The organism is Escherichia sp. 94.0001, from assembly GCF_013369155.2.
GTDB lineage: Bacteria > Pseudomonadota > Gammaproteobacteria > Enterobacterales > Enterobacteriaceae > Escherichia > Escherichia coli_F.
Genome location: NZ_JABWMS020000029.1, coordinates 1 through 53,677, shown reverse-complemented (window position 1 = coordinate 53,677; position 53,677 = coordinate 1). Strand labels below are relative to the sequence as shown.

58 protein-coding genes and 3 tRNA genes are annotated in these 53,677 nt (G+C 50.1%); 43 read left to right on the top strand and 18 right to left on the bottom strand.

Annotation, left to right across the window (positions count from 1 at the left end; all coding sequences use genetic code 11):
* Positions 1-282 precede the first annotated feature (282 nt).
* Positions 283-714: an IS200/IS605 family transposase gene (tnpA, locus tag HEN33_RS14650; RefSeq protein WP_176263773.1), complete on the bottom strand. Its 432-nt coding sequence runs from the start codon at positions 712-714 to the stop codon at positions 283-285.
* A gap of 7 nt (positions 715-721) precedes the next feature.
* Here tnpA and HEN33_RS14645 point away from each other — a divergent pair, with 7 nt between their 5' ends.
* Positions 722-1,930, top strand: coding sequence for an RNA-guided endonuclease TnpB family protein (locus HEN33_RS14645; RefSeq protein ID WP_176263772.1), 1,209 nt, complete (start codon positions 722-724; stop codon positions 1,928-1,930).
* A gap of 39 nt (positions 1,931-1,969) precedes the next feature.
* Here the strand turns inward: HEN33_RS14645 and HEN33_RS14640 are convergent, their stop codons facing one another.
* From HEN33_RS14640 to yedE, 3 genes are all read right to left on the bottom strand, one after another.
* Positions 1,970-2,641, bottom strand: a complete 672-nt coding sequence (locus tag HEN33_RS14640) for an SOS response-associated peptidase (RefSeq protein ID WP_176263771.1) — start codon at positions 2,639-2,641, stop codon at positions 1,970-1,972.
* A gap of 108 nt (positions 2,642-2,749) precedes the next feature.
* The gene (gene yedF / locus HEN33_RS14635) at positions 2,750-2,983 is read right to left on the bottom strand and encodes a sulfurtransferase-like selenium metabolism protein YedF (RefSeq protein WP_000790504.1); all 234 of its coding nucleotides are present in this window, start codon (positions 2,981-2,983) and stop codon (positions 2,750-2,752) included.
* Complete coding sequence (gene yedE / locus HEN33_RS14630; RefSeq protein WP_000118897.1) at positions 2,980-4,185, bottom strand: selenium metabolism membrane protein YedE/FdhT; 1,206 nt, start codon at positions 4,183-4,185, stop codon at positions 2,980-2,982. The genes yedF and yedE overlap by 4 nt, the downstream gene beginning before the upstream one ends.
* Before the next feature lie 186 nt (positions 4,186-4,371).
* Here yedE and yedD point away from each other — a divergent pair, with 186 nt between their 5' ends.
* Positions 4,372-4,785: a lipoprotein YedD gene (yedD, locus tag HEN33_RS14625; RefSeq protein ID WP_001353137.1), complete on the top strand. Its 414-nt coding sequence runs from the start codon at positions 4,372-4,374 to the stop codon at positions 4,783-4,785.
* A gap of 33 nt (positions 4,786-4,818) precedes the next feature.
* Here the strand turns inward: yedD and amyA are convergent, their stop codons facing one another.
* From amyA to fliD, 4 genes are all read right to left on the bottom strand, one after another.
* Positions 4,819-6,306 (bottom strand): alpha-amylase, encoded by a 1,488-nt coding sequence (gene amyA / locus HEN33_RS14620; RefSeq protein ID WP_001245699.1) that lies wholly within the window; start codon positions 6,304-6,306, stop codon positions 4,819-4,821.
* A 77-nt stretch (positions 6,307-6,383) separates the two neighbouring features.
* On the bottom strand, positions 6,384-6,749 hold the full coding sequence (gene fliT, locus HEN33_RS14615; RefSeq protein ID WP_001015026.1) for a flagella biosynthesis regulatory protein FliT: 366 nt from the start codon (positions 6,747-6,749) through the stop codon (positions 6,384-6,386).
* A complete protein-coding gene (fliS, locus tag HEN33_RS14610; protein ID WP_000270663.1) occupies positions 6,749-7,159 on the bottom strand; it encodes a flagellar export chaperone FliS in 411 nt (136 codons plus the stop codon). The genes fliT and fliS overlap by 1 nt, the downstream gene beginning before the upstream one ends.
* A 24-nt stretch (positions 7,160-7,183) precedes the next feature.
* Entirely contained in the window at positions 7,184-8,590 is a 1,407-nt protein-coding gene (gene fliD, locus HEN33_RS14605; RefSeq protein WP_176263770.1) for a flagellar filament capping protein FliD, read from the bottom strand.
* Between the two features lie 265 nt (positions 8,591-8,855).
* Between fliD and HEN33_RS14600 the strand changes: the two genes are divergently transcribed.
* The 8 genes from HEN33_RS14600 to sdiA all read left to right on the top strand — a co-directional run bounded on the left by HEN33_RS14600 (position 8,856) and on the right by sdiA (position 16,612).
* Positions 8,856-10,613 (top strand): FliC/FljB family flagellin, encoded by a 1,758-nt coding sequence (locus tag HEN33_RS14600; RefSeq protein WP_176263769.1) that lies wholly within the window; start codon positions 8,856-8,858, stop codon positions 10,611-10,613.
* Positions 10,614-10,932: 319 nt separating this feature from the next.
* Positions 10,933-11,652, top strand: coding sequence for an RNA polymerase sigma factor FliA (gene fliA / locus HEN33_RS14595; RefSeq protein WP_001087467.1), 720 nt, complete (start codon positions 10,933-10,935; stop codon positions 11,650-11,652).
* Positions 11,653-11,697: 45 nt separating this feature from the next.
* Positions 11,698-12,249 carry a flagella biosynthesis regulatory protein FliZ gene (gene fliZ / locus HEN33_RS14590; protein WP_024182848.1) on the top strand — a complete coding sequence of 184 codons (552 nt, stop codon included), beginning with the start codon at positions 11,698-11,700 and terminating at the stop codon, positions 12,247-12,249.
* An 87-nt stretch (positions 12,250-12,336) separates the two neighbouring features.
* On the top strand, positions 12,337-13,137 hold the full coding sequence (gene tcyJ, locus HEN33_RS14585; RefSeq protein WP_001337798.1) for a cystine ABC transporter substrate-binding protein: 801 nt from the start codon (positions 12,337-12,339) through the stop codon (positions 13,135-13,137).
* A gap of 104 nt (positions 13,138-13,241) precedes the next feature.
* Positions 13,242-14,228, top strand: a complete 987-nt coding sequence (dcyD, locus tag HEN33_RS14580) for a D-cysteine desulfhydrase (RefSeq protein WP_176263768.1) — start codon at positions 13,242-13,244, stop codon at positions 14,226-14,228.
* Positions 14,229-14,242: 14 nt separating this feature from the next.
* A complete protein-coding gene (gene tcyL, locus HEN33_RS14575; protein ID WP_001158220.1) occupies positions 14,243-14,911 on the top strand; it encodes a cystine ABC transporter permease in 669 nt (222 codons plus the stop codon).
* Positions 14,908-15,660, top strand: a complete 753-nt coding sequence (gene tcyN / locus HEN33_RS14570) for an L-cystine ABC transporter ATP-binding protein TcyN (protein ID WP_176263767.1) — start codon at positions 14,908-14,910, stop codon at positions 15,658-15,660. Before tcyL ends, tcyN begins: the two co-directional genes overlap by 4 nt.
* A 229-nt stretch (positions 15,661-15,889) precedes the next feature.
* Entirely contained in the window at positions 15,890-16,612 is a 723-nt protein-coding gene (gene sdiA, locus HEN33_RS14565; RefSeq protein WP_176263766.1) for a transcriptional regulator SdiA, read from the top strand.
* A 66-nt stretch (positions 16,613-16,678) separates the two neighbouring features.
* On the opposite strand, the gene yecF is transcribed toward sdiA, so the two are convergent.
* Genes yecF through HEN33_RS26960 form a run of 3 tightly spaced genes read right to left on the bottom strand, consistent with a single transcriptional unit; the run spans position 16,679 to position 17,220 of the window.
* On the bottom strand, positions 16,679-16,903 hold the full coding sequence (gene yecF, locus HEN33_RS14560) for a DUF2594 family protein YecF (protein WP_000106474.1): 225 nt from the start codon (positions 16,901-16,903) through the stop codon (positions 16,679-16,681).
* Positions 16,890-17,066: a protein YecU gene (gene yecU / locus HEN33_RS14555; protein WP_001302050.1), complete on the bottom strand. Its 177-nt coding sequence runs from the start codon at positions 17,064-17,066 to the stop codon at positions 16,890-16,892. The genes yecF and yecU overlap by 14 nt, the downstream gene beginning before the upstream one ends.
* A 37-nt stretch (positions 17,067-17,103) precedes the next feature.
* Positions 17,104-17,220: a hypothetical protein gene (locus tag HEN33_RS26960; protein ID WP_001302039.1), complete on the bottom strand. Its 117-nt coding sequence runs from the start codon at positions 17,218-17,220 to the stop codon at positions 17,104-17,106.
* A 141-nt stretch (positions 17,221-17,361) separates the two neighbouring features.
* On the opposite strand from HEN33_RS26960, the gene uvrY reads away from it, so the two are divergent.
* The 7 genes from uvrY to yecA all read left to right on the top strand — a co-directional run bounded on the left by uvrY (position 17,362) and on the right by yecA (position 21,766).
* Positions 17,362-18,018, top strand: coding sequence for a UvrY/SirA/GacA family response regulator transcription factor (gene uvrY, locus HEN33_RS14550; protein WP_000611328.1), 657 nt, complete (start codon positions 17,362-17,364; stop codon positions 18,016-18,018).
* On the top strand, positions 18,015-19,847 hold the full coding sequence (uvrC, locus tag HEN33_RS14545) for an excinuclease ABC subunit UvrC (protein WP_001283421.1): 1,833 nt from the start codon (positions 18,015-18,017) through the stop codon (positions 19,845-19,847). Before uvrY ends, uvrC begins: the two co-directional genes overlap by 4 nt.
* Before the next feature lie 56 nt (positions 19,848-19,903).
* Positions 19,904-20,452, top strand: coding sequence for a CDP-diacylglycerol--glycerol-3-phosphate 3-phosphatidyltransferase (pgsA, locus tag HEN33_RS14540; RefSeq protein WP_032279737.1), 549 nt, complete (start codon positions 19,904-19,906; stop codon positions 20,450-20,452).
* Between the two features lie 151 nt (positions 20,453-20,603).
* A tRNA-Gly gene (locus tag HEN33_RS14535) sits at positions 20,604-20,679 on the top strand.
* A 53-nt stretch (positions 20,680-20,732) separates the two neighbouring features.
* Positions 20,733-20,806 (top strand) — tRNA-Cys (locus HEN33_RS14530).
* A 12-nt stretch (positions 20,807-20,818) separates the two neighbouring features.
* A tRNA-Leu gene (locus tag HEN33_RS14525) sits at positions 20,819-20,905 on the top strand.
* Positions 20,906-21,100: 195 nt separating this feature from the next.
* Positions 21,101-21,766 (top strand): UPF0149 family protein YecA, encoded by a 666-nt coding sequence (gene yecA, locus HEN33_RS14520; RefSeq protein WP_000847882.1) that lies wholly within the window; start codon positions 21,101-21,103, stop codon positions 21,764-21,766.
* A gap of 49 nt (positions 21,767-21,815) precedes the next feature.
* On the opposite strand, the gene tyrP is transcribed toward yecA, so the two are convergent.
* Positions 21,816-23,027, bottom strand: coding sequence for a tyrosine transporter TyrP (tyrP, locus tag HEN33_RS14515; protein ID WP_000797564.1), 1,212 nt, complete (start codon positions 23,025-23,027; stop codon positions 21,816-21,818).
* A 190-nt stretch (positions 23,028-23,217) separates the two neighbouring features.
* On the opposite strand from tyrP, the gene HEN33_RS14510 reads away from it, so the two are divergent.
* Positions 23,218-23,457 (top strand): YecH family metal-binding protein, encoded by a 240-nt coding sequence (locus tag HEN33_RS14510; protein ID WP_176263765.1) that lies wholly within the window; start codon positions 23,218-23,220, stop codon positions 23,455-23,457.
* Between the two features lie 37 nt (positions 23,458-23,494).
* On the opposite strand, the gene ftnA is transcribed toward HEN33_RS14510, so the two are convergent.
* Positions 23,495-23,992 (bottom strand): non-heme ferritin, encoded by a 498-nt coding sequence (ftnA, locus tag HEN33_RS14505; protein ID WP_000917208.1) that lies wholly within the window; start codon positions 23,990-23,992, stop codon positions 23,495-23,497.
* A 171-nt stretch (positions 23,993-24,163) separates the two neighbouring features.
* Positions 24,164-24,487, bottom strand: coding sequence for a YecR-like lipofamily protein (locus tag HEN33_RS14500; protein WP_001237859.1), 324 nt, complete (start codon positions 24,485-24,487; stop codon positions 24,164-24,166).
* A 262-nt stretch (positions 24,488-24,749) separates the two neighbouring features.
* Between HEN33_RS14500 and azuC the strand changes: the two genes are divergently transcribed.
* The gene (gene azuC / locus HEN33_RS14495; RefSeq protein ID WP_010723106.1) at positions 24,750-24,836 is read left to right on the top strand and encodes a stress response protein AzuC; all 87 of its coding nucleotides are present in this window, start codon (positions 24,750-24,752) and stop codon (positions 24,834-24,836) included.
* 114 nt (positions 24,837-24,950) lie between these two features.
* The gene (gene yecJ / locus HEN33_RS14490) at positions 24,951-25,202 is read left to right on the top strand and encodes a DUF2766 family protein YecJ (RefSeq protein ID WP_000082120.1); all 252 of its coding nucleotides are present in this window, start codon (positions 24,951-24,953) and stop codon (positions 25,200-25,202) included.
* Between the two features lie 79 nt (positions 25,203-25,281).
* Here yecJ and HEN33_RS14485 read toward each other — a convergent pair whose 3' ends face one another.
* Positions 25,282-25,785: a non-heme ferritin-like protein gene (locus tag HEN33_RS14485; RefSeq protein WP_000179469.1), complete on the bottom strand. Its 504-nt coding sequence runs from the start codon at positions 25,783-25,785 to the stop codon at positions 25,282-25,284.
* A gap of 796 nt (positions 25,786-26,581) precedes the next feature.
* Between HEN33_RS14485 and araF the strand changes: the two genes are divergently transcribed.
* From araF to otsA, 5 genes are all read left to right on the top strand, one after another.
* The gene (gene araF, locus HEN33_RS14480; RefSeq protein WP_000548675.1) at positions 26,582-27,571 is read left to right on the top strand and encodes an arabinose ABC transporter substrate-binding protein AraF; all 990 of its coding nucleotides are present in this window, start codon (positions 26,582-26,584) and stop codon (positions 27,569-27,571) included.
* Between the two features lie 69 nt (positions 27,572-27,640).
* A complete protein-coding gene (gene araG, locus HEN33_RS14475; RefSeq protein ID WP_176263360.1) occupies positions 27,641-29,155 on the top strand; it encodes an arabinose ABC transporter ATP-binding protein AraG in 1,515 nt (504 codons plus the stop codon).
* Between the two features lie 14 nt (positions 29,156-29,169).
* Complete coding sequence (gene araH / locus HEN33_RS14470) at positions 29,170-30,156, top strand: arabinose ABC transporter permease AraH (RefSeq protein ID WP_001306740.1); 987 nt, start codon at positions 29,170-29,172, stop codon at positions 30,154-30,156.
* Positions 30,157-30,322: 166 nt separating this feature from the next.
* Positions 30,323-31,123 carry a trehalose-phosphatase gene (gene otsB / locus HEN33_RS14465; RefSeq protein ID WP_176263361.1) on the top strand — a complete coding sequence of 267 codons (801 nt, stop codon included), beginning with the start codon at positions 30,323-30,325 and terminating at the stop codon, positions 31,121-31,123.
* Positions 31,098-32,522 carry an alpha,alpha-trehalose-phosphate synthase gene (gene otsA / locus HEN33_RS14460; protein WP_001295646.1) on the top strand — a complete coding sequence of 475 codons (1,425 nt, stop codon included), beginning with the start codon at positions 31,098-31,100 and terminating at the stop codon, positions 32,520-32,522. Before otsB ends, otsA begins: the two co-directional genes overlap by 26 nt.
* A 6-nt stretch (positions 32,523-32,528) precedes the next feature.
* Here the strand turns inward: otsA and uspC are convergent, their stop codons facing one another.
* Positions 32,529-32,957 carry a universal stress protein UspC gene (gene uspC / locus HEN33_RS14455; protein WP_000122421.1) on the bottom strand — a complete coding sequence of 143 codons (429 nt, stop codon included), beginning with the start codon at positions 32,955-32,957 and terminating at the stop codon, positions 32,529-32,531.
* Between the two features lie 780 nt (positions 32,958-33,737).
* Here uspC and flhD point away from each other — a divergent pair.
* The 15 genes from flhD (at position 33,738) to flhE (ending at position 49,341) form a co-directional block, all read left to right on the top strand.
* Positions 33,738-34,088: a flagellar transcriptional regulator FlhD gene (flhD, locus tag HEN33_RS14450; RefSeq protein WP_001295647.1), complete on the top strand. Its 351-nt coding sequence runs from the start codon at positions 33,738-33,740 to the stop codon at positions 34,086-34,088.
* 2 nt (positions 34,089-34,090) lie between these two features.
* On the top strand, positions 34,091-34,669 hold the full coding sequence (flhC, locus tag HEN33_RS14445; RefSeq protein WP_001291603.1) for a flagellar transcriptional regulator FlhC: 579 nt from the start codon (positions 34,091-34,093) through the stop codon (positions 34,667-34,669).
* A 126-nt stretch (positions 34,670-34,795) separates the two neighbouring features.
* Entirely contained in the window at positions 34,796-35,683 is an 888-nt protein-coding gene (gene motA, locus HEN33_RS14440; RefSeq protein WP_000906336.1) for a flagellar motor stator protein MotA, read from the top strand.
* Complete coding sequence (gene motB / locus HEN33_RS14435; RefSeq protein ID WP_000795625.1) at positions 35,680-36,606, top strand: flagellar motor protein MotB; 927 nt, start codon at positions 35,680-35,682, stop codon at positions 36,604-36,606. The genes motA and motB overlap by 4 nt, the downstream gene beginning before the upstream one ends.
* Positions 36,607-36,610: 4 nt before the next feature.
* Positions 36,611-38,575 (top strand): chemotaxis protein CheA, encoded by a 1,965-nt coding sequence (gene cheA, locus HEN33_RS14430; RefSeq protein ID WP_176262908.1) that lies wholly within the window; start codon positions 36,611-36,613, stop codon positions 38,573-38,575.
* Positions 38,576-38,595: 20 nt separating this feature from the next.
* On the top strand, positions 38,596-39,099 hold the full coding sequence (gene cheW, locus HEN33_RS14425; RefSeq protein WP_000147302.1) for a chemotaxis protein CheW: 504 nt from the start codon (positions 38,596-38,598) through the stop codon (positions 39,097-39,099).
* Between the two features lie 144 nt (positions 39,100-39,243).
* Positions 39,244-40,905: a methyl-accepting chemotaxis protein II gene (gene tar, locus HEN33_RS14420; protein ID WP_176262907.1), complete on the top strand. Its 1,662-nt coding sequence runs from the start codon at positions 39,244-39,246 to the stop codon at positions 40,903-40,905.
* Positions 40,906-40,950: 45 nt separating this feature from the next.
* Entirely contained in the window at positions 40,951-42,552 is a 1,602-nt protein-coding gene (gene tap, locus HEN33_RS14415) for a methyl-accepting chemotaxis protein IV (RefSeq protein WP_176262906.1), read from the top strand.
* A gap of 18 nt (positions 42,553-42,570) precedes the next feature.
* Positions 42,571-43,431: a protein-glutamate O-methyltransferase CheR gene (gene cheR / locus HEN33_RS14410; protein ID WP_176262905.1), complete on the top strand. Its 861-nt coding sequence runs from the start codon at positions 42,571-42,573 to the stop codon at positions 43,429-43,431.
* A 2-nt stretch (positions 43,432-43,433) separates the two neighbouring features.
* Positions 43,434-44,483 (top strand): protein-glutamate methylesterase/protein glutamine deamidase, encoded by a 1,050-nt coding sequence (gene cheB, locus HEN33_RS14405; protein ID WP_000036371.1) that lies wholly within the window; start codon positions 43,434-43,436, stop codon positions 44,481-44,483.
* Between the two features lie 14 nt (positions 44,484-44,497).
* A complete protein-coding gene (cheY, locus tag HEN33_RS14400; protein WP_000763867.1) occupies positions 44,498-44,887 on the top strand; it encodes a chemotaxis response regulator CheY in 390 nt (129 codons plus the stop codon).
* Between the two features lie 10 nt (positions 44,888-44,897).
* Positions 44,898-45,542 (top strand): protein phosphatase CheZ, encoded by a 645-nt coding sequence (gene cheZ, locus HEN33_RS14395; protein ID WP_176262904.1) that lies wholly within the window; start codon positions 44,898-44,900, stop codon positions 45,540-45,542.
* A gap of 187 nt (positions 45,543-45,729) precedes the next feature.
* Complete coding sequence (flhB, locus tag HEN33_RS14390; RefSeq protein WP_176262903.1) at positions 45,730-46,878, top strand: flagellar biosynthesis protein FlhB; 1,149 nt, start codon at positions 45,730-45,732, stop codon at positions 46,876-46,878.
* A complete protein-coding gene (gene flhA, locus HEN33_RS14385) occupies positions 46,871-48,949 on the top strand; it encodes a flagellar biosynthesis protein FlhA (RefSeq protein ID WP_000066967.1) in 2,079 nt (692 codons plus the stop codon). Before flhB ends, flhA begins: the two co-directional genes overlap by 8 nt.
* Positions 48,949-49,341, top strand: a complete 393-nt coding sequence (gene flhE / locus HEN33_RS14380; protein ID WP_001202066.1) for a flagellar protein FlhE — start codon at positions 48,949-48,951, stop codon at positions 49,339-49,341. The genes flhA and flhE overlap by 1 nt, the downstream gene beginning before the upstream one ends.
* A 120-nt stretch (positions 49,342-49,461) precedes the next feature.
* Here the strand turns inward: flhE and HEN33_RS14375 are convergent, their stop codons facing one another.
* Entirely contained in the window at positions 49,462-49,950 is a 489-nt protein-coding gene (locus HEN33_RS14375) for a lysozyme inhibitor LprI family protein (protein ID WP_001307852.1), read from the bottom strand.
* A gap of 90 nt (positions 49,951-50,040) precedes the next feature.
* Here HEN33_RS14375 and yecV point away from each other — a divergent pair, with 90 nt between their 5' ends.
* A complete protein-coding gene (gene yecV, locus HEN33_RS26370; RefSeq protein WP_211180499.1) occupies positions 50,041-50,085 on the top strand; it encodes a protein YecV in 45 nt (14 codons plus the stop codon).
* A gap of 41 nt (positions 50,086-50,126) precedes the next feature.
* On the opposite strand, the gene argS is transcribed toward yecV, so the two are convergent.
* Positions 50,127-51,860: an arginine--tRNA ligase gene (argS, locus tag HEN33_RS14370; RefSeq protein ID WP_176262902.1), complete on the bottom strand. Its 1,734-nt coding sequence runs from the start codon at positions 51,858-51,860 to the stop codon at positions 50,127-50,129.
* A gap of 215 nt (positions 51,861-52,075) precedes the next feature.
* Here argS and HEN33_RS14365 point away from each other — a divergent pair, with 215 nt between their 5' ends.
* Positions 52,076-52,642, top strand: a complete 567-nt coding sequence (locus tag HEN33_RS14365) for a VOC family protein (RefSeq protein ID WP_176262901.1) — start codon at positions 52,076-52,078, stop codon at positions 52,640-52,642.
* A 13-nt stretch (positions 52,643-52,655) separates the two neighbouring features.
* Entirely contained in the window at positions 52,656-53,402 is a 747-nt protein-coding gene (cutC, locus tag HEN33_RS14360; protein ID WP_032303225.1) for a copper homeostasis protein CutC, read from the top strand.
* The last annotated feature ends 275 nt before the right edge of the window (positions 53,403-53,677 follow it).

The window sequence follows — 53,677 nt, the reverse complement described above, 5'->3', positions numbered from 1 at the left end:
ATATTTGTTTAGATTTATTAATGTAATTGAGGTGATTTTATTTAATACGCAATATAGCGCCGCTTGATATTAGTTCTATTTTTTTTTGCGTAAGATAGATGAGGAAAAACTGAGACACATAGTGGTTTGCAAGGCTCTAATACTTTGATGTTGAGGATGTGATGGGGCATGTACGGGGCATAGTACAATGATGTCCATGCAGGTGTAGATAATCTCCAGGCTTATCCAGTGCGCTGTAAAACCCCGTCCTTCAGGGCGGGGATATAAGGCTCGGTTTTTCACCTAACCAGGTGTTTGCTGTTGTTCAATGTATTGGCGGATGACGGATATTGGCGCACCTCCGCAGCTACTGGCAAAATAGCCGGGACTCCACAGAACGCCTTTGTAGTAATACCGGACTGCAATATCTGGTCGATCTCGTCGCAGTAATCTACCCGATACGCCTTTGTGGCTGTTTACCAGACTGGATATCGCCAGTTTGGGAGGATAGTTAATTAACAAATGGACGTGATCTGGTTCGCCATCCATTTCAACCAGTTCAGCTTCAAAATCAGCACATACATTTGAAAAGTAAGTGCGTAGTTTTTCTGTCGCGTCATGGTCAAAAATCTGACGTCGGTATCTGGTGACAAAGACCCGGTGAACATGCATCAGAAAAACACAGTGCCTTCCACGCCGGATATCGGTTTCTTTTTTCACAGACCAAAGTATCATTTGGCCTGTGAAACGACTACAAGCATTTAAATTCCAGTTAAGACCAGGTGGTCAACAGGAGCGTGAAATGAGGCGCTTCGCAGGCGCATGTCGTTTCGTTTTCAATCGTGCTCTGGCACGTCAGAATGAGAATCATGAGGCCGGTAATAAATACATCCCTTACGGGAAAATGGCTTCCTGGCTGGTTGAGTGGAAAAATGCCACTGAAACGCAATGGCTTAAAGATTCGCCCTCACAGCCATTGCAACAGTCACTGAAAGACCTTGAGCGGGCTTACAAAAACTTCTTCCAGAAGCGGGCTGCTTTTCCCCGATTCAAAAAGCGGGGACAGAATGATGCATTCCGCTATCCGCAGGGCGTTAAGCTCGATCAGGAAAACAGCCGTATTTTTCTGCCGAAACTGGGCTGGATGCGCTACCGGAATAGCCGTCAGGTCACGGGTGTTGTGAAAAATGTCACGGTCAGCCAGTCCTGCGGTAAGTGGTACATCAGTATTCAGACAGAAAGTGAAGTATCCACTCCGGTTCATCCTTCAGCATCAATGGTCGGGCTGGATGCTGGCGTGGCTAAACTCGCCACGCTGTCAGATGGCACAGTCTTTGAGCCTGTAAACAGTTTTCAGAAAAACCAGAAGACGCTGGCGAGACTTCAGCGACAGTTAAGCCGCAAGGTCAAATTCAGCAACAACTGGCAGAAGCAGAAACGCAAAATACAGCGACTGCATTCCCGTATCGCAAATATCCGCAGGGACTACCTTCACAAAGTCACAACGACCGTCAGCAAAAACCACGCAATGATAGTCATTGAGGATTTGAAGGTCAGCAACATGTCAAAGTCAGCAGCGGGTACGGTCAGCCAGCCGGGGCGCAATGTCCGGGCAAAATCAGGTTTAAACCGTTCGATACTGGATCAGGGCTGGTATGAAATGCGCCGCCAGCTTGAGCACAAGCAGCTCTGGAGTGGCGGTCAGGTGCTTGCTGTTCCGCCAGCGTACACAAGCCAGCGTTGCGCGTGCTGTGGTCATACAGCGAAAGAAAACCGCCTGTCACAAAGTAAATTCAGATGCCAGGTATGTGGATATACAGCGAACGCCGATGTAAATGGCGCTCGTAACATTTTAGCGGCGGGGCACGCCGTTCTTGCCTGTGGAGAGATGGTGCAGTCAGGCCGCCCGTTGAAGCAGGAACCCACCGAAATGATTCAGGCGACAGCCTGAACGTAGCAGGGATCCACGTCCTTCAGGGCGTGGAGGATGTCAACAAACAGGTTGAATTAACTTCGCGCCCTGGTTTTTGACATTACCCACCGCGCGCGACACAGGGTGCCAGGTGAACTGGTTTGCTGGAACACAGCCACTGGCAGAAATTTCAGAGGCTTCTTTACCGCTAATCTCTTGCCGCATCCATTCCCGCGCAGCTTCTGGCGACAGTACCAGCGGGCGGCGGTCATGAATATCCACCAGACCCTGGTCTGCCGCCGCAGTGACAATCAAAAAACCTTCGGCCTCGTCACCGCGCTCAAACGGTGTGCTACCTATCGCGGCTATAAAAACAGGTTGTCCATCAGCGCGATAGATAAAATAAGGCTGTTTTTTGTCGCCTTCTTTTTTCCACTCAAACCAGCCATCGGCAAAACAGATTGCCCGACCATGTTGCCAGAGCGGTTTAAACATACGACTGGTTGCCGCAGTTTCTACGCGGGCGTTAATCAGCGGCGATTTATCCCACCATCCGGGAGAATATCCCCAGACAACGGGATCGAGATGAAGGTGTTCATCACGTTCACTGAGCAGAAGAACTTTGGTTCCCGGTGCGACGTTGTATCTGCCAATGGGTTCGGGATCGTAGGGAATATCGCGTTCTATATCTTCCGCGAGAAGTGCAAGGTAATCTTCACGCGTTTGGGATTGGGCAAAGCGTCCACACATAGCAACCTCCTGAGATCACCCTGAAAAGAATAGGAGAGGAGGCGGGTAAAATCTATATGATACAGAGACAACGATGTTCCCGCTGTGGGACACAGCGGGAAGGAGGGATTACTTCTGAATTAAATAACGAATGGTCGGCCCGTCTTGCTGAATATCCAGCACCGTATAGCCGTGATTACGCGCATCCAGTGGAATATTATTGATCGACTGCGGACAGTCGCTCACCACTTCCAGGATCTCACCTTTTTTTAATTGCGGCATCGCCTCAAGGGTTGCGACTGCCGGATAAGGGCAGGGTTCACCCACCATATCAAGGCGGTAATCAGGAACGATATTTTTCATGCGATCTCCTTAGCAGTCTGCGGTGCCGCGCGGCGGAAGAAGCGTTTTTCCCAGCCGATAATCAACATCAGCGCAGCAAACAGCAGCAAATATGTCACCAGCAGGCCACCCATCGGGCCAAAGGTTTTCAGTAGGTTGATTTTGTCCCAGTCGGTGGCCAGCGCCGGAGCGAAATCATCCCAGTAATACGCCAGAATCGTTGAGCCGATCACGTTGCCCAGACCGACCCACCAGTAGTGCACCTGGCCTTCTACCGCGCGGTACATCCAGCCGGTTTCGCAGCCGCCTGCCAGCACGATGCCAAATCCAAACAGCAAACCACCAATTACCGCGTTTGGTCCTGCCCACATGATTTTGGGTTCAACGCCTAACTGTACGTAACTGAAGATCCCGATGGCACTTACCGCCATACCGATAATGATTGCTTTCGCCATGTGGGTACGTCCGGTGATCCACATATCGCGGAATGCCGAAGTAAAGCAGATTTGCGCACGTTCAATCAGTAAACCAAAGCCGACGCCAAACAGCATTGCCAGCCCCAGTTTTGGTTGGTTCATCGCCGTCAGCAGCGCCCAGCCCAGCATGCCGAAAAAGACCAGCATCCCGAGACGAAAACGACGCCGCGCCTGATCCGGTTTTTGCGTCAGCGGTGAGGCGGCAGAAACTTTCTGCATTTTCACGGGAATACGGAAGATGGGCAGCAGGGTAAAGCGCGCGCCAAACCATGAACCAATGGCAGTGGCGATGGCAAAGAACCAGGCATGCAGCGAGAACTGAGGAATGCCGGTAAAGAACGCCGCCAGGTTACAGCCCATTGCCAGACGCGCGCCAAAACCGGCGATAATGCCGCCAATGATGGCCTGCATAATGCGGATACGGCTGCGCGGCATGCGTAGTTTGACATTGTTGGCCCACAGCGCTGCAGCAAAGCAGCCGCCAAACATACCGAGGATCATCATGCCGTCGATGCGGGTTAATGGCGATCCTTCCAGATGGATAATTTTAAAATAACCCCACTCTTCAGCATGGACGCCGAACAGCTGCAGGAGCTGACCGCCCCAACGGGTAAATTCACCCGTGACAGCCCAAAAGGTGCCAGTGATGCCAAAGTAGTAAGTGGAGAGAATACCCGCCGCGATGACCGCAGGGATGGGTGCCCAGAATTTAATCAACCAGGCGTGTTTGAATTGCTGCCATGACATGTATGTAGCCTCTGAACTCAGAAGGTTTGAAACAAGAGTCGCGAATCATACATCAAGCAAATTTATTTTCGGGGTAATAATTCACAAAAATAATAGTTAGATCAAATTTCTCTCTGAACCTGGAAAGGGTGGCGACATCAAGGCTTTAATGCCACAATCCTCTTTTCTTCTCATGCAGGACGAATGATGAAAAAACTCGCAATTGCAGGCGCGCTCATGTTGCTTGCGGGCTGTGCCGAAGTCGAAAACTATAACAATGTCGTTAAAACCCCCGCGCCGGACTGGCTGGCGGGCTACTGGCAGACCAAAGGGCCGCAAAGTGCGCTGGTCAGTCCGGAAGCGATAGGCAGCCTGATTGTCACTAAAGAGGGCGATACCCTCGATTGCCGTCAGTGGCAGCGGGTGATTGCCGTGCCGGGTAAGTTGACATTGATGTCTGATGATCTCACTAACGTTACCGTAAAACGTGAGCTGTACGAGGTTGAGCGTGACGGTAACACCATTGAGTACGATGGTATGACGATGGAGCGTGTGGATCGCCCGACGGCAGAGTGTGCCGCCGCGCTGGATAAAGCGCCGTTACCGACGCCACTGCCGTAATGAAATCTCCCCGGCTTGCCGCCGGGGATGAATTTAAATCACCTCTTCGATAACCCACACGCTAACGCTGCCGCCGTTGCAAAAGAAGGTCGCTTCGCCGTTTTCGTCGGTTACTACACTTTCTTGCCGGTTCCCCAGAAAATCACGCCAGGTTTTATTGCCGTAATTCTCTCCTAAATGAATGGTTTTTTCGCCATCATCTCCGTTCGACATGACCACCACGCAGCCGGGATATTCGTCGGTGCCACTGCGGCTAAAGGCAATGCAGTTCGGATGGTCGAAAAATAACGTCTGTACACCGTGGGCGAAACGCTGACGGGCGAGAATTAACTCATCAAGCTGTTCGATTATTGGCATATCTATCGGATAGGTTTGCCCGTCACCGCCGACATCTTCGTAATGCGCGCCATAGAGGTCAGGATAGAACACCGAAGGAACGCCATTTTCCCGCAACAAAATTAGAGCATACGCCAGCGGTTTAAACCACGGTTCGACCGGCGCTTCGAGGGCTTGCAACGGTTGGGTGTCGTGGTTGGCAACGAGGGTTACGGCGTGAAAAGGATCGGCTTCCACCAGCGTCCCAGTGAAAATCTGCGTCATGTCGTAGTCGCGTCCCATGCGCGATGCTTCATGGAATTTCATCTGCAGCGGCGCATCGAACAGCATGGTTTTGCCTTCCACCTGATCAATATACGTTTGCAGCTTATCAACTTCATGCGACCAGTACTCCGCCACAATAAACAGCGGCTTTGGCGCAACTTCTTGTACGTGTTCGATCCACTCTTTATAAAACCACGCCGGAATATGTTTGACCGCATCAAGACGAAAACCGTCGCATTGCGTTTGTTCCATCACCCAGCGCGCCCAGTATTTAATCTCTTCCGTCACGGCATGATTGCGGAAATCGATATTCTCACCCATCAGATAATCGAAATTACCGAGTTCATCATCAACCTGATCGTTCCAGCCTTCGCCGGTGTAGTCGTTAACAATTTTAAAAATGCCATCTTCATCAGGATTTTCGATATGGTCGATACCGCTAAAACATTTGAAATCCCAGATAAACTGCGAGTATTGCCCGGCACGGGCGGGGAAGGTGTAACGCGTCCAGCCTTCGCATTCAATGATTTCTTCATCAATTTGCGTACGGTCGTCAGCATTAACGCGCTGCACGCGAATAGCTTCTTTTTCATCCGCGCCCATTTTGTGATTGACTACCACGTCCAGCAGCACCGCAATGTCATTACGTTTCAGAGCGTCAATGGCGGCCAGCAGTTGTGCTTTATCGCCATATTTAGTAGGGATGCTGCCTTTCTGATCAAACTCGCCTAAATCAAATAAATCATAGGAGTCGTAGCCGACCGAATACCCGCCCGATGCGCCTTTATAGGCGGGCGGCAACCAGACCATATTGATACCAATATCATTAAAACCGTCGGCGCGCTCGGCCAGTTCAGGCCAGAGCTTACCGCCTTCCGGGTAATACCAGTGAAAACATTGTAACAGCGTGGGATTACGCATTCTTCGACTCCATTCAAGGGGAACATTAGAAGCGTAGCCGTAATCGGATTATTCGCGAGCCATCGGCTCGTTAAGATTCAAAAGAGGTTATCCTGCGGAGCCAGCACAAAGCCGCCCTGATCGCCATAGGCACTTAACACCGATTTTTGCACCGATGACTGACCGACCAGTTTCGCCAGTTCATCCATCCGAATCTGCAATAACTGCTTTACCCTGCTTTCGTTGTCGAGAATCAGGCGCAGCATCGGGCGGAGTTGCTCCTGCATCGTGGTGGACGGATCAATCTCTTCAGTCAGATGTGCAATCTCCTGCACCGCATTCACATACGCCATTTCGCTGGCGATGAGTTCGTCCCATTGTTCTTCCGTTGCCAGGCGTAACATGAGCTGGCTTTTTTCGACGAGTTGTTGCCAGGCGAAATACAAATGCGGTGCATGGTTCATCAGACTGGGTCCTGAATCAAAGAAGGGGAGAGTAACGACTCTTTCCAGGCATCGGCAATATTACGCATTAATGCTTCCACTTCTTCGACTGCGGAGACATCGTTGCGTAAATTGGCTTGCAGCAAGCGCCTGACCATATAGCTATAAAGAGCAATCAAGTTTTGGGTTAGTTCGTCTTTGCTCTCTTCATCAAGACTCACCCGCAGCCCGTTCTCAATGATGTTGATCGCTTTTGACAAAGAGACGCCTTTGCCTTGCTGATTGTTGTCCTGCATAAACAGGCGCGCTCTAACCAGTGCGCTCAGCACTCCATCAAATAGCATGGTGACCAGCTGTTGCTGGCTGGCGCTCATTACGGCGCTTTCGACGCCAATTTGTGCATAGGCCTGGGTGCCTTTTGCCGCGTACATGACCTGTCTCCCGATGAATATTGATTACTTGGAATTACTGTTGTTTTCGAACTGCTGCGTTAAGTAGCTGCTGGTGCTGTTTAACGAGGTCATTAAAACGTCCAGTTGGGTAAATTGTTCTTTGTAGCGAGCGACCTGCGCATCAATGCGATCGCTGGCGGCGTTGTAGTCTTTAGTTAACTTATTCAGGGTCTTACTAACGCCATCGGTAGCGGCTTTAATAATGCCCGTTGTCGAAAGCCAACTGGTCAGGTTGCTGCCGATGGTGGTCGTGATGCCGGTTTTTTTACCATCGCCAACAATCAATGCACCTACGCCGCTGGCATCTTTTTTCAATGCAGCGGTGAGTTTGTCGGCATCCAGTTCCAGTTTGCCATCGCTGGGATCGGTCGTGATACCAATCTGCGCCAACGTTTTATAGTTGGAAGAACTAACGGTATTACTCAGCATCGATTTCAACTGCGTCTGAATCGTCCGCAACGTGGAGTCGCCGAGCAGTGCGCCATTGCCAGAACTCTGGCTATCAGCTCCCGCATCTACGGCGGTGTATTTGGTCAGGCTGCTGAAGGTATCTATTAGCGAGTTATAGGCATTCACCCAGTCTTTAATCGCCGTTTGCGCTTTGGAGGTGTCCTGAGTGATGGTTAGCGTCTGGTTGCCCGTGGTGACATCGTTCAGGTTCAGGGTGATGTTTTCCAGCGCGTCGCTGATAGTGTTGCTGCTGTTCTCGATGGCGACGTTGTTGACCGTCAGCTGCGCATTCTGGGCGGCGACCGAGACCTCCATACCGTTGCTGCTGGCACTGGCGTCATAGCCCATAAAACTTTGTAGCGCATCATCACCGCTGACCGAGAGTGTCATCGCATTATCAAGGCCGGTGTCATTTGATGTGACTGACAGACGATATTCACCGTTACCCACGTTAATGATGCTTGCGCTTACGCCTGCTTTTGCGTTGTTGATAGCATCACGGATCCCGCTTAACGACGAGTTAGCTGCGCTGATATCAATGGTAATCGGATCTTTGTCGCCGCCTTGTTGAATGGTGAGTTTACTGTCGCTGGTGGCGATCGCCGTTTTCGTATCGTCTCTGGTGGTGCGCGTGGTCAGGGTTTGCGCCTGCGCCAGATGGGTGACGCTGATGGTGTATTTCCCGGCGATGGCGTTACCCGCGGTGGTGGCACTGAACGCGGTGGTGCTGCTGGTGGTGCTGGTGGCGGAAAAAAGATCGGCTTTAGACAATGCAGTATTGGCGGTCTGGAAAGTCGTCAACGCGCTTTTCAGCGTACCGTAGGCGCTAAGTTTAGCGGTAAACGACGATTGCTGATTTGAAATAGGGGTTAGCGTCGCTTTTTGCGCGGCGGTGAGGCTATCGAGGATTGAACTTAAATCCAGACCTGACCCGACTCCCAGCGATGAAATACTTGCCATGCGATTTCCTTTTATCTTTCGACACGTAAAACGAATACCGGGGTTATCGGCCTGAATTGCGCAAAGTTTACGTTTAATTGTTTTTTTTAATAGCGGGAATAAGGGGCAGAGAAAAGAGTATTTCGGCGACTAACAAAAAATGGCTGTTTGTGAAAAAAATTCTAAAGGTTGTTTTACGACAGACGATAACAGGGTTGACGGCGATTGAGCCGACGGGTGGAAACCCAATACGTAATCAACGACTTGCAATATAGGATAACGAATCATGGCACAAGTCATTAATACCAACAGCCTCTCGCTGATCACTCAAAATAATATCAACAAGAACCAGTCTGCGCTGTCGAGTTCTATCGAGCGTCTGTCTTCTGGCTTGCGTATTAACAGCGCGAAGGATGACGCCGCAGGTCAGGCGATTGCTAACCGTTTTACTTCTAATATTAAAGGCCTGACTCAGGCTGCACGTAACGCCAACGACGGTATTTCTGTTGCACAGACCACCGAAGGCGCGCTGTCCGAAATCAACAACAACTTACAGCGTATTCGTGAACTGACGGTTCAGGCTTCTACCGGGACTAACTCTGATTCGGATCTGGACTCCATTCAGGACGAAATCAAATCCCGTCTGGACGAAATTGACCGCGTATCTGGCCAGACCCAGTTCAACGGCGTGAACGTACTGGCGAAAGACGGTTCAATGAAAATTCAGGTTGGTGCGAATGACGGCGAAACCATCACGATCGACCTGAAAAAAATCGATTCTGATACTCTGGGTCTGAATGGCTTTAACGTAAATGGTAAAGGTACTATTACCAACAAAGCTGCAACGGTAAGTGATTTAACTTCTGCTGGCGCGAAGTTAAACACCACGACAGGTCTTTATGATCTGAAAACCGAAAATACCTTGTTAACTACCGATGCTGCATTCGATAAATTAGGGAATGGCGATAAAGTCACAGTTGGCGGCGTAGATTATACTTACAACGCTAAATCTGGTGATTTTACTACCACTAAATCTACTGCTGGTACGGGTGTAGACGCCGCGGCGCAGGCTGCTGATTCAGCTACAAAACGTGATGCGTTAGCTGCCACCCTTCATGCTGATGTGGGTAAATCTGTTAATGGTTCTTACACCACAAAAGATGGTACTGTTTCTTTCGAAACGGATTCAGCAGGCAATATCACCATCGGTGGAAGCCAGGCATACGTAGACGATGCAGGCAACTTGACGACTAACAACGCTGGTAGCGCAGCTAAAGCTGATATGAAAGCGCTGCTCAAAGCAGCGAGCGAAGGTAGTGACGGTGCCTCTCTGACATTCAATGGCACAGAATATACCATCGCAAAAGCAACTCCTGCGACAACCACTCCAGTAGCTCCGTTAATCCCTGGTGGGATTACTTATCAGGCTACAGTGAGTAAAGATGTAGTATTGAGCGAAACCAAAGCGGCTGCCGCGACATCTTCAATTACCTTTAATTCCGGTGTACTGAGCAAAACTATTGGGTTTACCGCGGGTGAATCCAGTGATGCTGCGAAGTCTTATGTGGATGATAAAGGTGGTATCACTAACGTTGCCGACTATACAGTCTCTTACAGCGTTAACAAGGATAACGGCTCTGTGACTGTTGCCGGGTATGCTTCAGCGACTGATACCAATAAAGATTATGCTCCAGCAATTGGTACTGCTGTAAATGTGAACTCCGCGGGTAAAATCACTACTGAGACTACCAGTGCTGGTTCTGCAACGACCAACCCGCTTGCTGCCCTGGACGACGCAATCAGCTCCATCGACAAATTCCGTTCATCCCTGGGGGCTATCCAGAACCGTCTGGATTCCGCCGTCACCAACCTGAACAACACCACTACCAACCTGTCTGAAGCGCAGTCCCGTATTCAGGACGCCGACTATGCGACCGAAGTGTCCAACATGTCGAAAGCGCAGATCATCCAGCAGGCCGGTAACTCCGTGCTGGCAAAAGCTAACCAGGTACCGCAGCAGGTTCTGTCTCTGCTGCAGGGTTAATCGTCCTAACCTGATTAACTGAGACTGACGGCAACGCCAAATTGCCTGATGCGCTGCGCTTATCAGGCCTACAAGGTGAATTGCAATTTATTGAATTTGCATATTTTTGTAGGCCGGATAAGGCGTTTACGCCGCATCCGGCAACATGAAGCGTAATTTGTCAGCAACGTGATCCCCCGCCACCGGCGGGGTTTTTTCTGCCCGCAATTTACCGGTAACCCCTAAATAACCCCTCATTTCACCCACTAATCGTCCGATTAAAAACCCTGCAGAAACGGATAATCATGCCGATAACTCATATAACGCAGGGCTGTTTATCGTGAATTCACTCTATACCGCTGAAGGTGTAATGGATAAACACTCGCTGTGGCAGCGTTATGTCCCGCTGGTGCGTCACGAAGCATTGCGCCTGCAGGTTCGACTGCCCGCGAGCGTGGAACTTGACGATCTGCTACAGGCGGGCGGCATTGGGTTACTTAATGCCGTCGAACGCTATGACGCCCTACAAGGAACGGCATTTACAACTTACGCAGTGCAGCGTATCCGTGGCGCTATGCTGGATGAACTTCGCAGCCGTGACTGGGTGCCGCGCAGCGTGCGACGCAACGCGCGTGAAGTGGCACAGGCAATAGGGCAACTGGAGCAGGAACTTGGCCGCAACGCCACGGAAACTGAGGTAGCGGAACGTTTAGGGATCGATATTGCCGACTATCGCCAAATGTTGCTCGACACCAATAACAGCCAGCTCTTCTCCTACGATGAGTGGCGCGAAGAGCACGGCGATAGCATTGAACTGGTTACTGATGATCATCAGCGAGAAAACCCGCTACAACAACTGCTGGACAGTAATCTGCGCCAGCGGGTGATGGAAGCTATCGAAACGTTGCCGGAGCGCGAAAAACTGGTATTAACCCTCTATTATCAGGAAGAGCTGAATCTTAAAGAGATTGGCGCGGTGCTGGAGGTCGGGGAATCGCGGGTCAGTCAGTTACACAGCCAGGCCATTAAACGGTTACGCACTAAACTGGGTAAGTTATAACGTCAGTAAATGCCGCACTTTAACTTTGACTACCAGGAGTTCTTAATGATGGTGCAGCACCTGAAAAGACGGCCATTAAGCCGCTATCTTAAAGACTTTAAACACAGCCAGACCCATTGCGCGCATTGCCGTAAATTACTCGATCGCATTACCCTCGTTCGCGACGGCAAAATAGTGAATAAAATCGAGATTTCCCGCCTGGACACGCTGCTTGATGAAAATGGCTGGCAAGTGGAACAAAAATCATGGGCGGCATTGTGCCGATTCTGCGGTGATTTACATTGCAAAACACAGAGTGATTTTTTCGATATTATCGGCTTTAAGCAATTTCTTTTTGAGCAAACTGAAATGAGCCCAGGTACGGTGCGTGAATATGTCGTTCGTCTGCGCCGTTTGGGTAATCATCTTCACGAGCAAAATATTTCCCTCGATCAGCTGCAGGACGGTTTCCTTGATGAAATCCTCGCCCCGTGGCTGCCCACCACCAGCACCAACAATTACCGCATTGCGTTACGGAAGTATCAACACTATCAGCGTCAAACGTGTACCGGACTTGTGCAGAAATCCTCCAGCCTGCCTGCTTCTGATATATATTAAATAAGAATAAGATGTAGCGGAGTTGTTTTTGTGTTTACAAACAATGGCTCTACACTGCAAACAGACATAACAACATTCGGGGTGAATATGAAATTAGCACATCTGGGACGTCAGGCATTGATGGGTGTGATGGCCGTGGCGCTGGTTGCGGGCATGAGCGTTAAAAGTTTTGCAGATGAAGGTCTGCTTAATAAAGTTAAAGAGCGCGGTACGCTGCTCGTAGGGCTGGAAGGAACTTATCCGCCGTTCAGTTTTCAGGGGGATGACGGCAAATTAACCGGTTTTGAAGTGGAATTCGCCCAACAGCTGGCAAAACATCTTGGTGTTGAGGCGTCACTAAAACCGACCAAATGGGACGGTATGCTGGCGTCGCTGGACTCTAAACGCATTGATGTGGTGATTAATCAGGTCACCATTTCTGACGAGCGCAAGAAAAAATACGATTTCTCTACCCCGTACACCATTTCCGGTATTCAGGCGCTGGTGAAAAAAGGTAACGAAGGCACCATTAAAACGGCTGATGATCTGAAAGACAAAAAAGTGGGGGTCGGTCTGGGCACCAACTATGAAGAGTGGCTGCGCCAAAATGTTCAGGGCGTCGATGTGCGTACCTATGATGATGACCCGACCAAATATCAGGATCTGCGCGTAGGCCGTATTGATGCGATCCTCGTTGACCGTCTGGCTGCGCTGGATCTGGTGAAGAAAACCAACGATACGCTGGCAGTAACCGGTGAAGCATTCTCCCGTCAGGAGTCTGGCGTAGCGCTGCGTAAAGGAAATGAAGACCTGCTGAAAGCGGTGAATGATGCAATTGCGGAAATGCAAAAAGATGGCACTCTGCAAGCCCTTTCTGAAAAATGGTTTGGTGCTGATGTGACCAAATAATCAGCATAATGACAAAAAAGGGCGCTTTCACTAGCGCCTTTTTTATTTACGCGTTTTCAGCGTGCATAATAAGAAAATCACAACAACACACATCGGAGGCTGTTATGCCACTGCATAATTTAACCCGTTTTCCACGGTTGGAATTTATCGGCGCGCCAACGCCGCTCGAATATCTGCCACGCTTTTCTGATTATCTTGGACGGGAAATTTTCATCAAACGGGATGACGTCACCCCCATGGCAATGGGCGGCAATAAATTACGTAAGCTGGAATTTCTTGCGACAGATGCTCTGCGCGAAGGTGCCGATACGCTGATTACTGCCGGGGCGATCCAGTCTAACCATGTGCGCCAGACTGCCGCAGTCGCTGCGAAACTCGGTCTGCACTGCGTTGCGCTGCTGGAAAATCCTATTGGCACAACCGCAGAAAACTATTTAACCAACGGCAATCGTTTGTTGCTGGATCTGTTCAATACCCAGATTGAAATGTGCGACGCACTGACCGATCCCAATGCCCAACTGGAGGAGCTGGCGACGCGAGTCGAAGCACAAGGCTTTCGCCCGTATGTCATTCCGGTTGGCGGTTCTAATGCTTTGGGTGCGCTGGGTTATGTGGAGAGTGCGCTGGAGATCGCGCAACAGTGTGAAGGGGCGGTTAATATTTCGTCGGTGGTGGTCGCATCGGGCAGTGCCGGAACTCACGCCGGACTGGCTGTTGGGCTGGAACACCTGATGCCTGAAAGCGAACTGATTGGCGTGACCGTGTCGCGTTCCGTTGCCGATCAATTGCCGAAAGTGGTTAACCTCCAACAGGCGATTGCGAAAGAACTGGAGCTGACCGCATCAGCGGAAATTTTACTCTGGGATGACTATTTTGCACCTGGCTACGGCGTGCCGAACGACGAAGGCATGGAAGCAGTGAAATTGCTGGCGCGCCTGGAAGGCATTCTGCTTGATCCTGTGTATACCGGAAAAGCGATGGCGGGGCTGATTGACGGTATCAGTCAGAAACGCTTCAAAGATGAAGGGCCGATTCTGTTTATTCATACCGGCGGCGCGCCTGCGCTGTTCGCCTATCATCCCCACGTTTAGCTCCGGAAACGCTCATGCAAGAAAGTATACAACTGGTTATTGATTCCTTGCCGTTCCTGCTGAAAGGGGCTGGGTATACGCTGCAACTCAGTATCGGCGGCATGTTTTTTGGCTTACTGCTAGGGTTTATTCTCGCGCTGATGCGCCTTTCGCCAATCTGGCCCGTGCGCTGGCTGGCGCGTTTTTATATCTCTATTTTTCGTGGTACGCCACTCATCGCACAACTGTTTATGATCTATTACGGCTTGCCGCAGTTTGGCATCGAACTAGATCCCATTCCGTCAGCAATGATTGGTCTGTCGCTAAACACTGCCGCCTATGCTGCCGAAACGCTGCGCGCCGCCATTTCTTCTATTGATAAAGGTCAGTGGGAAGCTGCTGCCAGTATTGGTATGACGCCGTGGCAGACCATGCGTCGCGCGATTTTGCCACAGGCGGCGCGGGTGGCGTTGCCGCCGCTGTCGAACAGCTTTATCAGCCTGGTAAAAGATACGTCGCTGGCCGCGACAATCCAGGTGCCGGAGCTGTTCCGTCAGGCGCAGTTGATTACCTCGCGTACGCTGGAGGTGTTCACCATGTATCTGGCGGCTTCGCTCATCTACTGGATCATGGCGACAGTGTTATCGACGTTGCAGAACCATTTTGAGAATCAACTTAATCGCCAGGAGAGAGAACCAAAATGAGTGCCATTGAAGTTAAGAACCTGGTGAAAAAATTCCACGGTCAGACGGTGCTGCACGGTATCGACCTTGAGGTGAAGCCTGGCGAAGTAGTGGCAATTATCGGTCCGAGTGGTTCCGGCAAAACCACGTTGCTACGCAGCATAAATCTGCTGGAACAACCGGAAGCGGGAACCATCACCGTTGGCGATATCACCATTGATACTGCACGTTCATTAAGTCAGCAAAAATCGCTGATTCGCCAGTTGCGTCAGCACGTCGGGTTTGTCTTCCAGAACTTTAATTTGTTTCCGCATCGTACGGTGCTGGAAAACATTATTGAAGGGCCGGTGATCGTCAAAGGCGAACCGAAAGAAGAGGCCACGGCGCGCGCTCGCGAGCTGCTGGCGAAAGTTGGGCTGGCAGGTAAAGAAACCAGCTATCCACGTCGTTTGTCTGGCGGTCAACAGCAACGTGTCGCGATTGCGCGAGCGCTGGCTATGCGTCCTGAGGTGATTTTGTTTGACGAGCCAACGTCGGCGCTGGATCCAGAGCTGGTGGGCGAAGTCCTGAACACCATCCGTCAGCTGGCGCAGGAAAAGCGCACGATGGTGATTGTGACGCACGAAATGAGCTTTGCCCGGGATGTTGCGGACCGGGCGATCTTTATGGACCAGGGGCGGATAGTCGAGCAGGGGGCCGCAAAAGCGTTATTTGCCGATCCTAAGCTGCCTCGCACCCGCCAGTTCCTCGAGAAGTTTCTGCTGCAATAATAAGAAAAAATCAGCCCCGACGATTTACCAGTCGGGGCGGGACGCCACTTCAAACGTGATAAAACTGCTTAACAAATCAGCATAACTCATTAATAACATAAGAGAATGCGATGGCTTGCAAAAGTAATTCATTGCCTGAATAATATAAATTATATATAAATCTTATTTATGTGATAGTTTGCATTATCATTATAAATGATACTCACTCTCAGGGGCGTTGCGGTTTACTATGCAGGATACGGATTTTTTCAGCTGGCGTCGCACGATGCTGTTGCGTTTTCAGAGGATGGAGGCCACAGAAGAGGTCTACCATGAAATAGAGCTTCAGGCTCAGCAGCTGGAGTACGATTACTATTCGTTATGTGTTCGCCACCCGGTACCATTCACGCGACCTAAAGTAGCTTTCTACACCAATTACCCTGAGGCGTGGGTGAGTTATTATCAGGCAAAAAACTTTCTCGCCATTGATCCTGTGCTGAACCCTGAAAACTTTAGTCAGGGCCATTTAATGTGGAATGATGACTTATTCAGCGAAGCACAGCCGTTATGGGAAGCCGCGCGCGCACACGGTTTACGCCGTGGTGTCACCCAGTATTTAATGCTGCCAAACCGGGCGCTGGGCTTTTTGTCCTTTTCCCGTTGCAGCGCGCGCGAAATACCCATTCTTAGTGATGAACTGCAATTAAAAATGCAGTTACTGGTGCGCGAAAGTCTGATGGCTCTGATGCGTTTAAATGATGAAATAGTGATGACGCCAGAGATGAATTTCAGCAAGCGCGAAAAAGAAATTCTGAAATGGACGGCGGAAGGGAAGACATCAGCAGAGATAGCGATGATTTTGTCAATCTCTGAGAATACGGTCAATTTCCATCAGAAAAACATGCAGAAAAAAATCAATGCACCGAATAAGACCCAGGTTGCCTGTTACGCGGCCGCTACTGGCTTAATTTGATCGCTTTTCTTTCTGCGTGCCAGATGCAAAAACCGGCTGAAAGGCACGCTCTCAGCCGGTTTTATATTACTGACGGTAGGCTTGTTTAATTTGCTTAACCGTTTTGGAAAATACTGCAGCCTGGGTTTCGTCTTCGATCAGCGCAAGCTGTTTTTCCATCTTTAACATCACGCGGCCCGCGTCAGCTTGTCCCATCGCCTGCAGCATCAGCGTCAGCATCGCTTTCAGGCAGGAGACTTCATTTGCCAGTTCTTGATTATTCTCGGCAGTAGAAAAATCAGGCGTACTCATTTATTTTCCTCGTCATGTTGCAATGAAAATTTGCGGTGAAAAATGTTAAGGCGGCGGAGTATACCATAAGCTTTGCTAAAAATAGCAGTGGTTGTTTTTTGAGCGTGCCGTCAACGGTGCTATTAAATGCGTTAATATAATGACCAATAAATATTTTTATCATGAATGTTTTTTGCCCGTATTGTTCGGGTTAATTAATGTTACATATTCAGCGGGCTGATTTTCATTTTTGCTGAATAAAGGTAATTTTTGTCACATTTCGTCGCAGGGCTTACTGTGAAACGATCCGGTAAGCCGTTGGTGACGGGCGTGACCATAACTGTGGACAATCGAATTGACAAAAACGAGAGAAAAATCGAATACCCACCATTTTTAACGTTTCAAAGTTGCAATAAAAACCGCTAATATACGAATGACTAACTATCAGTAGCGTTATCCCTATTTCTGGAGATATTCCTTTGATCAACGTTCTACTTGTTGATGACCACGAACTGGTGCGCGCAGGGATACGACGCATTCTGGAAGATATAAAGGGTATAAAAGTCGTCGGTGAGGCATCGTGCGGTGAAGACGCCGTTAAGTGGTGCCGGGCAAATGCCGTTGACGTGGTGCTAATGGACATGAGTATGCCGGGCATTGGCGGTCTTGAGGCGACGCGTAAAATCGCGCGTTCCACAGCTGATGTCAAAATCATCATGCTTACTGTCCATACAGAAAACCCTTTACCAGCGAAAGTCATGCAGGCCGGTGCTGCGGGCTACCTCAGCAAAGGCGCGGCTCCGCAGGAAGTCGTGAGTGCGATCCGTTCTGTCTATTCAGGGCAGCGTTACATTGCTTCTGACATCGCTCAACAAATGGCGTTAAGCCAGATCGAACCAGAAAAAACAGAAAGCCCATTTGCCAGTTTGTCTGAACGTGAATTGCAGATTATGCTGATGATCACCAAGGGCCAGAAGGTCAATGAGATCTCAGAACAGCTCAATCTCAGTCCGAAAACGGTGAACAGCTACCGCTATCGTATGTTCAGTAAACTAAACATTCATGGCGATGTTGAGCTGACTCACCTGGCAATTCGCCATGGTCTGTGTAATGCGGAGACATTATCAAGTCAGTGAGTGATCAGTTTGACGCAAAAGCGTTTTTAAAAACCGTAACCAGCCAGCCAGGCGTTTATCGCATGTACGATGCTGGTGGTACGGTTATCTATGTCGGCAAAGCGAAAGACCTGAAAAAACGGCTTTCCAGCTATTTCCGTAGCAACCTCGCTTCGCGCAAAACCGAAGCGCTGGTCGCCCAGATCCAGCAAATTGATGTAACGGTTACGCATACGGAAACCGAAGCGCTGTTGCTGGAACACAACTACATCAAACTCTATCAGCCGCGTTACAACGTTTTGCTACGCGATGATAAATCTTATCCTTTTATCTTCCTGAGTGGCGATACCCACCCGCGTCTGGCGATGCATCGTGGTGCGAAGCATGCCAAAGGTGAATATTTCGGCCCGTTCCCGAATGGCTATGCCGTACGTGAAACACTGGCGTTACTGCAAAAGATATTCCCCATTCGCCAGTGCGAAAATAGTGTTTATCGCAATCGCTCGCGTCCGTGTCTGCAATATCAGATAGGGCGCTGTCTGGGACCGTGCGTTGAAGGACTGGTGAGTGAAGAAGAATACGCTCAGCAGGTCGAGTATGTGCGCCTGTTTTTGTCTGGCAAAGATGATCAGGTGCTTACGCAACTCATTAGCCGTATGGAAACTGCCAGCCAGAATCTGGAGTTTGAAGAAGCGGCACGTATTCGCGACCAAATTCAGGCGGTGCGACGCGTCACCGAAAAACAGTTTGTGTCCAATACCGGCGACGACCTTGACGTTATTGGTGTGGCGTTCGATGCGGGCATGGCTTGTGTCCACGTATTGTTCATTCGTCAGGGTAAAGTGCTCGGCAGCCGCAGCTATTTCCCGAAAGTGCCGGGCGGTACGGAACTGAGCGAGGTGGTGGAAACCTTCGTAGGTCAGTTCTATTTACAAGGCAGCCAGATGCGCACCTTACCGGGTGAGATCCTGCTCGATTTTAATCTTAGCGATAAAACGCTGCTCGCCGATTCCCTTTCAGAACTGGCGGGACGCAAGATTAATGTTCAAACCAAACCTCGCGGCGATCGGGCGCGTTATCTGAAACTCGCGCGCACCAATGCGGCGACGGCCTTAACCAGCAAACTCTCGCAGCAATCTACCGTTCACCAGCGACTGACCGCGCTTGCCAGCGTGTTGAAATTGCCGGAAGTGAAGCGGATGGAGTGCTTTGACATCAGCCATACCATGGGTGAACAAACCGTCGCCTCCTGTGTGGTATTTGATGCTAACGGCCCGCTGCGTGCGGAGTATCGGCGCTATAACATTACTGGCATTACGCCGGGCGATGATTATGCGGCGATGAATCAGGTGCTGCGTCGGCGTTATGGTAAAGCCATCGACGACAGTAAGATCCCGGATGTGATCCTTATCGACGGCGGCAAAGGCCAGCTTGCACAGGCGAAAAATGTCTTCGCCGAACTGGATGTCTCATGGGATAAAAATCATCCGCTGCTACTTGGTGTTGCCAAAGGAGCAGATAGGAAGGCTGGGTTGGAAACGCTGTTCTTTGAGCCGGAAGGTGAGGGATTCAGTTTGCCGCCAGATTCTCCCGCGCTGCATGTTATCCAACATATTCGCGACGAATCACACGATCACGCGATTGGCGGGCACCGCAAAAAACGGGCGAAGGTCAAAAATACCAGTTCCCTGGAAACCATTGAAGGCGTCGGGCCAAAACGTCGGCAAATGTTGTTGAAATATATGGGCGGTTTGCAAGGTTTACGTAACGCCAGCGTCGAGGAAATTGCAAAAGTGCCGGGTATTTCGCAAGGTCTGGCAGAAAAGATCTTCTGGTCGTTGAAACATTGATGTCTCTGTAGCAACATAGGGGTAATCTTACTGACAACAGATAGTTACCCGTCATTATGCAATTTAATATTCCTACGTTGCTTACACTGTTCCGTGTCATCCTTATCCCATTCTTTGTATTGGTCTTTTATCTACCTGTCACCTGGTCGCCGTTTGCCGCCGCGCTCATTTTCTGCATCGCGGCGGTGACTGACTGGTTCGATGGTTTTCTGGCACGCCGCTGGAACCAGAGTACCCGGTTTGGTGCTTTCCTTGACCCTGTAGCAGATAAAGTTCTCGTGGCTATCGCCATGGTGCTGGTAACCGAGCATTATCACAGCTGGTGGGTGACATTACCGGCGGCAACGATGATCGCCCGTGAAATTATTATTTCTGCGCTACGCGAATGGATGGCAGAGTTGGGTAAACGCAGTAGCGTGGCTGTCTCCTGGATTGGGAAAGTGAAAACCACTGCCCAGATGGTAGCGCTGGCCTGGCTGCTGTGGCGTCCGAACATTTGGGTTGAGTACGCCGGTATTGCACTTTTCTTTGTGGCTGCGGTACTGACTCTGTGGTCAATGTTGCAATATTTGAGCGCTGCGCGTGCAGATTTGCTTGATCAGTGATCGTTTCGGCGCAATTTTCAGCAAACGATCAAAAGTGGTGAAAAATATCGTTGACTCATCGCGCCAGGTAAGTAGAATGCAACGCATCGAACGGCGGCACTGATTGCCAGACGATAATAAAATCAAGTGATTAACTGATTGCTTGATGAATGCGGGAATAGCTCAGTTGGTAGAGCACGACCTTGCCAAGGTCGGGGTCGCGAGTTCGAGTCTCGTTTCCCGCTCCAGTTTAAAAGACATCGGCTTCAGCGGATGTCCGGCTGAAAAGCCTGAAGAATTTGGCGCGTTAACAAAGCGGTTATGTAGCGGATTGCAAATCCGTCTAGTCCGGTTCGACTCCGGAACGCGCCTCCACTTTCTTCCCGAGCCCGGATGGTGGAATCGGTAGACACAAGGGATTTAAAATCCCTCGGCGTTCGCGCTGTGCGGGTTCAAGTCCCGCTCCGGGTACCATGGGAAAGATAAGAATAAAATCAAAGCAATAAGCAGTGTCGTGAAACCACCTTCGGGTGGTTTTTTTGTACCTGCAACTTGTCGTTACACCCTCCTTAATTTTTAATCACCGGCTAAGCCTCTCAAAAAGTATCTCTGATACGGACCGCCATGTAAGATAGGTGCTGGCGAGTTGAGATCCACAAGGAAAAGCGTATGAAAACGGGACCGTTAAACGAAAGTGAGTTGGAATGGCTGGACGATATTCTGACCAAATACAACACTGACCACGCCATTCTTGATGTGGCGGAGCTGGACGGTTTATTGACGGCGGTGTTGAGTTCTCCGCAAGAGATTGAACCGGCACAGTGGCTGGTTGCCGTATGGGGTGGGGCTGACTATGTGCCACGCTGGGCGTCAGAGAAAGAGATGACGCGCTTTATGAACCTGGCTTTTCAGCATATGGCCGATACCGCAGAGCGTCTGAACGAATTCCCGGAGCAGTTTGAGCCGTTATTCGGCTTGCGAGAAGTCGATGGCAGCGAGCTGACGATTGTTGAGGAGTGGTGCTTTGGCTATATGCGGGGCGTGGCACTTTCTGACTGGTCAACGTTGCCCGATTCGTTAAAACCGGCGCTGGAGGCGATTGCGCTGCACGGTACTGAGGAAAACTTCGAGCGGGTAGAGAAGATGTCGCCAGAAGCGTTTGAAGAGAGCGTAGATGCCATTCGACTGGCGGCGCTTGATTTACATGCATACTGGATGGCGCATCCGCAGGAAAAAGCTGTTCAGCAACCGATCAAAGCAGAAGAGAAACCGGGTCGTAACGATCCTTGTCCGTGCGGCAGTGGTAAGAAATTTAAGCAGTGCTGCCTGCATTAAGAGGTCAAATTGGGTGTCAGCGTTAATTCTGGCACCCAATAAGATCTAATCATCCCACTTCTGGTAACAAGCCTGCCGCAATCAAAAATTGCACGCCAATCACAGCAATACCACAGAGAAACACCACCACCAGCGCCGGACGACCACCTTTCACCCGGTAACCCGCCTGAGGATTGTGCTTTCTGCTTTGCCAGGTCAACAGCGAAGGGATAATCAATGCCAGTACCGCCAGCGCCACACCGGCGTAACCCAGCGCCATTACAAATCCTCGTGGATAAAACAGTGCAAACGCTAACGGCGGCAGAAAGGTAATTGCACCAGTTTGCAATCGTCCACCAACGGTATTTGAACGCTGAAACAAATCTGCCAGATAATCAAATAAACCTAACGCAACGCCGAGGAATGACGTGGCGAGGGCTAAATCAGCAAATAAATGCACCGCCAGCTCAACATGCGGAGAGGCCACCATTTCGCGTAACGCCTGTAACAGCCCGTTTAATCCGGCATGATTAGCCAGCAATCCCATAAAGGTTGTTGAATCAATGCTGCCAAGCGTCGCCAGCTGCCAGAAAATATATGCCACCAGGGGGATCGCACTACCGGTTATAAACACCCAGCGTAGCTTACGAATATTGCCATCCATATAACTGACAATGCTCGGCACGCTACCGTGAAAACCAAACGACGTAAAAATCACTGGGATTGCAGACAGTGCCAGCCCCTGTTGCAACGGCAGGGTTAAAAGATTCACCTTATGAATATGCGGAAGTAGCAGTACCAGCATCACCACCAGAAAAATAATTTTGGCGCTGAACAGAAAACGGTTAAATAAATCGACCAGCGAAGTTCCGACACAAACCACGCCACCGGCAACAAAAGTGAACAACAGCACGCCAGCGGTTGCCGACATTGAAATACCTGTCCAGTCGCTGATGCTGGAAGCCAACAATTCACCAGCACCGCTGATGTATGCCGCAGTCAGAGCATACATTAAGAACATCATACTGAAGCCCGTCAGCCACTGACCGTAGCGTCCCAGATAGCGTTTTGCCAGCGTGCCCAGACCGGTATCTGCCGGGACATGCTGGTACACCTCCAGTAGTAATAGCGCCGTGTAGCACATCAACGCCCAAAGTCCAATCAACAAGATTAACGTGACGCTAAAACCAACACCTGCCGCAGCCAGCGGCATTGCCAGCATGCCTGCGCCAATTGTGGTTCCCGCCACGATAAAAACACTTCCCAGAGTTCTGTTTTTCACGCTTTCTTCTGTCCTGACGATCTTTATGAGTGATATCTGCGGCGCAGGTTAAGGCATAACGGCTGCTTCGTCAAACTGGCGTTACATATGGTGTAAATATAAATGTACAATAAAATGCGTTCAGTCCTGCGCTGGCGCAAAGTCTTGGTAAGCGGCAATCGCTACGCTAGCCTTTTTTTGAGGAGGAACGATGGACTCTATTCACGGTCATGAAGTGTTAAATATGATGATTGAATCAGGTGAGCAATATACGCATGCCAGTCTGGAAGTTGCGATTAAAGCGCGTTTTGGTGAACAGGTACGTTTTCACACTTGCTCGGCAGAAGGGATGACAGCGGGAGAGCTGGTAGCGTTTCTGGCAGCAAAAGGCAAATTTATACCTTCGGAAGAAGGTTTTTCGACCGTTCAGAGTAAGATTTGCCGTCACTGATTTGAAACGGCGGCAGTAAACCTGCCGCCGGAGAACATTAGTTTTGTGTGTCGAGGGTAGAGAGTTCTTTGTCGATAAAATACAAACCTTCGCCGCTTTTGCCTGCAAGGCTTAATTTATCAATAATCGATTTGAACAGTTTCTCTTCTTCATGCTGCTCAGAAACATACCATTGCAGGAAATTAAATGTTGGGTAGTCCTGATTGGTCATTGCAGCATGAGCCAGTTCGTTAATTTTCTGCGTGATTAATTGTTCGTGTTTATAGGTTTCCTGGAATAATTCATCAAGTGAGGAATATTCAGCAAACGGAGATTCAACGGTATTAATACGCGGTAAGTTGCCGGTATCAGTCAGATAATCAAACAGACGCTGCATATGCGTCATCTCTTCCTGGGCGTGGCGGCGCAGGAACGCGGCAGCACCTTCGAAGGTATGATAGCTGCACCAGGCGCTCATTTGCTGATAAAGCAGTGAAGAGTACAGTTCCAGGTTCATCTGCTCATTAAGTTTTTCAATCATTTCTGGTTTCAGCATGATAGTGCTCCACAAAGGTTATATTTGTTGCTGTGGCGTCACTATAATTTGTTATTTTATTATTTGCAAAAGGTAAAATATAAACTTCATTTATTAAAAATACGAATGGGAATAAAACGCATTACCGCTATTTATTTAATCAGCGAAGATCCCCCTCGCTGATTAAAACGTTTAGAGAAAGACAGGGAAGGCGGAATGATGGCACTGATATGACAAAGTGAATTCCGTATTCAAACATAAGGAACCCGCAAAGAGGCTACAGTTGCCTACTGGCTGACCAAAGGGGATAGCGTGGGTATAGCCTTCCTGCTGGCATGCGCGATCGGCGATCCCGCGACTGACATAACGATCGGTACGGGCATGCTGCAAAAAAGCCTGATCATAAACCAACCGAACAATACCTGTTGCCGCGTCAACTTCGCCCACATGAGCCTGGCGAGTAACTGTGCACCCCGCCAGCGTTATTAATGAAAGAGTCAGAATCAGAAGTCTCATGGTCCAGCCAGAAGAGTAAAAGAAAGCAGTATTTTACGCGTTACAGCGCTGCGACAATGGCCGGAAAAGACGCCTGGCAGGCGCTATTTCTCGCCATCTGTATGTGTCAGAAATGGGGGTGCTGCTTTTTGATTATCATTTTTATAACATTAAAGGGGTGTTTATGTGATTTGCATCACATAAAGATTGATTTTTGTGATGGTTGTCATATTATAAGTGCAAAGACAATAACACCTGCATAACAAATAGTCGGAGTGCCGCGATGAAACTGCGCAAGATCCTGAAAAGTATGTTCAATAACTATTGCAAGACGTTCAAAGACGTACCGCCAGGCAATATGTTCCGATAACAAAAAACCTGCTCCGGCAGGTTTTTTTGTGTCCTGATGACGGTGTATGTGACTATCGCTGAAGATGTGAAGCCGCTACTATAACGGCTTTCAAAATGCTATCAGGAGTTTACGATGTCCCAGCCGCTGAATGCCGATCAGGAACTGGTTTCTGATGTGGTTGCTTGCCAGTTGGTTATCAAACAAATTCTCGACGTTCTGGATGTAATCGCGCCCGTTGAAGTTCGCGAAAAAATGTCCAGCCAGCTGAAGAATATCGACTTTACTCACCATCCCGCCGCCGCAGACCCGGTCACCATGCGGGCAATCCAAAAAGCCATCGCGCTGATTGAACTCAAGTTTACCCCACAGGGCGAATCCCATTAAAAAAACCACTGCTTCAAACAGATGAGGCAGCGGTTTCTCAAAAACTTCATCGGCGCAATGCATTAGCGCCGATGTATGATCAATGCAGCTGGTGTGACACGACATTCAGAACATGTTGGTCGGTCTGCACAGGGCACATACCAGCAAGTTTCGCACTGCGCACTTCATCAAGAATGGTTTGCAGCAACAGGCCATCATGCTGCTGCTCTTTTTCCAGATCGCGCAGGAAATTGACGGTTGAATCATCATTCAGTTCTTTAGCTTCATCGGCTAACTGTGCCAGCGTGCTTGAACGTTGCTCGTATTCTTCCATCGTTTTTTGGAAAAGTTCTTCCAGTGAGTTCAGTTTTTCACCGGGAACATCAATGGCTTTAACGATGGGAGTAGCGCCGACACTCTTCATAAAGTTAAACATGCGCATCATTTGGGTCACGTTACTCTGTGCCTGGGCGCGAAGGAAAGTGGCGGTGCCGTTCAGACTCTGTTCAGAACACCAGTTACTCAGGTGAAGGTAGAGATTGGATGCGTAAAACTCGCGGTTCATTTGAGAGTTGAGTTTGAGAAGCATTCCAGCGGTTGCCATACCTAATATCCTTATATCCAGAAGTGGAGAGGTGCAAGATAAATCAAAACACCATAATTACTGTTTGCAGAATAATTCCTTTCTGCCGGTCCGAAATGTGATCGTGGAGTCAATTCTGACGATGATCTGAAATAAGAATAACGTCTGAACGGGTATAAGAAAATGCTTAAATCATCAAGTTTATATATTTTTACATTTCATTGATGAAATCAATGTAACTGCAATGAATTTTAATGATGATGCTTTTTGTATCTTGTTGATATTAATAGGGGGATTTGAATTCATGATGAAGCAATGATTTTTTAAAACGTTTTTTCATTTTTGCGATATGGCTCTCAGTATACGTGTTCTGTTAATTAATGAGCACAGTGATAATTAATGGCGAAATGAATGACGCGCATTTTCCACATCTTTGAGTTGTGGTTATTACACCATTTCAAAAACTCAACGCCAGGTAATGTGGCCAATTGACTGGTTAAAAAGAAGACGTTCCGTATGGGTACAAAACACAACAAGGACTTCCAGGCTAATCTTATGGATTAATCTGCTGTGTACTCGATGATTTGTCTGACAAATGAGCCTTTCTCTATGTCTTTTCCCGCTAAATTTATGCACGTTCTCACTGTAATTCTGCGATGTGATATTGCTCTCCTATGGAGAATTAATTTCTCGCTAAAACTATGTCAACACAGTCACTTATCTTTTAGTTAAAAGGTAATGCTTTGTTTTCCGATTAAATTAACGAGAGTTATTCGTTTTTGCCCTACACAAAACGACACTAAAGCTGGAGAGAACCATGCACAAATTTACTAAAGCCCTGGCAGCCATTGGTCTGGCAGCCGTTATGTCACAATCCGCTATGGCGGAGAACTTGAAGCTCGGTTTCCTGGTGAAGCAACCGGAAGAGCCGTGGTTCCAGACCGAATGGAAGTTTGCCGATAAAGCCGGGAAGGATTTAGGGTTTGAAGTTATTAAGATTGCCGTGCCGGATGGCGAAAAAACATTGAACGCTATCGACAGCCTGGCTGCCAGTGGCGCGAAAGGTTTCGTTATTTGTACTCCGGACCCGAAACTCGGCTCTGCCATCGTGGCGAAAGCGCGTGGCTACGATATGAAAGTCATTGCCGTGGATGACCAGTTTGTTAACGCCAAAGGCAAGCCAATGGATACCGTTCCGCTGGTGATGATGGCAGCGACCAAAATTGGCGAACGTCAGGGCCAGGAACTGTATAAAGAGATGCAGAAACGTGGCTGGGATGTCAAAGAAAGCGCGGTGATGGCGATTACCGCCAACGAACTGGATACGGCACGTCGCCGTACTACGGGATCTATGGATGCGCTGAAAGCGGCCGGATTCCCGGAAAAACAAATTTATCAGGTACCTACCAAATCTAACGACATCCCGGGGGCATTTGACGCTGCCAACTCAATGCTGGTTCAACATCCGGAAGTTAAACATTGGCTGATCGTCGGTATGAACGACAGCACCGTACTTGGCGGCGTACGTGCAACCGAAGGTCAGGGCTTTAAAGCAGCCGATATCATCGGTATTGGTATTAACGGTGTGGATGCAGTAAGCGAACTGTCTAAAGCACAGGCAACCGGCTTCTACGGTTCCCTGCTGCCAAGCCCGGACGTACATGGCTATAAATCCAGTGAAATGCTTTACAACTGGGTAGCAAAAGACGTTGAACCGCCAAAATTTACCGAAGTTACCGACGTGGTACTGATCACGCGTGACAACTTTAAAGAAGAACTGGAGAAAAAAGGTTTAGGCGGTAAGTAATCTGCCGAAAAAATTCCCCTCTGCATGATGCAGAGGGGGTGTGAACGACCAGTGATTCACGGAGACGTTATGCAACAGTCTACCCCGTATCTCTCATTTCGCGGCATCGGTAAAACGTTTCCCGGCGTTAAGGCGCTGACGGATATTAGTTTTGACTGCTATGCCGGTCAGGTTCATGCGTTGATGGGTGAAAATGGCGCAGGAAAATCAACTCTCTTAAAAATCCTCAGCGGCAACTATGCGCCAACCACGGGTTCTGTAGTGATTAATGGACAAGAAATGTCCTTTTCCGACACGACCGCGGCACTTAACGCGGGTGTGGCGATTATTTATCAGGAACTGCATCTCGTGCCGGAAATGACCGTCGCGGAAAACATCTATCTCGGCCAGCTGCCGCATAAAGGCGGCATAGTGAATCGCTCACTGCTGAATTATGAAGCGGGTTTACAACTTAAACATCTTGGTATGGATATTGACCCGGATACGCCGCTGAAATATCTCTCCATTGGTCAGTGGCAGATGGTTGAAATTGCCAAAGCGCTGGCGCGTAACGCCAAAATTATCGCCTTTGATGAGCCAACCAGCTCCCTCTCTGCCCGTGAAATCGACAATCTTTTCCGCGTTATTCGTGAACTGCGTAAAGAAGGGCGCGTGATCTTATATGTTTCTCACCGTATGGAAGAAATATTTGCCCTCAGCGATGCCATCACCGTCTTTAAAGATGGGCGTTATGTCAAAACCTTTACTGATATGCAGCAGGTTGACCACGACGCGCTGGTGCAGGCGATGGTCGGGCGCGACATCGGCGATATCTACGGCTGGCAACCGCGTAGTTATGGCGAGGAGCGGCTGCGTCTTGATGCTGTGAAAGCACCAGGCGTGCGTACGCCAATAAGTCTTGCGGTTCGTAGTGGTGAAATTGTCGGTCTGTTTGGTCTGGTGGGGGCCGGGCGCAGTGAATTAATGAAAGGCATATTTGGCGGGACGCAAATCACCGCCGGTCAGGTTTATATCGACCAACAGCCGATCGATATCCGTAAACCGGGTCATGCCATTGCCGCAGGCATGATGCTCTGCCCGGAAGATCGTAAAGCGGAAGGCATTATTCCTGTGCACTCCGTTCGCGACAATATCAACATCAGTGCCAGACGCAAACATGTGCTCGGCGGTTGTGTAATCAACAACGGTTGGGAAGAAAACAATGCCGATCACCACATTCGTTCGCTCAACATCAAAACGCCGGGCGCAGAGCAACTGATCATGAATCTTTCAGGCGGAAATCAGCAAAAAGCCATTCTGGGCCGCTGGTTATCGGAAGAGATGAAGGTCATTTTGCTGGATGAACCTACGCGCGGCATTGATGTTGGTGCTAAGCATGAAATTTACAACGTGATTTATGCGCTGGCGGCGCAGGGCGTGGCGGTGCTGTTTGCCTCCAGCGACTTACCCGAAGTCCTCGGCGTTGCCGACCGGATTGTAGTGATGCGGGAAGGCGAAATCGCCGGTGAATTGTTACACGAGCAGGCAGATGAGCGTCAGGCATTAAGCCTTGCGATGCCTAAAGTCAGCCAGGCAGTTGCCTGAGTAAGGAGAGTATGATGTCTTCTGTTTCTACATCGGGTTCTGGCGCACCTAAGTCGTCTTTCAGCTTTGGGCGTATCTGGGATCAGTACGGCATGCTGGTGGTGTTTGCGGTGCTTTTTATCGCCTGTGCCATTTTTGTCCCAAATTTTGCCACCTTCATTAATATGAAAGGGTTGGGCCTGGCAATTTCTATGTCGGGGATGGTGGCGTGTGGCATGTTGTTCTGCCTTGCTTCCGGTGACTTTGACCTTTCTGTCGCCTCCGTAATTGCCTGTGCGGGTGTCACCACGGCGGTGGTTATCAACCTGACTGAAAGCCTGTGGATTGGCGTGGCAGCGGGTTTGTTGCTGGGCGTTCTCTGTGGTCTGGTCAATGGCTTTGTTATCGCCAAACTGAAAATAAATGCCCTGATCACGACACTGGCAACGATGCAGATTGTTCGAGGTCTGGCGTACATCATTTCAGACGGTAAAGCGGTCGGTATCGAAGATGAAAGCTTCTTTGCCCTTGGTTACGCCAACTGGTTCGGTCTGCCTGCGCCAATCTGGCTTACCGTCGCGTGTCTGATTGTCTTTGGTTTGCTGTTGAATAAAACCACCTTTGGGCGTAACACCCTGGCGATTGGCGGGAACGAAGAGGCTGCGCGTCTGGCGGGTGTACCGGTTGTTCGCACCAAAATTATTATCTTTGTTCTCTCTGGTCTGGTATCAGCGATAGCCGGAATTATTCTGGCTTCACGTATGACCAGTGGGCAGCCAATGACGTCGATTGGTTATGAGCTGATTGTTATCTCCGCCTGCGTTTTAGGTGGCGTTTCTCTGAAAGGTGGCATCGGAAAAATCTCATATGTGGTGGCGGGTATCTTAATTTTAGGCACCGTGGAAAACGCCATGAACCTGCTTAATATTTCTCCTTTCGCCCAGTACGTGGTTCGCGGCTTAATCCTGCTGGCAGCGGTGATCTTCGACCGTTACAAGCAAAAAGCGAAACGTACTGTTTGATGCTTTTTTCTGCAACAATTTAGCGTTTTTTCCCACCACAGCCAGCCGCCACAACGGTTGGCTGTTCTTCGTTACAAATGGCGACCCCCGTCACACTGTCTATACTTACATGTCTGTAAAGCGCGTTCTGCGCAACACAATAAGAAAAGAGAAGGAGGAGAACCGGGTGACAGAACCGTTAACCGAAACCCCTGAACTATCCGCGAAATATGCCTGGTTTTTTGATCTCGATGGAACGCTGGCGGAAATCAAACCGCATCCCGATCAGGTCGTCGTGCCTGACAATATTCTGCAAGGACTTCAGCTACTGGCAACCGCAAGTGATGGTGCATTGGCATTGATATCAGGGCGCTCAATGGTGGAGCTTGATGCACTGGCAAAACCTTATCGCTTCCCGTTAGCGGGCGTGCATGGGGCGGAGCGCCGTGACATCAATGGTAAAACGCATATCGTTCATCTGCCGGATGCGATTGCGCGTGATATTAGCGTGCAACTGCATACGGCTATCGCCCAGTTTCCCGGTGCGGAGCTGGAGACGAAAGGGATGGCCTTTGCGCTGCATTATCGTCAGGCTCCGCACCATGAAGACGCATTAATGACATTAGCGCAACGTATTACTCAGATCTGGCCACAAATGGCGTTACAGCAGGGAAAGTGTGTTGTCGAGATCAAGCCGCGAGGCACCAGTAAAGGTGAGGCGATTGCTGCCTTTATGCAGGAAGCTCCCTTTATCGGGCGAACGCCGGTATTTCTGGGCGATGATTTAACCGATGAATCTGGCTTCGCTGTCGTTAACCGGCTGGGCGGAATGTCAGTAAAAATTGGCACAGGCGCAACTCAGGCATCATGGCGACTGGCGGCCGTGCCGGATGTCTGGGGCTGGCTTGAAATGATAACCACCGCATTACAACAAAAAAGAGAAAATAACAGGAGTGATGACTATGAGTCGTTTAGTCGTAGTATCTAACCGGATTGCACCACCAGATGAGCACGCCGCCAGTGCCGGTGGCCTTGCCGTTGGCATACTGGGGGCACTGAAAGCCGCAGGTGGACTGTGGTTTGGCTGGAGTGGCGAAACAGGAAATGAGGATCAGCCGCTAAAAAAGGTGAAAAAGGGTAACATTACGTGGGCCTCTTTTAACCTCAGCGAACAGGACCTTGACGAATACTACAACCAATTCTCCAATGCCGTTCTCTGGCCTGCTTTTCATTATCGCCTCGATCTGGTGCAATTTCAGCGTCCTGCCTGGGACGGCTATCTACGCGTAAATGCGTTGCTGGCAGATAAATTACTGCCGCTGTTGCAAGACGATGACATTATCTGGATCCACGATTATCACCTGTTGCCCTTTGCGCATGAATTACGCAAACGTGGGGTGAATAATCGCATTGGTTTCTTTTTGCATATTCCTTTCCCGACACCGGAAATCTTCAACGCGCTGCCGACATATGACACCTTGCTTGAACAGCTTTGTGATTATGATTTGCTGGGTTTCCAGACAGAAAACGATCGTCTGGCGTTCCTGGATTGCCTTTCTAACCTGACCCGCGTCACGACGCGTAGCGCAAAAAGCCATACGGCGTGGGGCAAAGCGTTTCGAACGGAAGTTTACCCGATCGGCATTGAACCGAAAGAAATAGCGAAACAGGCTGCCGGACCACTGCCGCCAAAACTGGCGCAACTCAAAGCGGAACTGAAAAACGTACAAAATATCTTTTCTGTCGAACGACTGGATTATTCCAAAGGTTTGCCGGAGCGTTTTCTCGCCTATGAAGCGTTACTGGAAAAATATCCGCAACATCACGGTAAAATTCGTTATACCCAGATCGCGCCAACGTCGCGTGGTGATGTGCAAGCCTATCAGGATATTCGTCATCAGCTCGAAAATGAAGCCGGACGAATTAATGGTAAATATGGGCAATTAGGCTGGACGCCGCTTTATTATTTGAATCAGCATTTTGACCGTAAATTACTGATGAAAATATTCCGCTACTCTGACGTGGGCTTAGTGACGCCACTGCGTGACGGGATGAACCTGGTGGCAAAAGAGTATGTTGCCGCTCAGGACCCAGCCAACCCGGGCGTACTTGTTCTTTCGCAATTTGCGGGAGCGGCAAACGAGTTAACGTCGGCGTTAATTGTTAATCCCTACGATCGTGACGAAGTTGCAGCTGCGCTGGATCGTGCATTGACTATGTCGCTGGCGGAACGTATTTCCCGTCATGCAGAAATGCTGGACGTTATCGTGAAAAACGATATTAACCACTGGCAGGAGTGCTTCATTAGCGACCTAAAGCAGATAGTTCCGCGAAGCGCGGAAAGCCAGCAGCGCGATAAAGTTGCTACCTTTCCTAAGCTTGCGTAAGTGCGGTTAATCTCCCGTAAGTGGAACTAACAGCACATCGACCTCACTTGAGGCAATCACTCTTTTCGCCGAGCAGGATGCTCGCGAAAAGAAACTGTGATTGTGATTACCGCAAATCACCAAATCGAAATGATGTTTGCGACAAACCTCCAGAATATGTTCGCTTAACTCACCGTAGGCAATAAACGTCTCGTCAACGGGATACCCCGCATCCTGAATTAACTTATCAAGAAAGCTTTGCGTTTCTTCCTGCATCACGCTGCGTAAATCTTCAAGCATCGGCGCGGCTAATTGATTGTACATTTCCGGGTCGGAAGCGAGAGTAATTAAACTGATGTGTCCCTTTACTGGCCTGGCGATAGATACCGCTTTTGCTAGCAGTTGCTGACTTTCCGGTGTAACCGCAACGGCGACAAGAATATTGCTATAGCTCATAACCTGTTCCTTATTCTGTGAACTTCAGGTGACATTAAAGCTTTACTCCTAATGGAGAATCGACGCAATCCCAACTCAGTCAAACAGGTAAATATTAGTGTGATTATTAGTAAATACAATTAATCAATCACTCTCGGTGATCATATGATTTCAACTGTAATTATAAGAAAATAATGTACTGATTCTCCATATCAAACAAGTGGTTAATATATGTAAAACATTTTATTAACATTAAGTTGATTGTTGCCTTTCTTTGTATTTAATTAGTTTGTTGTGCGGTAAGTGTCTGTTTAAAAATAGCTTATCGGGTATTGCATTAAAGCAATTATTTATAGCAGATGATTATTTACGGTGAGTTATTTTAACTGTGCGCAACATCCCATTTCGATTATTCCTGTTTCATTTTTACTTGCTATCGTAGCGAAAAACTTTTTAACAGATTGAAATACACCCAAAACAAAAGTATGACTTATACATTTATGTTAAGTAATTGAGCGTTTTGTGTGATCTGCATCACACATTATTGAAAATCGCAGCCCCCCTCCGTTGTATGTGAGTGTAGTGACGAGTAAAGTTGCGTCGATTTAGGAAAAATCTTAGATAAGTGTAAAGAACCCCTTCTATTTGTAAGGACTTATTAAATCCAAAAAAGGGGCTCTGCCTATTGCAGCTTATCGCAACTATTCTAATGCTAATTATTTTTTACCGGGGCTTCCCGGCGACATCACGGGGTGCGGTGAGACCGCATAAAAATAAAGTTGGTTATTCTGGGTGGGAATAATGCATACCTCCGAGTTGCTGAAACACATTTATGACATCAACTTGTCATATTTACTACTTGCACAGCGTCTGATTGTTCAGGACAAAGCGTCCGCAATGTTTCGTCTCGGCATAAATGAAGAAATGGCGACAACGTTAGCGGCACTGACTCTTCCGCAAATGGTTAAGCTGGCAGAAACCAATCAACTGGTTTGTCACTTTCGTTTTGACAGCCACCAGACGATTACTCAGTTGACGCAAGATTCCCGCGTTGACGATCTCCAGCAAATTCATACCGGCATCATGCTCTCAACACGCTTGCTGAATGATGTTAATCAGCCTGAAGAAGCGCTGCGCAAGAAAAGGGCGTGATCATGAGTGAAAAAAGCATTGTTCAGGAAGCGCGGGATATTCAGCTGGCAATGGAATTGATCACCCTGGGCGCTCGTTTGCAGATGCTGGAAAGCGAAACACAGTTAAGTCGCGGACGCCTGATAAAACTCTATAAAGAACTGCGCGGAAGCCCACCGCCGAAAGGCATGCTGCCATTCTCAACCGACTGGTTTATGACCTGGGAACAAAACGTTCATGCTTCGATGTTCTGTAACGCATGGCAGTTTTTACTGAAAACCGGCTTGTGTAATGGCGTCGATGCGGTAATCAAAGCCTACCGTTTATACCTTGAACAGTGCCCGCAAGCAGAAGAAGGACCGCTACTGGCATTAACCCGTGCCTGGACATTGGTACGGTTTGTTGAAAGTGGATTACTGCAACTTTCCAGCTGCAACTGCTGCGGCGGCAATTTTATTACCCACGCTCACCAGCCTGTTGGCAGCTTTGCCTGCAGCTTATGTCAGCCGCCATCCCGGGCAGTAAAAAGACGTAAACTTTCCCAGAATCCTGCCGATATTATCCCACAACTGCTGGATGAACAGAGAGTACAGGCTGTTTAACTGATACGGTGTGGCGAAACATTCCAGCAGCGGTAACGACGTACCGCTGCTTTTTTTTGCCCCAATCGCGCGTTAACGTCTGACGACTGAACATCCTGTCATGGTCAACAGTGGAAGGATGATGTCGTGCTTATCTTATTAGGTTACCTGGTTGTTCTCGGTACAGTTTTCGGCGGTTATCTGATGACCGGTGGAAGCCTTGGAGCACTCTATCAACCCGCTGAACTGGTGATTATTGCCGGTGCAGGGATTGGGTCGTTTATCGTCGGCAATAATGGCAAAGCGATTAAAGGCACGCTGAAGGCGCTGCCGTTGCTATTTCGTCGCTCCAAATATACCAAAGCAATGTATATGGATCTGCTGGCTCTGCTTTATCGGTTGATGGCGAAATCGCGGCAGATGGGGATGTTTTCGCTGGAACGCGATATTGAAAATCCCCGTGAGAGCGAGATCTTCGCCAGCTACCCACGCATCCTTGCGGATAGCGTCATGCTTGATTTTATCGTCGATTATCTGCGCCTGATTATCAGCGGTCACATGAATACCTTCGAAATTGAAGCCCTGATGGATGAAGAGATTGAGACGCACGAAAGCGAAGCAGAAGTCCCGGCGAACAGTCTGGCGTTGGTCGGGGACTCACTTCCGGCGTTTGGTATTGTCGCGGCTGTGATGGGGGTCGTTCACGCGTTAGGTTCAGCCGATCGTCCTGCCGCCGAGCTGGGGGCGCTTATCGCACATGCGATGGTGGGGACTTTCCTCGGTATTTTATTGGCTTACGGATTTATTTCCCCATTAGCGAGTGTTTTACGTCAGAAAAGTGCCGAAACCAGCAAAATGATGCAATGCGTCAAAGTCACACTGCTTTCTAATCTGAACGGTTACGCACCGCCTATCGCCGTTGAGTTTGGTCGCAAAACGCTCTATTCCAGCGAACGTCCGTCGTTTATTGAACTGGAAGAGCATGTGCGTGCGGTGAAAAATCCGCAACAACAGACGACAACCGAGGAAGCATGAAGAATCAAGCGCATCCGATTATTGTCGTCAAACGACGCAAAGCCAAAAGCCACGGGGCAGCACATGGATCGTGGAAGATTGCTTATGCCGACTTTATGACCGCGATGATGGCCTTTTTTCTGGTGATGTGGCTAATCTCCATCTCCAGCCCAAAAGAGCTGATTCAGATTGCGGAGTACTTCCGGACTCCACTGGCGACTGCGGTTACGGGCGGCGATCGCATTTCTAATAGTGAAAGCCCAATTCCCGGTGGGGGTGATGATTACACCCAAAGCCAGGGGGAAGTGAATAAGCAGCCGAACATCGAAGAGCTGAAAAAACGCATGGAGCAAAGTCGATTGCGGAAATTGCGTGGCGATCTCGACCAGTTGATTGAATCCGATCCGAAACTGCGGGCGTTACGTCCACATCTCAAAATCGATCTGGTCCAGGAAGGTCTACGTATTCAGATCATCGATAGCCAGAATCGCCCGATGTTCAGAACCGGCAGTGCCGACGTCGAACCCTATATGCGCGACATTCTGCGCGCCATCGCGCCCGTTCTGAATGGTATTCCCAACCGTATTAGCCTTTCGGGTCATACCGATGATTTCCCTTACGCCAGTGGTGAGAAAGGATATAGCAACTGGGAGCTTTCTGCCGATCGGGCCAATGCATCCCGCCGCGAACTGATGGTTGGCGGATTGGATGGCGGCAAAGTGTTACGTGTCGTCGGCATGGCGGCAACGATGCGCTTAAGCGATCGCGGTCCTGATGATGCTGTCAACCGTCGCATCAGCCTGCTGGTACTGAACAAACAAGCCGAACAGGCCATTTTGCATGAAAACGCCGAAAGCCAGAATGAGCCAGTAAGCGCCCTGGAAAAACCTGAGGTTGCACCACAGGTCAGTGTTCCCACAATGCCATCAGCCGAACCGAGGTGACAGCGTGAGTATGGATATAAGCGATTTTTATCAGACATTTTTTGATGAAGCGGACGAACTGTTGGCTGATATGGAGCAGCATCTGCTGGTTTTGCAGCCGGAAGCGCCAGATGCCGAACAATTGAATGCCATCTTTCGGGCTGCCCACTCGATCAAAGGAGGGGCAGGAACTTTTGGCTTCAGCGTTTTGCAGGAAACCACGCATCTGATGGAAAACCTGCTCGACGAAGCCAGACGAGGTGAGATGCAACTCAACACCGACATTATCAATCTGTTTTTGGAAACGAAGGACATCATGCAAGAACAGCTCGACGCTTATAAACAGTCGCAAGAGCCGGATGCCGCCAGCTTCGATTATATCTGCCAGGCCTTGCGTCAACTGGCATTAGAAGCGAAAGGCGAAACGCCATCCGCAGTGACCCGATTAAGTGTGGTTGCCAAAAGTGAACCGCAAGATGAGCAGAGTCGCTGTCAGTCACCGCGTCGAATTATCCTCTCGCGCCTGAAGGCCGGGGAAGTCGACCTGCTGGAAGAAGAGCTGGGGCAGCTGACAACGTTAACTGACGTGGTTAAAGGGGCGGATTCTCTCTCGGCAATATTACCGGGCGACATCGCCGAAGATGACATCACAGCGGTACTCTGTTTTGTGATCGAGGCCGATCAGATTACCTTTGAAACAGCAGAAGTTTCGCCAAAAACATCTCCCCCACCAGTGCTTAAACTGGCAACCGAACAAGCGCCAACTGGACGCGTGGAGCGGGAAAAAACGACACGCAGCAGTGAATCCACCAGCATTCGTGTGGCGGTAGAAAAGGTTGATCAATTGATTAACCTCGTCGGAGAGCTGGTCATCACTCAGTCTATGCTTGCCCAGCGTTCCAGCGAACTGGACCCGGTTAATCATGGTGATTTGATTACCAGCATGGGGCAGTTACAACGTAACGCCCGTGATTTGCAGGAATCAGTGATGTCGATTCGCATGATGCCGATGGAGTATGTCTTTAGTCGCTATCCCCGGCTGGTGCGTGATCTGGCGGGAAAACTCGGCAAGCAGGTAGAACTGACGCTGGTGGGGAGTTCTACCGAACTCGACAAGAGCCTGATAGAACGCATTATCGACCCGCTGACCCACCTGGTACGCAATAGCCTCGATCACGGTATTGAACTGCCAGAAAAACGGCTCGCCGCAGGTAAAAACAGTGTCGGAAATTTAATTCTGTCTGCCGAACATCAGGGCGGCAACATTTGCATTGAAGTGACCGATGATGGTGCGGGGCTAAACCGTGAGCGAATTCTGGCAAAAGCGGCCTCGCAAGGTTTGACTGTCAGCGAAAACATGAGCGACGACGAAGTCGCGATGCTGATATTTGCGCCTGGCTTCTCCACGGCGGAACAGGTCACCGACGTCTCCGGGCGCGGCGTCGGTATGGACGTCGTTAAACGTAATATCCAGGAGATGGGCGGTCATGTCGAAATCCAGTCGAAGCAGGGCACAGGTACTACCATCCGCATTTTACTGCCGCTGACGCTGGCAATCCTCGACGGCATGTCCGTACGCGTTGCGGATGAAGTTTTCATTCTGCCGCTGAATGCTGTCATGGAATCACTGCAACCCCGTGAAGCTGATCTCCATCCACTGGCAGGCGGCGAGCGGGTGCTGGAAGTGCGTGGTGAATATCTGCCCATCGTTGAACTGTGGAAAGTGTTCAACGTCGCGGGCGCGAAAACCGAAGCCACCCAGGGAATTGTGGTGATCCTGCAAAGTGGCGGTCGCCGCTACGCCTTGCTGGTGGATCAATTAATCGGTCAACACCAGGTTGTGGTTAAAAACCTTGAAAGTAACTATCGCAAAGTCCCCGGCATTTCTGCTGCGACCATTCTTGGCGACGGCAGCGTGGCACTGATTGTTGATGTCTCCGCCTTGCAGGCGATAAACCGCGAACAACGTATGGCGAACACCGCCGCCTGAATGAGTAAAAAGGTAACAATATGACCGGTATGACGAATGTAACAAAGCTGGCCAGCGAGCCGTCAGGCCAGGAATTCCTGGTATTTACCCTTGGTGACGAAGAGTACGGTATTGATATTCTGAAAGTGCAGGAGATCCGTGGTTACGATCAGGTGACACGGATTGCAAACACGCCAGCGTTTATTAAAGGTGTCACTAATCTGCGCGGTGTTATTGTGCCGATTGTCGACTTACGAATTAAGTTCAGTCAGGTGGATGTGGACTATAACGACAACACAGTAGTTATCGTCCTGAATCTCGGGCAGCGGGTGGTCGGCATCGTGGTTGACGGCGTCTCAGATGTGCTTTCATTGACGGCGGAGCAAATTCGTCCGGCACCGGAATTTGCCGTGACGCTTTCAACAGAATATCTCACTGGACTGGGCGCACTGGGTGACCGCATGTTGATTCTGGTGAACATCGAAAAACTGCTGAACAGCGAAGAGATGGCGCTGTTAGATAGCGCGGCGTCAGAAGTGGCGTAATTATCCCGATTTTCTCAATTGCAATGAACCCGATGATCTGCGCATCGGGTTTTTTATGTCAATTTTGCAGTGGATGGCATCATTAATAAAGTTTCCCTCCTTCTTGCCGATAACGAGATCAACTTGTTTTCAGGAAGGTGCCTTATGATTAACCGTATCCGCGTAGTCACGCTGTTGGTAATGGTGCTGGGGGTATTCGCACTGTTACAACTTATTTCCGGCAGTCTGTTTTTTTCCTCCCTTCACCATAGCCAGAAGAGCTTTGTGGTTTCCAATAAATTACGGGAACAGCAGGGCGAGCTGACGTCAACCTGGGATTTAATGCTGCAAACGCGCATTAACCTGAGTCGATCAGCGGTGCGGATGATGATGGATTCTTCCAATCAACAAAGTAACGCCAAAGTTGAATTGCTTGATAGCGCCAGGAAAACTTTGGCCCAGGCCGCGACACATTATAAAAAATTCAAAAGCATGGCGCCGTTACCTGAAATGGTCGCTACCAGTCGTAATATTGATGAAAAATATAAAAACTATCACACAGCATTAACTGAACTGATTGATTATCTTGATTATGGCAATACTGGAGCTTATTTCGCTCAGCCAACCCAGGGAATGCAAAATGCAATGGGCGAAGCGTTTGCTCAGTACGCCCTCAGCAGTGAAAAACTGTATCGCGATATCGTCACTGACAACGCAGATGATTACCGATTTGCCCAGTGGCAACTGGCGGTTATTGCGCTGGTGGTGGTATTGATTCTGCTGGTGGCGTGGTACGGCATTCGCCGTATGTTGCTTACACCGCTGGCAAAAATTATTGCTCACATTCGCGAAATCGCCGGTGGTAACCTGGCGAATACCTTGACCATTGACGGGCGCAGTGAAATGGGCGATCTGGCGCAGAGCGTCTCACATATGCAACGTTCTTTGACTGACACCGTCACTCATGTGCGCGAAGGCTCTGATGCCATCTATGCTGGCACCCGTGAAATTGCGGCGGGCAATACCGATCTTTCCTCTCGTACTGAACAGCAAGCATCCGCGCTGGAAGAAACTGCTGCCAGCATGGAGCAGCTCACTGCGACAGTGAAGCAAAATGCCGATAACGCCCGCCAGGCCTCGCAACTGGCGCAAAGTGCCTCCGATACCGCCCAGCACGGTGGCAAAGTGGTGGATGGTGTAGTGAAGACGATGCATGAGATCGCCGATAGTTCGAAGAAAATTGCCGACATTATCAGCGTTATCGACGGTATTGCCTTCCAGACTAATATCCTCGCGCTGAATGCCGCGGTTGAAGCCGCGCGAGCGGGTGAACAAGGCCGTGGTTTTGCCGTGGTGGCGGGCGAAGTGCGTAATCTTGCCAGTCGCAGCGCCCAGGCGGCAAAAGAGATCAAAGCCCTCATTGAAGACTCCGTCTCGCGCGTTGATACCGGTTCGGTGCTGGTCGAAAGCGCCGGGGAAACAATGAACAATATCGTCAATGCTGTCACTCGCGTGACTGACATTATGGGCGAAATTGCATCGGCATCAGATGAACAGAGCCGCGGCATCGATCAAGTCGCATTGGCGGTTTCGGAAATGGATCGCGTCACGCAACAGAACGCATCGCTGGTGCAGGAATCAGCTGCTGCCGCCGCTGCGCTGGAAGAACAGGCCAGTCGTTTAACACAAGCGGTTTCTGCGTTCCATCTGGCAGCCAGCCCACTCACCAATAAAACGCAAACATCATCTCGTCCTGCCAGTGAGCAACCACCGGCACAGCCACGACTGCGAATTGCTGAACAAGATCCAAACTGGGAAACATTTTAACGAGCATTGACTAACGCGGTCATTGCCGCCTGATGGGGAGCGTTGATGTTTAATCGTATTCGAATTTCGACCACGCTGTTTTTAATTTTGATTCTCTGCGGGATCTTGCAGATTGGCAGTAACGGCATGTCTTTTTGGGCATTTCGCGATGATTTGCAACGATTGAATCAGGTCGAGCAGAGCAATCAGCAACGTGCGGCATTAGCGCAAACTCGGGCGGTAATGTTACAGGCCAGTACCGCGCTGAACAAAGCGGGCACTCTGACGGCGCTTAGCTATCCGGCAGATGACATTAAAACGTTGATGACGACGGCGCGCGCCAGTCTGACGCAATCCTCTACGTTATTTAAAAGTTTTATGGCGATGACTGCGGGCAACGAGCACGTGAGGGCGTTGCAAAAAGAGACGGAGAAAAGTTTTGCCCGTTGGCACAACGATCTCGAACATCAGGCGACCTGGCTTGAAAGTAATCAACTTTCGGATTTCCTCACTGCGCCGGTGCAGGAATCACAGAATGCGTTTGACGTTAACTTTGAGGCCTGGCAGCAGGAGATCAACCATGTGCTGGAAGCCGCCAGTGCGCAAAGCCAGCGTAAATATCAGATTTCGGCGCTGGTGTTTATCAGCATGATTATTGTTGCAGCGCTCTACATCAGCAGTGCGCTGTGGTGGACGCGCAAGATGATTGTTCAACCACTGGCCATCATCGGTAGCCATTTTGACAGCATTGCTGCGGGTAATCTGGCGCGTCCGATTGCGGTATATGGTCGCAATGAGATCACCGCCATTTTTGCCAGCCTGAAGACCATGCAGCAGGCTTTACGTGGGACGGTGAGTGATGTGCGTAAGGGAAGCCAGGAGATGCACATTGGTATCGCGGAGATTGTCGCAGGCAATAACGATCTCTCAAGTCGTACCGAACAGCAGGCGGCATCGTTGTCACAAACGGCCGCCAGTATGGAGCAATTAACCGCCACGGTAGGGCAAAACGCCGATAACGCGCGACAGGCTTCGGAACTGGCAAAAAAAGCCGCGACAACGGCGCAGGCGGGGGGGGTCCAGGTCAGTACCATGACTCACACCATGCAGGAAATCGCCACCAGCTCGCAAAAAATTGGCGACATTATCAGCGTTATCGACGGCATTGCTTTCCAGACCAATATTCTGGCCCTGAATGCGGCAGTGGAAGCGGCTCGCGCCGGAGAGCAGGGGCGTGGTTTTGCGGTAGTGGCAGGTGAAGTGCGCAATCTTGCCAGCCGTAGCGCCCAGGCGGCAAAAGAGATCAAAGGGCTGATCGAAGAGTCTGTCAATCGTGTCCAGCAGGGTTCGAAACTGGTGAATAACGCCGCCGCGACCATGACCGATATTGTCAGTTCAGTAACCCGCGTGAACGACATTATGGGAGAAATTGCCTCGGCGTCGGAAGAACAACGGCGTGGGATTGAACAAGTTGCACAGGCTGTTAGCCAGATGGATCAGGTGACACAGCAGAACGCCTCCCTGGTAGAAGAAGCGGCGGCGGCAACGGAACAACTGGCGAACCAGGCTGACAATCTTTCGTCGCGCGTGGCGGCATTTACCCTTGAAGAACATGAAGTAGCACGACATGAGTCGGCGCAGTTACAGATTGCGCCAGTGGTATCCTGAAGTGATTGAGAAGGCGCTATGACTTCATCTCTGCCCTGTGGGCAAACGTCTTTATTGTTACAGATGACCGAGCGCCTGGCGCTTTCCGACGCGCATTTTCGGCGGATAAGTCAATTGATCTATCAACGAGCCGGGATCGTCCTGGCCGACCATAAACGCGATATGGTCTACAACCGATTAGTTCGTCGCTTGCGTTCGCTGGGACTGACGGATTTCGGCCATTACTTGAACTTGCTGGAATCTAATCAGCACAGCGGTGAGTGGCAGGCGTTTATCAATTCGCTGACCACGAATCTGACGGCTTTTTTCCGTGAGGCGCATCATTTTCCTCTGCTCGCGGATCACGCCCGGAGTCGTTCTGGCGAGTATCGCGTATGGAGCGCGGCGGCTTCGACCGGCGAAGAGCCGTACAGCATTGCGATGACGCTGGCTGACACATTGGGCACCGCGCCTGGACGCTGGAAAGTGTTTGCCAGCGATATCGACACCGAGGTGCTGGAAAAAGCCAGAAGCGGTATTTATCGCCATGAAGAGCTGAAAAATCTGACGCCGCAGCAACTGCAGCGGTACTTCATGCGAGGGACGGGACCGCATGAAGGGCTGGTACGCGTGCGTCAGGAGCTGGCGAACTATGTTGATTTTGCCCCGCTGAATTTACTGGCGAAACAATACACCGTGCCGGGGCCGTTTGATGCGATCTTCTGTCGTAACGTCATGATCTACTTCGATCAAACTACCCAGCAGGAGATTTTGCGCCGCTTTGTTCAGCTCCTTAAACCCGACGGATTGCTGTTTGCGGGTCACTCTGAAAACTTTAGCCACCTTGAGCGCCGCTTCACGCTGCGTGGTCAGACGGTGTATGCGCTAAGTAAGGATTAACGATGAGCAAAATCAGGGTGTTATCTGTCGATGATTCGGCACTAATGCGCCAGATCATGACCGAAATCATCAACAGCCATAGCGACATGGAAATGGTGGCGACCGCCCCTGATCCGCTGGTTGCGCGTGATTTGATTAAGAAATTCAATCCCGATGTATTGACGCTGGATGTTGAAATGCCGCGGATGGACGGACTGGATTTTCTCGAAAAATTAATGCGTTTGCGTCCAATGCCCGTTGTGATGGTTTCTTCCCTGACCGGCAAAGGGTCAGAAGTTACGCTGCGCGCGCTGGAGCTGGGGGCGATAGATTTTGTCACCAAACCGCAGTTGGGTATTCGCGAAGGAATGCTGGCGTATAGCGAAATGATTGCTGAAAAGGTACGCACGGCAGCAAAGGCGAGCCTTGCGGCACATAAACCATTGTCGGCACCGACAACGCTGAAAGCGGGGCCGTTGTTGAGTTCTGAAAAACTGATTGCGATTGGTGCTTCAACGGGGGGAACTGAGGCAATTCGTCACGTCCTGCAACCGTTACCGCTTTCCAGTCCGGCACTGTTAATTACCCAGCATATGCCGCCCGGTTTCACCCGCTCTTTTGCCGACAGACTTAATAAGTTGTGCCAAATCGGTGTTAAAGAAGCCGAAGACGGAGAACGCGTTCTGCCGGGGCATGCTTATATCGCACCGGGAGATCGGCATATGGAACTGGCGCGTAGCGGCGCGAATTATCAAATCAAAATCCACGATGGCCCGGCGGTTAACCGTCATCGGCCTTCGGTAGATGTGTTGTTCCATTCTGTTGCCAAACAGGCGGGGCGTAATGCGGTTGGGGTGATCCTGACCGGTATGGGCAACGACGGCGCGGCGGGAATGTTAGCGATGCGGCAGGCGGGGGCATGGACCCTTGCACAAAACGAAGCAAGTTGCGTGGTGTTCGGCATGCCGCGCGAGGCCATCAATATGGGTGGTGTTTGCGAAGTGGTCGATCTTAGCCAGGTAAGCCAGCAAATGCTGGCGAAAATCAGTGCCGGACAGGCGATACGTATTTAAATCAGGAGTGTGAAATGGCGGATAAAGAACTTAAATTTTTGGTTGTGGATGACTTTTCCACCATGCGACGCATTGTGCGTAACCTGCTGAAAGAGCTGGGATTCAATAATGTTGAGGAAGCGGAAGATGGCGTCGACGCCCTCAATAAGTTGCAGGCAGGCGGTTATGGATTTGTTATCTCCGACTGGAACATGCCCAACATGGATGGCCTGGAATTGCTGAAAACGATTCGTGCGGATGGCGCGATGTCGGCATTGCCGGTGTTAATGGTGACTGCAGAAGCGAAGAAAGAGAACATCATTGCTGCGGCGCAAGCGGGGGCCAGTGGCTATGTGGTGAAGCCATTTACCGCCGCGACGCTGGAGGAAAAACTCAACAAAATCTTTGAGAAACTGGGCATGTGAGGATGTGACTATGATGCAACCATCAATCAAACCTGCTGACGAGCATTCAGCTGGCGATATCATTGCGCGCATCGGCAGCCTGACGCGTATGTTGCGCGACAGTTTGCGCGAGCTGGGGCTGGATCAGGCAATTGCCGAAGCGACGGAAGCCATCCCCGATGCCCGCGATCGTTTGTACTATGTTGTGCAGATGACTGCCCAGGCTGCAGAGCGGGCGCTGAACAGTGTTGAAGCGTCACAACCACATCAGGATCAAATGGAGAAATCAGCAAAAGCATTAACCCAACGTTGGGATGACTGGTTTGCCGATCCGATTGACCTTGCCGATGCCCGTGAACTGGTGACAGATACGCGGCAATTTCTGGCAGATGTCCCCGCGCATACCAGCTTTACTAACGCGCAACTACTGGAAATCATGATGGCGCAGGATTTTCAGGACCTCACCGGACAGGTCATTAAGCGGATGATGGATGTCATTCAGGAGATCGAACGTCAATTGCTGATGGTGCTGTTGGAAAACATCCCGGAACAGGAGTCGCGTCCAAAACGTGAAAACCAGAGTTTGCTTAATGGACCTCAGGTTGATACCAGCAAAGCCGGTGTGGTAGCCAGTCAGGATCAGGTGGACGATTTGTTGGATAGTCTTGGATTTTGATTTGTATTGCCTGATGTGGCGTAACCGCGTCATATCAGGCGATGACGCCGCATCCGACAAACGCACACCATGCTTGATGTGTGCAGCAAAAGCCCTAAATCCCGCCTGTTTTGCCCCTTACTCAGACCATTGAACGCTTTGCGCTCTGGCATCATTCACGCTTAATACTCTTTCCAGGATTGGCGACGTGTCTGACGAGAGCGACGACAAAACAGAAGCCCCCACACCCCACCGACTTGAAAAAGCGCGGGAGGAGGGGCAGATCCCGCGTTCCCGTGAACTGACCTCACTGCTGATTTTGTTGGTGGGCGTCTGTGTTATCTGGTTTGGCGGTGTGTCGCTGGCCCGTCGATTGTCGGGCATGCTCTCCGCTGGGCTGCATTTTGATCACAATATTATCAATGACCCGAATCTGATCCTCGGGCAGATTATTCTGCTGATCAGAGAAGCCATGTTGGGGCTGCTGCCGCTGATTAGCGGCGTGGTGCTGGTGGCGCTCATTTCTCCGGTCATGCTGGGGGGGCTGGTATTTAGCGGCAAATCCTTGCAGCCAAAGTTTTCCAAACTCAACCCACTACCGGGAATTAAACGGATGTTCTCGGCACAGACTGGCGCGGAGTTGCTTAAAGCGATTTTGAAAACCATCCTGGTTGGCAGCGTGACGGGGTTTTATCTCTGGCATCACTGGCCGCAGATGATGCGCTTAATGGCTGAGTCTCCGATTACTGCCATGGGTAATGCGATGGATCTGGTTGGGCTATGCGCACTGCTGGTGGTGCTTGGTGTTATTCCGATGGTGGGATTTGACGTTTTTTTCCAAATCTTTAGCCACCTGAAAAAACTGCGTATGTCGCGGCAGGATATTCGTGATGAGTTTAAACAAAGCGAAGGCGACCCTCATCTTAAGGGGCGGATCCGTCAGATGCAGCGAGCTGCCGCACGGCGTCGGATGATGAACGATGTGCCGAAAGCGGATGTCATTGTCAATAACCCGACCCACTATTCGGTAGCGTTGCAGTATGACGAAAACAAAATGAGCGCACCGAAAGTGGTCGCTAAAGGTGCAGGGCTGGTCGCACTGCGCATTCGTGAAATTGGCGCTGAAAATAACGTCCCGACGCTTGAAGCGCCGCCGCTGGCGCGAGCGCTGTATCGACATGCGGAGATCGGTCAACAAATCCCAGGCCAACTGTACGCCGCGGTGGCGGAGGTGCTGGCCTGGGTCTGGCAACTGAAACGCTGGCGTCTGGCTGGCGGACAGCGCCCTGTACAACCTACTCATCTTCCGGTGCCGGAAGCCCTGGATTTTATTAACGAGAAACCGACCCATGAGTAATCTGGCCGCGATGCTGCGCCTGCCCGCAAACCTGAAATCGACACAATGGCAGATCCTTGCCGGACCGATTTTGATCCTGTTGATCTTGTCGATGATGGTGCTGCCCCTGCCCGCATTCATACTCGACCTGCTGTTCACCTTCAATATTGCCTTGTCGATCATGGTGTTGCTGGTCGCGATGTTTACCCAGCGCACGCTCGAGTTTGCTGCGTTTCCGACCATTCTGTTGTTTACCACCCTGTTACGTCTGGCACTTAACGTGGCTTCAACCCGTATCATTTTGATGGAAGGGCATACTGGCGCGGCGGCGGCAGGAAAGGTGGTCGAAGCGTTCGGTCACTTCCTCGTTGGTGGCAATTTCGCTATTGGTATCGTGGTGTTCGTCATTCTCGTGATCATCAACTTTATGGTTATTACCAAAGGTGCCGGGCGTATCGCAGAAGTAGGCGCGCGCTTTGTTCTCGATGGTATGCCAGGAAAGCAGATGGCGATTGATGCCGACCTTAACGCCGGACTGATTGGTGAAGATGAGGCGAAAAAACGCCGCAGTGAAGTCACTCAGGAAGCCGATTTTTACGGCTCAATGGACGGGGCAAGTAAGTTTGTTCGCGGCGATGCCATCGCCGGGATCCTCATCATGGTCATTAACGTTGTCGGCGGATTGCTGGTCGGTGTGCTGCAACATGGCATGAGCATGGGACATGCGGCGGAAAGTTATACGCTATTGACCATTGGTGACGGTCTGGTAGCACAAATCCCGGCGCTGGTGATTTCTACCGCCGCGGGGGTCATCGTTACGCGTGTCAGCACCGATCAGGATGTTGGCGAACAGATGGTGAATCAGCTTTTCAGTAACCCGAGCGTTATGTTGTTAAGCGCCGCCGTGCTCGGTTTACTCGGCCTGGTGCCTGGAATGCCGAACCTGGTATTTTTGCTGTTCACTGCCGGATTGCTGGGGCTGGCCTGGTGGATCCGCGGACGCGAACAAAAAGCGCCTGCCGAACCAAAACCGGTAAAAATGGCAGAGAATAATGCCGTTGTCGAAGCAACGTGGAACGATGTTCAACTGGAAGATTCTCTGGGAATGGAAGTGGGTTATCGACTGATCCCGATGGTCGATTTTCAGCAGGATGGTGAACTACTGGGTCGTATTCGCAGTATTCGCAAGAAATTTGCTCAGGAAATGGGCTTTCTGCCGCCGGTAGTACACATTCGCGACAATATGGATCTGCAACCTGCCCGCTACCGTATTTTGATGAAAGGCGTGGAGATAGGCAGTGGTGATGCATATCCGGGGCGCTGGTTGGCAATAAACCCAGGTACCGCAGCTGGAACGTTACCTGGAGAGGCGACCGTCGATCCGGCATTTGGTCTGAATGCTATCTGGATTGAAAGTGCGCTAAAAGAACAGGCGCAGATTCAAGGGTATACCGTGGTTGAGGCCAGCACGGTGGTGGCTACGCATCTTAACCACCTCATAAGCCAGCATGCCGCAGAGCTGTTTGGTCGTCAGGAGGCGCAACAGCTGCTGGATCGTGTCGCTCAGGAGATGCCAAAGCTGACGGAAGATCTCGTTCCTGGCGTCGTCACGCTCACCACACTGCATAAAGTGCTGCAAAATCTGCTCGATGAAAAAGTCCCGATTCGCGATATGCGCACTATTCTCGAAACGCTGGCGGAACATGCGCCCATCCAAAGCGATCCACATGAATTAACCGCCGTCGTGCGCGTGGCGTTAGGACGGGCTATAACCCAGCAGTGGTTTCCTGGCAAAGATGAAGTCCATGTTATTGGCCTCGATACACCGCTGGAACGTTTGTTACTACAGGCCTTGCAGGGTGGGGGCGGACTGGAGCCTGGGCTGGCGGATCGTTTACTGGCACAAACTCAGGAAGCGCTATCCCGTCAGGAGATGCTGGGTGCGCCGCCAGTATTATTGGTGAACCACGCGCTGCGACCATTATTGTCTCGCTTCCTGCGTCGCAGCCTGCCGCAGTTAGTGGTGCTGTCGAATCTGGAACTATCAGATAACCGACATATCCGTATGACGGCGACGATTGGCGGCAAATAATGAGAGCCTTATTAGCAATATTATTGTTTCCGCTGCTGGCGCAAGCCGCCGGGGAGGGGATGTGGCAGGCGAGCAGTGTGGGCGTTACGTTGAATCACCGTGGTGAATCGATGTCGTCAGCGCCTCTTTCTTCGCGACAACCTGCATCAGGATTGATGACGCTGGTTGCGTGGCGTTATCAGCTTATCGGCCCAACTCCCGTAGGGCTGCGGGTTCGCTTGTGTTCACAATCTCGTTGTGTCGAATTAGAGGGGCAGAGCGGAACCACCGTGGCCTTTTCCGGTATACCGGCGGCAGAACCGTTGCGATTTATCTGGGAAGTGCCTGGCGGCGGGCGGTTAATTCCGCCGCTAAAAGTACAACGTAATGAAGTGATTGTGAATTATCGCTGAAGGACAAATAAAAATTACGCGCTCGCGGCATGTTTAATAACTCAGTGAAAAAGGCTCGATGTTTTGTTGCAATTATTTATCAGGAATAGCTTGCAACAAAACATGCCAAAAATATGTGAATTATCCTCTTGTCAAAGGGCTTGGATAAAAATCTTCAGAGTTACGGTATAACTGCAACTGGCGAGTTCGCGTATTGGTCTGTATGATCATACATGAGAGCCATTCTGATTCAGAATAAGGGTCACTTAAATCCTGAACGTCTTCATTTGAAAGGATTAATTCACATTCTTTGTCCCTAAAATCCAGCCAGGCTCGTTGTGATTTTTTAAGCAAGTTAAGTTGTTCGGTATCAGGTTTTTTGGCACCTGTGCGTGGTACTTGTTCTATATAACGATAAGCTTCACCATAAGCTTTATTTAATTGCGCATCGACGAGATTGTATTCTTGTCGCAGGCATGATTTGATCACGTTAATGTCAGTATCATCATCTGAATTTTTTTGCCAACAATCTTTGATGGCTGAAATGTCATGGTCATTGACTATAACCGTATCTTCTGCGTAAGCCTGGCAAGAGATAATGCCTAATGTTAATACAAGAAATTTAAACACTGCGGTATTCCTTAAATTCAACCGTTATCGTTTCCCTGGGGCCGGATATTACGCTTCTGGCCTCTTATCCAACAGTGAGAAAACAGTGGCATGTCCATTTTCAGAATACATTTAGATGGCAATAAAAAAGCCTGATCAGGTAACCCTGATCAGGCTTCACTCTCACGAAAAATCGATTACATACGCTCTACTGTCTCAATACCCAGCGTATCCAGGCCCAGCTTCAGCGTCTTCGCCGTCAGTTGTGCCAGTTTCAGACGACTGTTACGCACTTCTTCGTTTTCTGCGCTGAGGATCGGGCAGTGCTCGTAGAAGCCAGAGAACAGACCGGCCAGATCGTACAGGTAAGCACACATCACGTGCGGCGTGCCTTCACGGGCAACCACAGTGAGGGTTTCTTCAAACTGCAGCAGGCGAGCTGCCAGTTGCGCTTCACGATCTTCACGGATGATTACCGGAGCTGCAGCCAGTTGCTCTTCGTCAATTTCTGCTTTACGGAACACGGACAATACACGCGTGTATGCATACTGCATGTATGGCGCGGTATTACCCTCAAACGCCAGCATGTTGTCCCAGTCGAAGATGTAGTCCGTGGTGCGGTTTTTGGAGAGATCTGCGTATTTCACCGCACCAATACCAACCGCATTAGCCAGTTTTTCCAGCTCATCGGCTGGCATATCCGGGTTCTTCTCTGCCACCAGACGGCGTGCGCGTTCCAGGGCTTCATCCAGCAGATCGGCCAGTTTCACCGTACCGCCAGCACGCGTTTTGAACGGTTTGCCGTCTTTGCCCAGCATCATGCCGAACATATGGTGTTCCAGCGGTACGGATTCCGGTACATAGCCTGCTTTACGGACGATAGCCCACGCCTGCATCAGGTGTTGATGCTGGCGGGAGTCGATGTAATACAGCACGCGATCGGCATGCAATGTTTCATAACGATATTTCGCACAGGCGATATCAGTGGTGGTGTAGAGATAGCCACCATCTTTCTTCTGAATGATCACGCCCATCGGTTCGCCTTCCTTGTTTTTGAACTCATCAAGGAATACGACGGTTGCGCCTTCGCTTTCTACAGCCAGACCTTTGGCTTTGAGATCAGCCACGATACCCGGCAGCATCGGGTTGTACAGGCTTTCGCCCATCACGTCATCACGGGTCAGCGTCACGTTCAGACGATCGTAGGTGATCTGGTTCTGCGTCATGGTGATGTCGACCAGTTTGCGCCACATCTCACGGAAGTATTCGTCACCGCTTTGCAGTTTTACCACGTAGTTACGTGCACGCTCAGCGAACGCTTCATCTTCATCGTAATGCTTTTTCGCATCGCGGTAGAAACCTTCAAGATCAGCCAGCTCCATTTCACCGGCATTTTCCTGCTGCTGCTTTTCCAGCCATGCAATCAGCATACCGAACTGAGTGCCCCAGTCGCCGACGTGGTTTGCGCGAATCACTTTGTGACCGAGGAACTCCAGAGTACGCACTGCTGCGTCGCCAATAATGGTAGAGCGCAGGTGACCGACGTGCATCTCTTTCGCCACGTTTGGCGCAGAGTAGTCAACCACAATGGTCTGTTTTTCTGGCGTAGCAACACCGAGACGATCGGACGCCAGCGCCTGCTGAACATGTTCAGCCAGGAATGCCGGATCAAGGAAAATGTTGATAAAGCCTGGTCCGGCGATCTCAACCTTGCTGGCGATACCGTTAAGATCCAGATGAGTCAGCACCTGCTCTGCTAATTGTCGCGGTGCCATACCCAGTTTTTTAGCAACTGCCATCATGCCGTTAGCCTGATAGTTGCCGAACTGAACTTTTGCTGACTGACGAACCTGCGGTTCGCAATCCGCAGGCGCGCCTGCCGCAATCATGGCCTGACGGACTTTTTCTGAGAGAAGAGCCTGAATATTCACCGGAATACCTTACATTGATGAAGCGAGCAAAAATTGCCCGCACCAGTTAAAGAAATTAGGGCGGGAGTATACTGCAAATGGCTGTTTTCGTCAGCAACGTGCGCGTGGTGTATTGCCGTTTTCACTATTGCATCAGAAGCGGCGTGAAATCAGCGGTTGGTTGGCGCAGGGCAACAGGGTAAATTAACGCTTTTACTGAAAGACGAAGAGTGATTATGGCGAACTGGCAATCTATCGACGAGCTGCAGGATATTGCATCGGATTTACCGCGATTTACCCACGCATTAGATGAACTTTCCCGCCGTCTGGGGTTGGATATCACTCCACTGACTGCCGATCACATTTCTTTGCGTTGCCATCAAAACGTCACCGCTGAACGCTGGCGTCGCGGGTTTGAACAGTGCGGCGAGCTTTTGTCAGAAAATATGATCAATGGCAGGCCGATTTGTCTGTTTAAATTGCATGAACCGGTACAGGTTGCGCACTGGCAGTTTTCCATTGTCGAGCTACCGTGGCCCGGGGAAAAACGTTACCCGCACGAAGGTTGGGAACATATTGAAATCGTTCTGCCGGGCGATCCAGAAACGCTGAATTCCCGTGCGTTGGCATTGCTTTCTGATGAAGGACTCAGCCTGCCGGGGATCTCAGTTAAAACCAGTTCGCCAAAAGGTGAGCATGAGCGATTACCGAACCCGACGCTGGCGGTCACCGATGGCAAAACGACCATTAAATTTCATCCGTGGTCCATTGAAGAGATCGTTGCCAGCGAGCAGTCGGCGTAATTAAGGAGCAAAAATGGCATTACTGGAAATTTGCTGTTACAGCATGGAATGCGCGCTAACGGCGCAGCAAAACGGCGCAGACAGAGTTGAATTATGCGCAGCCCCAAAAGAGGGGGGCTTAACGCCGTCGTTGGGGGTATTGAAATCCGTGCGCCAGCGGGTGACGATCCCTGTGCATCCAATTATTCGCCCACGCGGTGGTGATTTTTGCTACAGCGACGGTGAGTTTGCCGCCATTCTTGAGGATGTGCGCACAGTCCGCGAATTAGGTTTTCCTGGACTGGTGACGGGCGTTCTCGATGTTGACGGTAATGTCGATATGCCACGAATGGAAGAAATAATGGCTGCTGCCGGTCCGCTGGCAGTGACTTTTCATCGCGCCTTCGATATGTGCGCTAACCCTTTAAATACACTCAATAATCTTGCGGAATTGGGCGTTGCTCGGGTACTGACATCAGGGCAAAAATCAGACGCACTGCAAGGTTTATCAAAAATTATGGAACTTATTGCCCATGGTGATGCTCCAATCATTATGGCCGGAGCAGGGGTCCGTGCAGAAAACCTGCACCACTTCCTCGATGCCGGAGTGCTGGAAGTCCATAGCTCCGCGGGAGCGTGGCAAGCCTCACCAATGCGTTATCGTAATCAAGGATTGTCCATGTCATCAGATGCACACGCGGACGAGTATTCGCGTTATGTCGTAGACGGGGCGGCGGTTGCTGAAATGAAAGGAATCATTGAACGCCGTCAGGCCAAATGATTTTTACCGTTGCATCATGTCGCCCAATATGATGCTTGCTCGTACCAGGCCCCTGCAATTTCAACAGGGGCCTTTTTTTATCCCCGAGAAGTATAAAAAACGAACGATTTCTGTGATCAGTTGAGCGCGTGACAGTGCGCATAGCGTTGTGCTAAAAATTTTTATATATTCATATTAATTATGTAATTTAAATTACTAAAACTGACAAATATATATTCTAAATAACAACTGGGTTATTCCTTAGCAATTAATGATTACATTGTAATAAATCATAT

Excerpts from the sequence above, each read along its gene's own strand:
- ftnA (WP_000917208.1), bottom strand. The coding sequence starts at position 23,992 with ATGCTGAAACCAGAAATGATTGAAAAACTTAATGAGCAGATGAACCTG.
- HEN33_RS14510 (WP_176263765.1), top strand. The coding sequence starts at position 23,218 with ATGGACTCTATTCACGGTCATGAAGTGTTAAATATGATGATTGAATCA.
- yecU (WP_001302050.1), bottom strand. The coding sequence starts at position 17,066 with ATGATAAAAATATTTATTGGTCATTATATTAACGCATTTAATAGCACC.
- HEN33_RS14640 (WP_176263771.1), bottom strand. The coding sequence starts at position 2,641 with ATGTGTGGACGCTTTGCCCAATCCCAAACGCGTGAAGATTACCTTGCA.
- tnpA (WP_176263773.1), bottom strand. The coding sequence starts at position 714 with ATGATACTTTGGTCTGTGAAAAAAGAAACCGATATCCGGCGTGGAAGG.
- yedE (WP_000118897.1), bottom strand. The coding sequence starts at position 4,185 with ATGTCATGGCAGCAATTCAAACACGCCTGGTTGATTAAATTCTGGGCA.
- tar (WP_176262907.1), top strand. The coding sequence starts at position 39,244 with ATGATTAACCGTATCCGCGTAGTCACGCTGTTGGTAATGGTGCTGGGG.
- HEN33_RS14365 (WP_176262901.1), top strand. The coding sequence starts at position 52,076 with ATGGCGAACTGGCAATCTATCGACGAGCTGCAGGATATTGCATCGGAT.
- otsA (WP_001295646.1), top strand. The coding sequence starts at position 31,098 with ATGAGTCGTTTAGTCGTAGTATCTAACCGGATTGCACCACCAGATGAG.
- cheB (WP_000036371.1), top strand. The coding sequence starts at position 43,434 with ATGAGCAAAATCAGGGTGTTATCTGTCGATGATTCGGCACTAATGCGC.
- HEN33_RS14500 (WP_001237859.1), bottom strand. The coding sequence starts at position 24,487 with ATGAGACTTCTGATTCTGACTCTTTCATTAATAACGCTGGCGGGGTGC.
- fliZ (WP_024182848.1), top strand. The coding sequence starts at position 11,698 with ATGATGGTGCAGCACCTGAAAAGACGGCCATTAAGCCGCTATCTTAAA.
- sdiA (WP_176263766.1), top strand. The coding sequence starts at position 15,890 with ATGCAGGATACGGATTTTTTCAGCTGGCGTCGCACGATGCTGTTGCGT.
- fliD (WP_176263770.1), bottom strand. The coding sequence starts at position 8,590 with ATGGCAAGTATTTCATCGCTGGGAGTCGGGTCAGGTCTGGATTTAAGT.
- flhA (WP_000066967.1), top strand. The coding sequence starts at position 46,871 with ATGAGTAATCTGGCCGCGATGCTGCGCCTGCCCGCAAACCTGAAATCG.
- yecF (WP_000106474.1), bottom strand. The coding sequence starts at position 16,903 with ATGAGTACGCCTGATTTTTCTACTGCCGAGAATAATCAAGAACTGGCA.
- pgsA (WP_032279737.1), top strand. The coding sequence starts at position 19,904 with ATGCAATTTAATATTCCTACGTTGCTTACACTGTTCCGTGTCATCCTT.
- flhE (WP_001202066.1), top strand. The coding sequence starts at position 48,949 with ATGAGAGCCTTATTAGCAATATTATTGTTTCCGCTGCTGGCGCAAGCC.
- tcyN (WP_176263767.1), top strand. The coding sequence starts at position 14,908 with ATGAGTGCCATTGAAGTTAAGAACCTGGTGAAAAAATTCCACGGTCAG.
- flhD (WP_001295647.1), top strand. The coding sequence starts at position 33,738 with ATGCATACCTCCGAGTTGCTGAAACACATTTATGACATCAACTTGTCA.
- yecA (WP_000847882.1), top strand. The coding sequence starts at position 21,101 with ATGAAAACGGGACCGTTAAACGAAAGTGAGTTGGAATGGCTGGACGAT.
- cheR (WP_176262905.1), top strand. The coding sequence starts at position 42,571 with ATGACTTCATCTCTGCCCTGTGGGCAAACGTCTTTATTGTTACAGATG.
- flhC (WP_001291603.1), top strand. The coding sequence starts at position 34,091 with ATGAGTGAAAAAAGCATTGTTCAGGAAGCGCGGGATATTCAGCTGGCA.
- yecJ (WP_000082120.1), top strand. The coding sequence starts at position 24,951 with ATGTCCCAGCCGCTGAATGCCGATCAGGAACTGGTTTCTGATGTGGTT.
- fliS (WP_000270663.1), bottom strand. The coding sequence starts at position 7,159 with ATGTACGCGGCAAAAGGCACCCAGGCCTATGCACAAATTGGCGTCGAA.
- tap (WP_176262906.1), top strand. The coding sequence starts at position 40,951 with ATGTTTAATCGTATTCGAATTTCGACCACGCTGTTTTTAATTTTGATT.
- uspC (WP_000122421.1), bottom strand. The coding sequence starts at position 32,957 with ATGAGCTATAGCAATATTCTTGTCGCCGTTGCGGTTACACCGGAAAGT.
- araG (WP_176263360.1), top strand. The coding sequence starts at position 27,641 with ATGCAACAGTCTACCCCGTATCTCTCATTTCGCGGCATCGGTAAAACG.
- cutC (WP_032303225.1), top strand. The coding sequence starts at position 52,656 with ATGGCATTACTGGAAATTTGCTGTTACAGCATGGAATGCGCGCTAACG.
- azuC (WP_010723106.1), top strand. The coding sequence starts at position 24,750 with ATGAAACTGCGCAAGATCCTGAAAAGTATGTTCAATAACTATTGCAAG.
- cheW (WP_000147302.1), top strand. The coding sequence starts at position 38,596 with ATGACCGGTATGACGAATGTAACAAAGCTGGCCAGCGAGCCGTCAGGC.
- tcyL (WP_001158220.1), top strand. The coding sequence starts at position 14,243 with ATGCAAGAAAGTATACAACTGGTTATTGATTCCTTGCCGTTCCTGCTG.
- araF (WP_000548675.1), top strand. The coding sequence starts at position 26,582 with ATGCACAAATTTACTAAAGCCCTGGCAGCCATTGGTCTGGCAGCCGTT.
- HEN33_RS26960 (WP_001302039.1), bottom strand. The coding sequence starts at position 17,220 with ATGGTCACGCCCGTCACCAACGGCTTACCGGATCGTTTCACAGTAAGC.
- HEN33_RS14600 (WP_176263769.1), top strand. The coding sequence starts at position 8,856 with ATGGCACAAGTCATTAATACCAACAGCCTCTCGCTGATCACTCAAAAT.
- motB (WP_000795625.1), top strand. The coding sequence starts at position 35,680 with ATGAAGAATCAAGCGCATCCGATTATTGTCGTCAAACGACGCAAAGCC.
- fliT (WP_001015026.1), bottom strand. The coding sequence starts at position 6,749 with ATGAACCATGCACCGCATTTGTATTTCGCCTGGCAACAACTCGTCGAA.
- tcyJ (WP_001337798.1), top strand. The coding sequence starts at position 12,337 with ATGAAATTAGCACATCTGGGACGTCAGGCATTGATGGGTGTGATGGCC.
- dcyD (WP_176263768.1), top strand. The coding sequence starts at position 13,242 with ATGCCACTGCATAATTTAACCCGTTTTCCACGGTTGGAATTTATCGGC.
- HEN33_RS14485 (WP_000179469.1), bottom strand. The coding sequence starts at position 25,785 with ATGGCAACCGCTGGAATGCTTCTCAAACTCAACTCTCAAATGAACCGC.
- amyA (WP_001245699.1), bottom strand. The coding sequence starts at position 6,306 with ATGCGTAATCCCACGCTGTTACAATGTTTTCACTGGTATTACCCGGAA.
- cheY (WP_000763867.1), top strand. The coding sequence starts at position 44,498 with ATGGCGGATAAAGAACTTAAATTTTTGGTTGTGGATGACTTTTCCACC.
- yedF (WP_000790504.1), bottom strand. The coding sequence starts at position 2,983 with ATGAAAAATATCGTTCCTGATTACCGCCTTGATATGGTGGGTGAACCC.
- araH (WP_001306740.1), top strand. The coding sequence starts at position 29,170 with ATGTCTTCTGTTTCTACATCGGGTTCTGGCGCACCTAAGTCGTCTTTC.
- yedD (WP_001353137.1), top strand. The coding sequence starts at position 4,372 with ATGAAAAAACTCGCAATTGCAGGCGCGCTCATGTTGCTTGCGGGCTGT.
- cheZ (WP_176262904.1), top strand. The coding sequence starts at position 44,898 with ATGATGCAACCATCAATCAAACCTGCTGACGAGCATTCAGCTGGCGAT.